This window comes from Methyloligella halotolerans, assembly GCF_001708935.1.
Classification (GTDB): domain Bacteria; phylum Pseudomonadota; class Alphaproteobacteria; order Rhizobiales; family Methyloligellaceae; genus Methyloligella; species Methyloligella halotolerans.
Genome location: NZ_MASI01000007.1, coordinates 57,178 through 113,311, shown reverse-complemented (window position 1 = coordinate 113,311; position 56,134 = coordinate 57,178). Strand labels below are relative to the sequence as shown.

General features: G+C 63.2%; 57 protein-coding genes and 1 other annotated feature (2 of these 58 running past the window's edge). Of the genes, 41 read left to right on the top strand and 16 right to left on the bottom strand.

The window, feature by feature from the left end; genetic code table 11:
* From A7A08_RS12600 to guaB, 3 genes are all read left to right on the top strand, one after another.
* Positions 1-347, top strand: the 3' end of a protein-coding gene (locus A7A08_RS12600) for an RlmE family RNA methyltransferase (RefSeq protein ID WP_069095819.1). 385 nt of this gene lie to the left of the window's left edge; the window shows 347 of its 732 coding nt (coding positions 386-732); its start codon lies off the left edge, out of view; its stop codon occupies positions 345-347.
* Positions 348-652: 305 nt separating this feature from the next.
* Positions 653-1,708, top strand: coding sequence for a methyltransferase domain-containing protein (locus A7A08_RS12595; RefSeq protein WP_069095818.1), 1,056 nt, complete (start codon positions 653-655; stop codon positions 1,706-1,708).
* A gap of 270 nt (positions 1,709-1,978) precedes the next feature.
* Positions 1,979-3,472, top strand: a complete 1,494-nt coding sequence (gene guaB / locus A7A08_RS12590) for an IMP dehydrogenase (protein WP_069095817.1) — start codon at positions 1,979-1,981, stop codon at positions 3,470-3,472.
* Between the two features lie 18 nt (positions 3,473-3,490).
* On the opposite strand, the gene A7A08_RS12585 is transcribed toward guaB, so the two are convergent.
* Positions 3,491-4,483 carry an AraC family transcriptional regulator gene (locus A7A08_RS12585; protein ID WP_169823007.1) on the bottom strand — a complete coding sequence of 331 codons (993 nt, stop codon included), beginning with the start codon at positions 4,481-4,483 and terminating at the stop codon, positions 3,491-3,493.
* 322 nt (positions 4,484-4,805) lie between these two features.
* Between A7A08_RS12585 and A7A08_RS12580 the strand changes: the two genes are divergently transcribed.
* On the top strand, positions 4,806-6,578 hold the full coding sequence (locus tag A7A08_RS12580) for a sulfatase-like hydrolase/transferase (protein WP_083226749.1): 1,773 nt from the start codon (positions 4,806-4,808) through the stop codon (positions 6,576-6,578).
* A gap of 125 nt (positions 6,579-6,703) precedes the next feature.
* On the opposite strand, the gene A7A08_RS12575 is transcribed toward A7A08_RS12580, so the two are convergent.
* The gene (locus A7A08_RS12575; protein ID WP_069095814.1) at positions 6,704-7,624 is read right to left on the bottom strand and encodes a tetratricopeptide repeat protein; all 921 of its coding nucleotides are present in this window, start codon (positions 7,622-7,624) and stop codon (positions 6,704-6,706) included.
* A gap of 259 nt (positions 7,625-7,883) precedes the next feature.
* On the opposite strand from A7A08_RS12575, the gene A7A08_RS12570 reads away from it, so the two are divergent.
* The 5 genes from A7A08_RS12570 (at position 7,884) to A7A08_RS12550 (ending at position 13,397) form a co-directional block, all read left to right on the top strand.
* Positions 7,884-8,312: an MAPEG family protein gene (locus tag A7A08_RS12570; RefSeq protein ID WP_069095813.1), complete on the top strand. Its 429-nt coding sequence runs from the start codon at positions 7,884-7,886 to the stop codon at positions 8,310-8,312.
* The gene (locus A7A08_RS12565) at positions 8,313-9,605 is read left to right on the top strand and encodes an RsmB/NOP family class I SAM-dependent RNA methyltransferase (RefSeq protein WP_069095812.1); all 1,293 of its coding nucleotides are present in this window, start codon (positions 8,313-8,315) and stop codon (positions 9,603-9,605) included.
* Between the two features lie 293 nt (positions 9,606-9,898).
* Positions 9,899-11,446 (top strand): glutamine-hydrolyzing GMP synthase, encoded by a 1,548-nt coding sequence (gene guaA, locus A7A08_RS12560; RefSeq protein ID WP_069095811.1) that lies wholly within the window; start codon positions 9,899-9,901, stop codon positions 11,444-11,446.
* The gene (locus A7A08_RS12555; protein ID WP_141693990.1) at positions 11,443-12,186 is read left to right on the top strand and encodes a hypothetical protein; all 744 of its coding nucleotides are present in this window, start codon (positions 11,443-11,445) and stop codon (positions 12,184-12,186) included. Before guaA ends, A7A08_RS12555 begins: the two co-directional genes overlap by 4 nt.
* Before the next feature lie 29 nt (positions 12,187-12,215).
* Positions 12,216-13,397: a winged helix-turn-helix domain-containing protein gene (locus A7A08_RS12550; protein WP_069095863.1), complete on the top strand. Its 1,182-nt coding sequence runs from the start codon at positions 12,216-12,218 to the stop codon at positions 13,395-13,397.
* Positions 13,398-13,405: 8 nt separating this feature from the next.
* Here A7A08_RS12550 and A7A08_RS12545 read toward each other — a convergent pair whose 3' ends face one another.
* Positions 13,406-14,023 (bottom strand): CGNR zinc finger domain-containing protein, encoded by a 618-nt coding sequence (locus tag A7A08_RS12545; RefSeq protein WP_425349027.1) that lies wholly within the window; start codon positions 14,021-14,023, stop codon positions 13,406-13,408.
* 116 nt (positions 14,024-14,139) lie between these two features.
* Here A7A08_RS12545 and A7A08_RS12540 point away from each other — a divergent pair, with 116 nt between their 5' ends.
* Complete coding sequence (locus tag A7A08_RS12540) at positions 14,140-14,979, top strand: alpha/beta fold hydrolase (RefSeq protein ID WP_069095809.1); 840 nt, start codon at positions 14,140-14,142, stop codon at positions 14,977-14,979.
* A 133-nt stretch (positions 14,980-15,112) separates the two neighbouring features.
* On the opposite strand, the gene A7A08_RS12535 is transcribed toward A7A08_RS12540, so the two are convergent.
* Positions 15,113-15,982 (bottom strand): NmrA family NAD(P)-binding protein, encoded by an 870-nt coding sequence (locus tag A7A08_RS12535; protein ID WP_245290934.1) that lies wholly within the window; start codon positions 15,980-15,982, stop codon positions 15,113-15,115.
* A 110-nt stretch (positions 15,983-16,092) separates the two neighbouring features.
* Between A7A08_RS12535 and A7A08_RS12530 the strand changes: the two genes are divergently transcribed.
* Positions 16,093-17,004: a LysR family transcriptional regulator gene (locus A7A08_RS12530; RefSeq protein WP_069095808.1), complete on the top strand. Its 912-nt coding sequence runs from the start codon at positions 16,093-16,095 to the stop codon at positions 17,002-17,004.
* 55 nt (positions 17,005-17,059) lie between these two features.
* Here A7A08_RS12530 and A7A08_RS12525 read toward each other — a convergent pair whose 3' ends face one another.
* Positions 17,060-17,545 (bottom strand): YaiI/YqxD family protein, encoded by a 486-nt coding sequence (locus tag A7A08_RS12525; protein WP_069095807.1) that lies wholly within the window; start codon positions 17,543-17,545, stop codon positions 17,060-17,062.
* A 358-nt stretch (positions 17,546-17,903) separates the two neighbouring features.
* Here A7A08_RS12525 and A7A08_RS12520 point away from each other — a divergent pair, with 358 nt between their 5' ends.
* Both A7A08_RS12520 and A7A08_RS12515 read left to right on the top strand, forming a co-directional pair.
* Positions 17,904-18,755, top strand: coding sequence for an AlbA family DNA-binding domain-containing protein (locus tag A7A08_RS12520; RefSeq protein WP_169823005.1), 852 nt, complete (start codon positions 17,904-17,906; stop codon positions 18,753-18,755).
* A 1,217-nt stretch (positions 18,756-19,972) separates the two neighbouring features.
* Positions 19,973-20,638, top strand: coding sequence for a nuclear transport factor 2 family protein (locus A7A08_RS12515; protein ID WP_083226748.1), 666 nt, complete (start codon positions 19,973-19,975; stop codon positions 20,636-20,638).
* 30 nt (positions 20,639-20,668) lie between these two features.
* Here the strand turns inward: A7A08_RS12515 and A7A08_RS12510 are convergent, their stop codons facing one another.
* Positions 20,669-21,226, bottom strand: a complete 558-nt coding sequence (locus tag A7A08_RS12510; protein WP_083226747.1) for a TetR/AcrR family transcriptional regulator — start codon at positions 21,224-21,226, stop codon at positions 20,669-20,671.
* Between the two features lie 163 nt (positions 21,227-21,389).
* Between A7A08_RS12510 and A7A08_RS12505 the strand changes: the two genes are divergently transcribed.
* From A7A08_RS12505 to A7A08_RS12485, 5 genes are all read left to right on the top strand, one after another.
* Positions 21,390-22,424 (top strand): aldo/keto reductase, encoded by a 1,035-nt coding sequence (locus A7A08_RS12505; RefSeq protein WP_069095804.1) that lies wholly within the window; start codon positions 21,390-21,392, stop codon positions 22,422-22,424.
* A 108-nt stretch (positions 22,425-22,532) separates the two neighbouring features.
* Complete coding sequence (locus tag A7A08_RS12500; protein WP_069095803.1) at positions 22,533-22,928, top strand: (R)-mandelonitrile lyase; 396 nt, start codon at positions 22,533-22,535, stop codon at positions 22,926-22,928.
* A 189-nt stretch (positions 22,929-23,117) separates the two neighbouring features.
* The gene (locus A7A08_RS12495) at positions 23,118-24,023 is read left to right on the top strand and encodes a hypothetical protein (protein ID WP_069095860.1); all 906 of its coding nucleotides are present in this window, start codon (positions 23,118-23,120) and stop codon (positions 24,021-24,023) included.
* Positions 24,024-24,128: 105 nt separating this feature from the next.
* Positions 24,129-25,097 (top strand): murein L,D-transpeptidase catalytic domain family protein, encoded by a 969-nt coding sequence (locus A7A08_RS12490; protein ID WP_245290927.1) that lies wholly within the window; start codon positions 24,129-24,131, stop codon positions 25,095-25,097.
* Positions 25,098-25,131: 34 nt separating this feature from the next.
* A complete protein-coding gene (locus A7A08_RS12485) occupies positions 25,132-25,482 on the top strand; it encodes a GFA family protein (protein ID WP_069095801.1) in 351 nt (116 codons plus the stop codon).
* A 27-nt stretch (positions 25,483-25,509) separates the two neighbouring features.
* On the opposite strand, the gene A7A08_RS12480 is transcribed toward A7A08_RS12485, so the two are convergent.
* From A7A08_RS12480 to A7A08_RS12465, 4 genes are all read right to left on the bottom strand, one after another.
* A complete protein-coding gene (locus A7A08_RS12480; protein WP_069095800.1) occupies positions 25,510-25,977 on the bottom strand; it encodes a nuclear transport factor 2 family protein in 468 nt (155 codons plus the stop codon).
* Between the two features lie 83 nt (positions 25,978-26,060).
* A complete protein-coding gene (locus A7A08_RS15670; protein WP_342586682.1) occupies positions 26,061-26,471 on the bottom strand; it encodes a transglutaminase-like domain-containing protein in 411 nt (136 codons plus the stop codon).
* Between the two features lie 101 nt (positions 26,472-26,572).
* Positions 26,573-26,941, bottom strand: a complete 369-nt coding sequence (locus tag A7A08_RS16600) for a transglutaminase N-terminal domain-containing protein (protein WP_069095798.1) — start codon at positions 26,939-26,941, stop codon at positions 26,573-26,575.
* Between the two features lie 93 nt (positions 26,942-27,034).
* Entirely contained in the window at positions 27,035-27,994 is a 960-nt protein-coding gene (locus A7A08_RS12465) for a GlxA family transcriptional regulator (protein WP_069095797.1), read from the bottom strand.
* A 116-nt stretch (positions 27,995-28,110) separates the two neighbouring features.
* On the opposite strand from A7A08_RS12465, the gene A7A08_RS12460 reads away from it, so the two are divergent.
* From A7A08_RS12460 to A7A08_RS12450, 3 genes are all read left to right on the top strand, one after another.
* Positions 28,111-28,413, top strand: coding sequence for a putative quinol monooxygenase (locus tag A7A08_RS12460; RefSeq protein ID WP_069095796.1), 303 nt, complete (start codon positions 28,111-28,113; stop codon positions 28,411-28,413).
* A gap of 93 nt (positions 28,414-28,506) precedes the next feature.
* Positions 28,507-28,968: an Rrf2 family transcriptional regulator gene (locus tag A7A08_RS12455; RefSeq protein WP_069095795.1), complete on the top strand. Its 462-nt coding sequence runs from the start codon at positions 28,507-28,509 to the stop codon at positions 28,966-28,968.
* A 52-nt stretch (positions 28,969-29,020) separates the two neighbouring features.
* Complete coding sequence (locus A7A08_RS12450; RefSeq protein WP_083226763.1) at positions 29,021-29,707, top strand: class I SAM-dependent methyltransferase; 687 nt, start codon at positions 29,021-29,023, stop codon at positions 29,705-29,707.
* Positions 29,708-29,719: 12 nt separating this feature from the next.
* Here the strand turns inward: A7A08_RS12450 and A7A08_RS12445 are convergent, their stop codons facing one another.
* Positions 29,720-30,739 (bottom strand): TerC family protein, encoded by a 1,020-nt coding sequence (locus A7A08_RS12445; RefSeq protein ID WP_069095793.1) that lies wholly within the window; start codon positions 30,737-30,739, stop codon positions 29,720-29,722.
* 362 nt (positions 30,740-31,101) lie between these two features.
* On the opposite strand from A7A08_RS12445, the gene A7A08_RS12440 reads away from it, so the two are divergent.
* Entirely contained in the window at positions 31,102-32,277 is a 1,176-nt protein-coding gene (locus A7A08_RS12440; RefSeq protein ID WP_245290926.1) for an alpha/beta hydrolase, read from the top strand.
* Positions 32,278-32,304: 27 nt separating this feature from the next.
* Here A7A08_RS12440 and A7A08_RS12435 read toward each other — a convergent pair whose 3' ends face one another.
* From A7A08_RS12435 to A7A08_RS12425, 3 genes are read right to left on the bottom strand one after another with little or no spacing between them, the layout of a single operon-like run.
* Positions 32,305-32,676 carry a DUF1428 domain-containing protein gene (locus tag A7A08_RS12435; protein WP_069095792.1) on the bottom strand — a complete coding sequence of 124 codons (372 nt, stop codon included), beginning with the start codon at positions 32,674-32,676 and terminating at the stop codon, positions 32,305-32,307.
* The gene (locus tag A7A08_RS12430) at positions 32,673-33,377 is read right to left on the bottom strand and encodes a glutathione S-transferase family protein (RefSeq protein WP_069095791.1); all 705 of its coding nucleotides are present in this window, start codon (positions 33,375-33,377) and stop codon (positions 32,673-32,675) included. Before A7A08_RS12430 ends, A7A08_RS12435 begins: the two co-directional genes overlap by 4 nt.
* A gap of 39 nt (positions 33,378-33,416) precedes the next feature.
* The gene (locus A7A08_RS12425; protein ID WP_083226762.1) at positions 33,417-34,061 is read right to left on the bottom strand and encodes a TetR/AcrR family transcriptional regulator; all 645 of its coding nucleotides are present in this window, start codon (positions 34,059-34,061) and stop codon (positions 33,417-33,419) included.
* A 142-nt stretch (positions 34,062-34,203) separates the two neighbouring features.
* Here A7A08_RS12425 and A7A08_RS12420 point away from each other — a divergent pair, with 142 nt between their 5' ends.
* The 7 genes from A7A08_RS12420 to bchE all read left to right on the top strand — a co-directional run bounded on the left by A7A08_RS12420 (position 34,204) and on the right by bchE (position 41,754).
* The gene (locus tag A7A08_RS12420; protein ID WP_069095789.1) at positions 34,204-35,151 is read left to right on the top strand and encodes a DUF5996 family protein; all 948 of its coding nucleotides are present in this window, start codon (positions 34,204-34,206) and stop codon (positions 35,149-35,151) included.
* A gap of 138 nt (positions 35,152-35,289) precedes the next feature.
* Positions 35,290-37,209 (top strand): hypothetical protein, encoded by a 1,920-nt coding sequence (locus A7A08_RS12415; protein ID WP_069095788.1) that lies wholly within the window; start codon positions 35,290-35,292, stop codon positions 37,207-37,209.
* 296 nt (positions 37,210-37,505) lie between these two features.
* On the top strand, positions 37,506-38,330 hold the full coding sequence (locus A7A08_RS12410; RefSeq protein ID WP_069095787.1) for an alpha/beta fold hydrolase: 825 nt from the start codon (positions 37,506-37,508) through the stop codon (positions 38,328-38,330).
* A 162-nt stretch (positions 38,331-38,492) separates the two neighbouring features.
* Positions 38,493-39,086: a hypothetical protein gene (locus A7A08_RS12405; RefSeq protein WP_342586680.1), complete on the top strand. Its 594-nt coding sequence runs from the start codon at positions 38,493-38,495 to the stop codon at positions 39,084-39,086.
* A complete protein-coding gene (locus A7A08_RS12400; RefSeq protein WP_069095785.1) occupies positions 39,076-39,447 on the top strand; it encodes a winged helix-turn-helix domain-containing protein in 372 nt (123 codons plus the stop codon). The genes A7A08_RS12405 and A7A08_RS12400 overlap by 11 nt, the downstream gene beginning before the upstream one ends.
* A gap of 30 nt (positions 39,448-39,477) precedes the next feature.
* Positions 39,478-40,179, top strand: a complete 702-nt coding sequence (locus A7A08_RS12395; protein ID WP_069095784.1) for a di-trans,poly-cis-decaprenylcistransferase — start codon at positions 39,478-39,480, stop codon at positions 40,177-40,179.
* 60 nt (positions 40,180-40,239) lie between these two features.
* The gene (gene bchE / locus A7A08_RS12390) at positions 40,240-41,754 is read left to right on the top strand and encodes a magnesium-protoporphyrin IX monomethyl ester anaerobic oxidative cyclase (RefSeq protein WP_069095783.1); all 1,515 of its coding nucleotides are present in this window, start codon (positions 40,240-40,242) and stop codon (positions 41,752-41,754) included.
* A 6-nt stretch (positions 41,755-41,760) separates the two neighbouring features.
* On the opposite strand, the gene A7A08_RS12385 is transcribed toward bchE, so the two are convergent.
* Complete coding sequence (locus tag A7A08_RS12385; RefSeq protein ID WP_208430635.1) at positions 41,761-43,062, bottom strand: NTP/NDP exchange transporter; 1,302 nt, start codon at positions 43,060-43,062, stop codon at positions 41,761-41,763.
* 30 nt (positions 43,063-43,092) lie between these two features.
* Positions 43,093-44,040: an aldo/keto reductase gene (locus A7A08_RS12380; RefSeq protein ID WP_069095858.1), complete on the bottom strand. Its 948-nt coding sequence runs from the start codon at positions 44,038-44,040 to the stop codon at positions 43,093-43,095.
* A gap of 250 nt (positions 44,041-44,290) precedes the next feature.
* Here A7A08_RS12380 and A7A08_RS12375 point away from each other — a divergent pair, with 250 nt between their 5' ends.
* The 12 genes from A7A08_RS12375 to A7A08_RS12325 all read left to right on the top strand — a co-directional run.
* A complete protein-coding gene (locus tag A7A08_RS12375; protein WP_069095781.1) occupies positions 44,291-46,465 on the top strand; it encodes a putative bifunctional diguanylate cyclase/phosphodiesterase in 2,175 nt (724 codons plus the stop codon).
* Positions 46,466-46,588: 123 nt separating this feature from the next.
* Positions 46,589-47,029, top strand: coding sequence for a YybH family protein (locus tag A7A08_RS12370; RefSeq protein ID WP_169823004.1), 441 nt, complete (start codon positions 46,589-46,591; stop codon positions 47,027-47,029).
* An 87-nt stretch (positions 47,030-47,116) separates the two neighbouring features.
* Positions 47,117-47,533: a pyridoxamine 5'-phosphate oxidase family protein gene (locus tag A7A08_RS12365; RefSeq protein ID WP_069095780.1), complete on the top strand. Its 417-nt coding sequence runs from the start codon at positions 47,117-47,119 to the stop codon at positions 47,531-47,533.
* Positions 47,534-47,726: 193 nt separating this feature from the next.
* Positions 47,727-48,116, top strand: coding sequence for a DUF983 domain-containing protein (locus A7A08_RS12360; RefSeq protein ID WP_069095856.1), 390 nt, complete (start codon positions 47,727-47,729; stop codon positions 48,114-48,116).
* Between the two features lie 92 nt (positions 48,117-48,208).
* Entirely contained in the window at positions 48,209-48,418 is a 210-nt protein-coding gene (locus tag A7A08_RS12355; RefSeq protein ID WP_069095779.1) for a hypervirulence associated TUDOR domain-containing protein, read from the top strand.
* A gap of 90 nt (positions 48,419-48,508) precedes the next feature.
* The gene (locus tag A7A08_RS12350; protein ID WP_069095855.1) at positions 48,509-48,952 is read left to right on the top strand and encodes an MEKHLA domain-containing protein; all 444 of its coding nucleotides are present in this window, start codon (positions 48,509-48,511) and stop codon (positions 48,950-48,952) included.
* Between the two features lie 262 nt (positions 48,953-49,214).
* Positions 49,215-51,566 carry an FdhF/YdeP family oxidoreductase gene (locus A7A08_RS12345; RefSeq protein ID WP_069095778.1) on the top strand — a complete coding sequence of 784 codons (2,352 nt, stop codon included), beginning with the start codon at positions 49,215-49,217 and terminating at the stop codon, positions 51,564-51,566.
* Positions 51,567-51,664: 98 nt separating this feature from the next.
* Positions 51,665-51,717, top strand: a sequence feature (sul1 is cis-regulatory element that is thought to sense ions involved in sulfur or methionine metabolism; They are found in Alphaproteobacteria).
* An 85-nt stretch (positions 51,718-51,802) separates the two neighbouring features.
* Positions 51,803-53,290 (top strand): SulP family inorganic anion transporter, encoded by a 1,488-nt coding sequence (locus A7A08_RS12340; protein ID WP_069095777.1) that lies wholly within the window; start codon positions 51,803-51,805, stop codon positions 53,288-53,290.
* Between the two features lie 22 nt (positions 53,291-53,312).
* Positions 53,313-54,167 (top strand): universal stress protein, encoded by an 855-nt coding sequence (locus A7A08_RS12335; RefSeq protein WP_069095776.1) that lies wholly within the window; start codon positions 53,313-53,315, stop codon positions 54,165-54,167.
* A gap of 135 nt (positions 54,168-54,302) precedes the next feature.
* Positions 54,303-55,796, top strand: a complete 1,494-nt coding sequence (locus A7A08_RS12330) for an NAD(P)/FAD-dependent oxidoreductase (RefSeq protein ID WP_069095854.1) — start codon at positions 54,303-54,305, stop codon at positions 55,794-55,796.
* Positions 55,797-55,819: 23 nt separating this feature from the next.
* Entirely contained in the window at positions 55,820-55,942 is a 123-nt protein-coding gene (locus tag A7A08_RS17175; protein ID WP_280948806.1) for a hypothetical protein, read from the top strand.
* Positions 55,918-56,134, top strand: the 5' portion of a protein-coding gene (locus A7A08_RS12325; RefSeq protein ID WP_069095775.1) for a GtrA family protein. The gene runs 137 nt beyond the window's last position; 217 of the gene's 354 nt are visible here — the first part of the coding sequence; it begins with the start codon at positions 55,918-55,920; its stop codon lies off the right edge, out of view. The genes A7A08_RS17175 and A7A08_RS12325 overlap by 25 nt, the downstream gene beginning before the upstream one ends.

The following is a 56,134-nucleotide window of genomic DNA, read 5'->3' as shown; positions in this document are numbered from 1 at the left end:
CCGCCGACGATGCGATCCTGGGGACGCTCGGACACCGGCTCGTCGACGTGGTGCTGTCGGATATGGCGGCCCCCGCCACCGGTCATAAGCAAACGGACCATCTGCGCATCATCAATCTCGTCGAGGCGGCCTACGAGCTCACCAAGCGCGTTCTGGCGCCGGGCGGCACCTTCCTCGCCAAGGTCTTTCAGGGCGGAGCCGGGCAGGATCTGATGGCGGAGCTGAACCGGGACTTCGACAAGGTGCGCCATGTGAAGCCGCAGGCGAGCCGGTCCGACTCGCCGGAGACCTATGTGCTGGCGACGGGCTTCCGCGGGCGGGATGGTTCGCCGGAGGCCGAATCCTAACGGTTGGAGATTTTTGCGGCTGTCATCCCTGCGAAAGCGGAGATCCGGTACTCCAAGTATCTCGGTTCCGCTCGCCGCAGCCTGCTCCCTCTCCCCTCGGGGGAGAGGGCTGGGGTGAGGGGGGCTCACCTCTCGAGTCCTTCTCCCCCTCACCCGGATGCTCCGCATCCGACCTCTCCCCGCTGGGGAGAGGTGATGAGTTTGCCGCGCCCAGCCTTCTAATTCTCACGCAGATGTGTGGCCGCATGGCCGGTTCCGCTGATAGGCTCCGGCGAAAAGGCGTCGGACAGGAGGAGGCCGCTTCGATGAATCGCGAGCTGGTACAGGAGTATTACGGCGAGATCCTGCAATCCTCGGAAGATCTCAAGACCTCGGCCTGCTGCGACGGGGGCGGCGTGCCGGCCCATTACCGGCCGCTGCTCTGCAAGCTCCATCCGGAGGTGATCGCCAAATATTACGGCTGCGGCGTTGCGGTGCCGACAGCGCTCGACGGTGCATCGGTGCTCGATCTCGGATCCGGGTCGGGGCGCGACAGCTACCTGATCGCCCAGCTCGTGGGGCAGGCGGGGCGCGTCGTCGGCGTCGACATGACCGACGCGCAGCTTGCCACGGCCACCGAACATCTGGGCTGGCAGATGGAGAAGTTCGGCTACGGCGAACCCAATGTCCGGTTCCTGAAGGGTTATATCGAGACCCTGGGCGATCTCGACCTGGAGCCGCGGAGCTTCGACGTCATCGTCTCCAACTGCGTCATCAACCTCTCCATCGACAAGCCGGCCGTTCTGAAGGGCGCCTTCGATCTCCTGAAGGAGGGCGGCGAGCTCTATTTCGCCGATGTCTATTGCGACCGGCGCCTTCCTGACGCGGTTCGTAAGGATCCGCTGCTCTATGGGGAGTGCCTCGGTGGCGCGCTCTACTGGGGTGATTTCCTGGAGATGGCCAAGCGGGCGGGGTTCCTCGATCCGCGGCTGGTGGCCAGCCGTCCGCTGGAGGTCGAGGATGCGGCGATGCGTGAGAAGCTCGGGGCAGCGCGGTTCTATTCGGCGACCTACCGGCTTTTCAAGATTCCGCAGTTCGAGCCGTCTTGCGAGGATTACGGCCAGGCTGTGATCTATAACGGCGGCATCGCGGAAGAACCCGACGTCTTCGTGCTGGACGATCACCATGCGATCGCGCGCGGCAAGGTTTTCCCGGTCTGCGGCAATACCTGGCACATGCTGAAGGAGAGCCGCTTCGCGCCGTACTTCGAGTTTATCGGCGATTTCTCGAATCATTACGGGTTGTTCGAGGGCTGCGGCTCAGGGATTCCTTTCAGTTCCGGCGGAGTCAGCGCGGGCAGCGGCGGTACCGGCTGCTGCTAACGTCCATCGCCTGGGGGCATTGCCGGGCTTCTCGCAGCTGGCCACGAACGCCGACCTTCGTTGAATGAACGACCACAGGGGTGGATGCCCGTCCCCGGGCCGGGCATCCTTGCGAGCAAGCCGTCAGGGTTCGCCGCGTCAAATCGGCCGTTGACGCCGGCGCCGGCCACCTTCCCAAGGCCGAAACAAGCTGGTAAAGGAGGCTGCCAACTGGTCGGAGCGGACTGATCGCGCGCCGTCCCGCTCCCTTGCATTTTATGAGGTTGGCCTATGCCGTCGCGGCACTTCGCAGACACCCCGATCGCTCTTACCTTCGACGACGTCCTGATCCGTCCCGCCGCCTCTTCGGTGATGCCGGGACAGGTGAACACCGCGTCCAAGGTGACGAAGACGATCGATGTGCATATCCCCGTGCTGTCCTCGGCCATGGATACGGTCACCGAGGCGCGCCTGGCCATCGCCATGGCCCAGGCCGGCGGCATCGGCGTCGTGCATCGCAATCTTTCGCCGGAAGAGCAGGCCGACCAGGTCTCCCAGGTGAAGAAGTTCGAATCCGGCATGGTGGTCAATCCGGTGACCATCCATCCCGATGCCACGCTGGCGGACGCCTTCGCGCTGATGGCGGAGCATCAGATCTCCGGCATCCCCGTGGTGGAGCGCGGCGCGAACGGCACGCGGGACGGCAAGCTCGTTGGTATCGTTACCAACCGGGATGTGCGTTTCGCCACCAACGACGCCCAGCCCGTGCGCGAGCTGATGACCCACGAGAACCTGATCACGGTCAGCGAGACGGTGGATAAGGAGGAGGCCAAGCGCCTGCTCCATCAGCACCGCATCGAGAAGCTTCTGGTGGTGAACGACGACTACCAGTGCATCGGCCTGATCACCGTGAAAGATATCGAGAAGGCCCGGCTGCATCCGCTGGCCTGCAAGGACGACCAGGGCCGGCTTCGCGTGGCGGCCGCGACCAGCGTGGGCGAGGAAGGCTTCGAACGCAGCGAGCGTCTCGTGGCGGCGGGTTGCGATCTCATCGTGGTCGATACCGCCCACGGCCATTCATCCCGCGTGCTGGAATCGATCGAGCGTATCAAGCGCCAGTCCAACGCGGTGCAGGTGATGGCCGGCAATGTGGCGACGGCCGACGGTACCAGGGCGCTGATCGATGCCGGCGCCGATGGGGTGAAGGTCGGTATCGGGCCCGGCTCGATCTGCACGACGCGCATCGTCGCCGGTGTGGGCGTGCCCCAGCTTTCGGCCATTCTGGAATGCGCCGATGTTGCGAAGGCGCAAGGCGTTCCCGTAATCGCCGATGGCGGCATCAAATATTCCGGGGATTTGGCGAAGGCGATCGCGGCCGGCGCCGACTGCGCCATGATCGGTTCGCTGCTGGCCGGCACCGACGAGAGCCCGGGCGAGGTGTTCCTCTATCAGGGACGCTCATACAAGGCCTATCGCGGCATGGGTTCGCTGGGTGCCATGGCCCGCGGTTCGGCGGACCGGTATTTCCAGCAGGATATCAAGGATACGCTGAAGCTCGTTCCGGAAGGGATCGAAGGTCAGGTGCCCTATAAGGGACCGGCCGGAAGCGTGCTGCACCAGCTGATCGGCGGGTTGCGGGCGTCCATGGGGTATGTGGGCGCGCCGGATATCAAGACCTATCACGACAAGGTGGAGTTCCTGCAGATCACCAACGCATCCTTGCGGGAAAGCCACGCTCACGACGTGACCATCACGCGGGAATCGCCGAACTATCCGCGGGACTGAGCGGCGGGCTAGGGCGCTCTAGAGCGCGCCACCCTCGGCGCGCAGCATCCGGAATTGATTGGGCGAGCAGCCTGTCCAGCGCCTGAAGGCGCGGGAGAAGTTGGCGTGCTCTTCGTAGCCCAGCCGGTAGGCGATCTCAGAAACCGATAGGTTCGTTTCCCGCAAAAGCGTGGTGGCATTCGAGCGTCGTGTGGCGTCCAAGATCTCGCGATAGAAATACCCCTTCTGCCGAAGGCGCCGTTGCAGTCCCTGGACGCTCAGACCGGCGAGACGGGCGGCGCCATCGATATCGCTCTGCCCGTCCAGAAGACGCATCGCCACGATCGCGGAGAACGAGCGCGCGGGCTCGGCAGATTCATTCATCGCCACGTCGGCTAGAACGCTTCGCAGAGCTTCCCTCGTCCCGATCGCGGCACCTTCGGGCCGCCGCTGCCTCAAATTGGCAGGCGTGAAAGGAATGCCGATGCAGGGACGAGCGAACCGCATCGGAACCTGAAGGCGTTCCTCGATCAGATTTGCGGCATCGTCGCGCGAATAGTTCACCTCAATCCAATCGGGGCGCCAGTGGGGACCGAGATAAACCCGCGCCAAGCCGAGCATGGGAAAGATGAGGTGGTCGGAGTACTGGATGGCATCGCCGCCGACCAACGGAGTCACCAGGCGCCATACCCAATGGACTCCCTCTTTCTTCAGCGTGAACTGCATCCCGGTGGCTTGGGCGGGGGTGGTCACACCGAGACGGCGCAATGACTTGGCCAGAGTCTCAGCCGCGGCGCCGTAGTCGGCCCAACTGCCGAAAGAGCGGTATCCCATACATTCGCCGACATCGAGGCCGAACGTTCGGCATCCGACCTGCCGCGCTCCGTGCGCGAAAAGCCGCGAAGTGGCGGCGGCAGGGATCGGCATATCCAGGTTGTCTCTGACCGCCAGGGGTATTTCTGCGAACTGGAAAGCCCTGACGAGCGCTTTCCCTCCCTCTCGCTCTTCGAGCAAATCCGGCAGCGAGCCCATACCCCGTGCCCGCGCCAAAGGAACCGATCCGAAATTTCTCATCCGAAGTGCCAGGAGTGACGTGAAATGAAAAGGTTGTAACCAAGAAGCTCGACTAGCTTTGAACCTGGAAATCTCTGTCTGCGCAACGTCTCAATGGCGTTCGAAGATAAAGAATTCCGTACACGTCCTATCTGTCCGCCCCGACGGAGGCCGCGAGGCGACAGCCACCAGGCTCCCGCCCGATAAAAAGGAGGAGAATACTCAAGGAATGAATACCCAGTCCCATCCAACCTCTCAGTCAGCGGAAAGGGTAGGCCGATCGCTCTCCAGGCGGTGGTCCATGCAGCTCGCTCTGGCGCTATCACTCAGCGTCACGCTGCCCTTCGCTGCCAGCGCTCAGGACGCGGAGCTCGATTCCACGGCCAAATCCGGAAACCCTCGCGGTTCGACGACTGGTCCGACCTCGGCGCCAGGCTACGATATTCCCGGCCACTTCATGCATCTGCAGGGTGTGAGCCCGGCCCCCAATATGTACCCGGTGATCGCGCACCCCGATCAGGAGAAGGCCGCGCGGGAAAAGCTCGCCGAGCTCGAGAAAAAGACCGGCAAGAAGCCCAATGTTCTGATCTTCCTGCTCGACGATGTCGGCTGGATGGACCCGGGGTTTAACGGCGGCGGTGTCGCGGTCGGCAACGCCACGCCGAACATGGATGAGCTGGCAAATGCGGGCCTGCTGCTAACCTCGGCCTATTCGACGCCCTCCTGCTCCCCGAGCCGGGCGACGATCCATACGGGTCAGAATCCGCTGCATCACGGCATCCTGCGTCCGCCGATGTATGGCGAAGCGGGTGGCCTCGACGGTGCCATCACCTTGCCGAAACTGCTCAAGGAAGAGGGGTACGTAACCCAGGGTGTCGGCAAGTGGCATATGGGCGAGAACAAGGGCTCGCTGCCGCAGAATGTCGGCTATGACGACTATCTCGGCTTCCTCGGTGTGTCGGACATGTACACCGAATGGCGCGACGTCTATTTCAATCCCGAGGTCGCTCTGGAGCCTGCGCGCTTCAAGATGATGCAGGAGGACGCCTTCAACCACTACGAGGTTCACTGCACGCCGGACGACACCGAGAAGTGCGAGAACGGTCAGCTGATCGATCTCGACTACATCAAGGATCTCGATACCCATTGGCGGGACGTCAGCCTCAACTTCCTCGATAAGATGAAGGGAAGCGACAAGCCGTTTTTCCTGTATCACGCGACCCGCGGCTGTCATTTCGACAACTATCCGAACGACGAGTATGCGGGTAAGTCCGCGGCTCATACGGTCTATAGCGACTGCATGGTCCAGATGGACGATACGCTCGGTGCTCTCGTGAAGAAGCTCGACGAGATCGGCGAGCTTGAGAACACCCTCATCCTGCTGACCTCCGACAACGGTCCGGAATGCGAGATTCCGCCCCATGGACGCACGCCGTTCCGTGGCTGCAAGGGAACCAGCTGGGAAGGTGGCGTGCGCGTCCCGACCTTCGCCTACTGGAAAGGCATGATCTCTCCGCGCCGTTCGGACGGTTTGTTCGACTTCGCCGACATCCTGCCGACCCTCATGTCGATGAACGGCGTTGCGGGCGGGGATCTGGCCACCAAGTTCTCGGATAAGACCTATATCGACGGCGTCGATCAGCTGTCGTTCCTGGTTGCCGACGATGGCCTATCGCGCCGGCGCAGCCGTCCCTACACGATCAACCAGTATTTCAGCGCGATTCGCGTCGACGAGTTCAAATACGTCTGGACTGGCGAGATCGAGGATGGGGTCGTTCAGAAGGGGAACTGGGGTGGCTTCAGCGGCACCATGTTCACCGATAGCGGCGGCTCGATCATGTTCAACCTCTATACCAACCCCCAAGAGGACGTGAATATCGGCGTCCGCCATCTGCCCATGGAGGTCCCGCTGATCGCTGCGTCGGGCGAGTATATGTCGGTACTGATGAAATATCCGCCGCAGTTTAAGATCGGCTTCGCGGGCAACAACCCGCCGGCTTACGATCTGGCACCCCAGGCGCGTGAGGCGATGGAGAAAATTCTCGACGAACGCGGTCTCGGCCGAAATCAGTAATCGTCGGCTGCCGAGCCGCAACAAGCCTGCTTCGCAGGTGCGCGGCTCTGCCTAGGAGCTTGACGCTCAATGAAGCGCCCTCTCCCTTCAAGACAGGGGGAGGGCGTCTTTCGTTGAAAGGACGGCTATTGGACGCCGAGCTCGCGGATCTTGTCGAAGATGCCGGGCTCGAGCTTCCGGGCCATGCTGAGATCGGCGCTGCCATCGGTGGGCTTGCCCTGGCGGCTCTTTACGACACCGATACCGGCGATGGCGAAGGCGTTGTTGTCCTGGATGGAGAGCGCCTTCTCGAAATCGTCCTTCGCCTCGTCGAGCTTGTCCTCCAGGACGTAGACCCAGCCGCGATCGATATAGCTTTCGGCGTTCGCCGGCTCGAGCTCGACCACCTTGGTGAAATCGGCCTCCGCCTTGTCGAAGTTCTTCATGCTCCGGTGGAGGGTGCCGCGGTTCTTGTAGCCGGGGACATATTTCTCGTTCTTGTCGAGGCCCGCGGTGTATTCGTCCAGGGCGTCGTCCTGCTTGTCCTGCAGCTCATAGATCTTGCCGCGCAGAATATGGGGTGCGGCGGAATCGGGCTGGAGCTCCATGGTCTTTTCGAGATCGGCCAGGGCGTCGTCGTAGCGCTTCTTCACGCCATAGGCGCGCGCCCGGCTGAGATAGAGGACGGCCCGCTGGTCATCGATGGCGATTGCGTCGTCCAGCTCCTTGATAGCCCCGTCCACATCGCCGATGGCCGAGAGCGCATAGGCGCGATTGCCATGGGCGATGATGACGTGTTCCTCGTCGGTGCCTTCGTCCGCCTCGATATAGACCTTGCAGGCGCGCAGGACCTCTTCGATCGAGCCTTCGCCGTTGAAGCAGGGATTGGTCTGGTCGACATTCTTCGTCTGCATGGCGTCGGTTCCGCCAGCGCTCTCCGGCTTCGCATCGTCGGCGGCGTGGAGGGCGGTGGCAGGGGCGGCAAGCAGCAGCGTCAGGCTTGCGCCAAGCATAAGACGGCGCGCGGAAGGGGCGCCCGTAAAGGGATTACGGCGATAGGCGAACATGAAGCGGAGTCTCCTTGGATCCTCGTCTCTTTCTATTTTGTTCCAGCTTTAGAGGGCGCAGCGCTTCTGCGTCAACTTACCGGGGCGTAATCTGAAGACTTCGCGCGATGACCGCTTCCGATCTCTTCCGGCGTGGTTAAATCGCGGCTCTGAGCTCGCAGTCCTCAACATTGCCTGCCTTTAGGGGCTATAAGCAGCCAAAGCGATGCGCGCGCGGCGGGGCACGCCGGCGCGCGGACCGAGACCCGAGGGAGGACCGATGTCCATTCAATCCATTCTCCTGCCGATGTTCGTGCAGGTGCTGCTGACCTTCATCCTTCTGTTCTGGATGATCGGCTTGCGGCTCCAGGCGCTCCGCCGCGGCCAGGTCCGCGCGGAGGCGATCGCGTTGCGGGAATCGAAATGGCCGCCCCGGGTCATCCAGATCGGCAACGCCTTCCACAACCAGCTTGAAGTGCCGGTGCTGTTCTACGTGGTGATGCTGCTGGCCTTGACGACCCAGACCCTCGACCTGTTCGTCCTGGTGCTCGCCTGGATGTTCGTAATCTCGCGCATCGTGCACGCCGTGATCCACGTGACCAGCAACAGCCTGCAGCATCGCACGCCGGTGTTCCTGATCGGCGCCATCGCCGTGCTGCTGATCTGGATCATCGTGATCGGGCGCCTCATCGTCTTCACGAGCCTTTAGATGCAGGTTCCGGGACGGGTGAGCGCCGCCATCGAGGTGCTGGCGGATATGGAGACGCGCAAGCGTCCGGCCGCTGAGGCGTTGAAGGATTGGGGTTCAACCCATCGCTTTGCCGGGTCGGGGGACAGGGCCGCGATCGGCAACCTCGTCTTCGATGCGCTGCGGGTTCGGGCATCTTCCGCGTATCTCATGGGAGAAGAGACTCCGCGAGCCTTGGCGCTTCGGGCGCTGGTCGACCTCTGGGGCATGACGCCGGACGAGGTTGCGGGGCTTTGCGACGGCAGCCGGTTCGCGCCTGAGCCTCTGAGCGCAGCGGAAACCGCGGGGCTGAAGAACGCTCTGCCGGCGGATGCACCGGATCCGATCAAGGGAAACTACCCGGATTGGCTGGCCGCCGATTTCACGCGCGCCTTCGGGGAGATGGCCGCGGAAGAGGGGGCTGCGCTCGCCAGTAGGGCTCCTGTGGATCTCAGGGTGAATACCTTGAAGGCCGACAGGGAGAAGGTGCTGAAGGCACTCGCCCGGCACGCGCCGGACGCCACGCCGTTCTCGCCCAACGGTATCCGTGTCGCCGCCGGCACCGGCCCCTCCCGCAGCCCCCATGTGGAAGCGGAGGCCGGTCACGGCAAAGGCTGGTTCGAGGTGCAGGACGAAGGCTCGCAGATCGCGAGCCTGATCGCAGGCGCAACGCCGAAAGCGCAAGTCATCGATCTTTGCGCAGGCGCGGGCGGCAAGACACTCGCCTTGGCGGCGGCCATGGGAAACACCGGTCAGCTCTACGCCTACGATTCCGACAGGATGCGGCTTAGGCCGATCTTCGAGCGCCTGAAGCGGGCGGGTGCGCGCAACGTTCAGGTTCTGGATGGGGGCGACCCGGCGGTCTTGGCGCCGCTCGAGGGCAAGATGGATCTCGTTCTGATCGACGCGCCCTGCACGGGGTCGGGCACTTGGCGGCGCCGGCCCGATGCGAAGTGGCGGCTATCGGAAGCCAATCTGGAGACGCGGTTGGAGGAGCAGCAGGCGGTGCTGGAGGAAGGCGTCCCCTTGGTGAAGCCCGGCGGGCTGCTTTGCTATGTCACCTGCTCGGTGCTGCCGCGCGAGAATGAGGATCAGGTGGCTGCCTTCCTGGAGAGCCAACCCGATTTCGTCCCCGAGCCGTGGCGTCCGGCCTGGGACGCGGCGATGCCGGTCGTTCCGCCTGAATCTGCTGCGCACGACAATCACCTCGTCATGACGCCCCGGACCTTCGGGACGGATGGGTTCTTCGTGGCGCTGCTGCGGCGGGGGGCCTAGCTCCGGAACGATACCCCGATTCCGGCGTCATCCCCGGCCTTGTGCCGGGGATCCATAACCTCTGTGGTTGTTCTTTCAACGAGCGTCGGCGTTCATGGATTGCCGGGACAAGCCCGGCAATGACTCGGAGAAAGAGTAGGCGCGTCGCGATTACGACCTGGCGCTATGCGCCCGACCTTACCCTGCTAGGGGGAGGTGCTTGCCCCACTTCCACCTCAGGATGACGTGGATCAAAGGTCGCGATCGGCTGCTTGGCATTGCCGTTGGTTCAGCTTTCGGCTAACCACCGTTCAATGACAGAACGGGTGTTGATCGTCGATTTCGGGAGCCAGGTGACCCAGCTGATCGCGCGGCGCGTGCGCGAGGCGGGCGTCTATTCCGAAATCGTGCCCTTCGACAAGGCGGAAGCCGATCTGAAGGAAAAATCCGCCGCCGCCATCATATTGTCCGGCGGGCCGGCGAGCGTGGCCGAAAGCGACACGCCCCGGGCGCCGCAAGCCGTGTTCGAGGCCGGGCTTCCGGTGCTCGGCATCTGCTATGGCGAGCAGGCCATGGTGGCGCAGCTGGGCGGCACGGTGGAGCCACATAATTCCAAGGAGTTCGGCCGGGCGGATCTGGAAGTGGTCGAATCCACGCCGCTGTTCGACGGGGTCTGGCCGAAGGGCGAGACCCATCCCGTCTGGATGAGCCACGGCGACCGGGTGACGAAGCTTCCCGACGGCTTCAAAACCATCGCCGTCTCTCACGGCGCTCCCTTTGCCGCGATCGCCAACGAAGAGCGCAAGATGTACGGCGTGCAGTTCCATCCGGAGGTGGTTCATACGCCGCGGGGCGCCGAGATCATCGGCAATTTCGTCCGCAATATCGCCGGTCTCGAAGGCGATTGGACCATGGCCCATTTCAAGGACGTGGAGATTGCCAAGATCCGCGACCAGGTGGGCGGCGGCAAGGTGATCTGCGGGCTCTCCGGCGGGGTCGATTCCTCCGTCGCGGCGATCCTGATCCACGAGGCGATCGGCGATCAGCTCGCCTGCATCTTCGTCGATCATGGGCTTCTGCGCCAAGATGAGCGGGCGCAGGTCGAGAACCTGTTCCGCGAGACCTACAATATTCCGCTGGTGGTCGTGGATGCGTCCGAACGCTTCCTCGCAGCGTTGAAGGATATCGACGATCCGGAGCAGAAGCGGAAGATCATCGGCAAGCTCTTCATCGACGTGTTCGACGAGGAGGCGAAAAAGCTCGGCGAGGTCGACTTCCTCGCGCAAGGGACGCTTTACCCGGACGTGATCGAGAGCGTCTCGTTCTCCGGCGGTCCCTCGGTCACCATCAAGTCCCACCACAATGTGGGCGGACTTCCTGAGCGCATGCGCATGAAGCTGGTGGAGCCGTTGCGCGAGCTGTTCAAGGACGAGGTGCGGGCACTCGGCCGCGAGCTCGGCCTGCCGGACGCCTTCGTCGACCGCCACCCCTTCCCGGGGCCGGGGCTCGCCATCCGCATTCCGGGTGCTGTCTCCGAGGACAAGCTCGCCATCCTGCGCCAGGCCGACGCCATCTATCTGGATGAGATTCGCGCCGCGGGGCTCTACGACACGATCTGGCAGGCCTTCGCCGTGCTGCTGCCGGTACGCACCGTCGGCGTGATGGGGGATGCGCGGACCTACGACTATGTCTGCGCGCTCCGCGCCGTCACCTCCACGGACGGCATGACGGCGGATTACTACGACTTCTCCCACGACTTCTTGGGCCGTGCCGCCCGGCGCATCATCAACGAGGTGCGGGGCATCAACAGGGTGGTCTACGACATCACGTCTAAGCCGCCCGGAACCATCGAGTGGGAGTGATCCTCACATGGCGGGCCGCTGCGGCCGCCGTGATTTGGATGGCCCTGGCCACGCCGGTGCCCGCACAGGAATTGACGCTGCCGGCGGTTGATTATCCGACGCTGCCGAGCAAGGTCGTGGACGTTGAGCAATTCGTTCCCGACGGGTGGCGGCTAGAGGCGCAAGCCTCGGGCGACCTCAACAAGGACGTCATCGAGGACCGCGTGCTGGTTCTCCATGAGTCGGACCAGGCGAATGTGATCGAGCACGACCAGCTCGGAGAGAGCCCCCTCGACACCAATCCCCGCATGCTTGCCGTGGCCTTCGGCGGTATGGACGGCGGCTATAAGCTCGCGGCGGCCGACCACGCGCTTATTCCGAGATGGATCAATCCGGTGATGGAGGATCCCTTCGATGCCGAAGAAGGCATCGCCATCGACCGGGGTGCATTTCAGGTGACGCTAAACCGCTTCTTCAGCGCCGGTAGCTGGGAGATGGGAGACTCGAGCTTCACCTTCCGTTGGGAGGACGGCGGCTTCAAACTGATCGGCTACGACTGGATGAGCGTCCGGCGGAATACGGGTGAGCTGGAGACCACCAGCAGCGATTATCTGACGGGGCGGGTGAAGCTGACCCACGGGCGGATCGACAGCGACGAAGAGGCTGTCGAGTGGGAACGCCTGAAGCCCGCGCCGCTGCTCCGGCTGGACCAGGTCGGCGACGGTCTCAACTTCGACCGCTCGCGCGCCGAGCGGCGATAGACTCATTAGATGGCAGTCGAGGTCCGGAGCTGAAGACCGAACTCTCAGGCACCGAAGCACGGCGCATCGCGCTCACGGCGCAGGGCTTCAACGCCCTGCAGCGCGACGAGACGGTGGGCGCGGCGGGCGTGCGCAAAATGACCCGCAAGCTCGGCCTGCTGCAGATCGACAGCGTGAACGTTCTGGTGCGCGCTCACTATCTGCCGGTCTTCTCGCGCTCGGGGGCTTACGACCGGACGCTGCTCGATGGGGAGGCCGAGGCCAGGCCGAAACGCTTCTTCGAGTATTGGGGGCACGAAGCCTCACTGCTGCCCATCGACTTGCAGCCTCTCTTGCGCTGGCGCATGGCGCGTGCACGGGAGGGCAAGGGTGTGTGGCGGCCGCTCGAGGCATTCGCGCATGACCGGCGGGGCGAAGCCGAGGCGCTGCTGGCGCTGATCGAGAAGGAGGGGGCGCTGGCTGCGTCCGATCTGGGAGGGCCGCGCGCCTCGCAAGGCATGTGGCGCTGGAGCGCCGGCAAACATGCGCTGGAGTGGCTGTTCTGGGCGGGGTTGGTTTCCGCCACCCATCGACGGCCAAGCTTCGAGAGGGTCTACGATATCCCTGAGCGGGTTCTGCCGCGCGCGATCCTTGAGACGCCGACGCCATCTCCGCTCGATGCCCAGCGAGAACTGCTGGCGCGATCGGCCGCAGCGCTCGGTGTCGCGACGGCGCAGGATCTTCGCGACTACTACCGCATCCCCGCCGCGCACGCCCAGGTTCCGATCGATCAATTGGTGGAGGAGGGCACGCTGGTCCCGGTGCGGGTCGGCGGCTGGCGGCAAACCGCCTATCTGCACATGGACGCACGCGCCGGCCGCAAGCTGGAGGGCGCGGCGCTGCTCTCGCCGTTCGATCCGCTCATCTGGCACCGGCCGCGCACCGAGCGGCTGTTCGGTTTCCGCTACCGGCTGGAGATCTACACACCCGCCCATAAGCGCGAGCACGGCTATTACGTGCTGCCCTTCCTGATGGACGGAGCCCTAGTGGCACGCGTCGATCTGAAGGCCGACCGCAAGGAGAATGCGCTGGTCGTGCTGCGGGCGCATCTGGAGGAGGGCGCACCGGCGGAGACGGGCGAGAGGCTGATGGCCGAGCTTCGCCTGATGGCCGATTGGCTCGGCCTCGCGACGCTGACCATCGCGCCGGCAGCCGCTATCGAGGGGCGCTGAAGCAGCGCCTATTCCGCCTTCTTGCGCCTCCTGTGAGCGGCGACCTTCGCGCGATTGCCGCAAACGCTCATGCTGCACCAGCGCCGGGCGCGGGCCCTTGTGTGGTCGGCGAAGAGCAGGATGCAGTCATGCCCTTCGCAGGCCTTCACGTGGGCGAAGTCCTCGTGGGTGACCGTCCGCGCCATGGCTTCGGCGATGGGAAAGAGCAAGCTGTCGGTCGAGCGCCATCGCCTTCGAGTGACGAATGCCAGGCCGGTCTCCCCGTCTCCATCCTCGTTGCGTACAACCTGGCCGTAGGTCTCGTCCCGCGCCAGCAAGTCATTCAGCGGCGCCAGCGCCTTCAGGCTCTTCTCGGTCAGGGGGCGGCCCATATGGCTCTCCACGAAGCCCCGAAACCAATCGCGCAGCTCCCGCGCCTTCCCGGCGACGCGATCCAGCTCGACCGGCTTCACCCGATCGACGATCTCATCGAGGGCATCCGCCGGAACCAGCTCCGCTTCGCGCAGCCAGTGCACCAAGCCCTCCCCGTCCGCGAGCCAGTCGACGGGCTCGCCATGGGGCGTTGCCAGGGAGTTCAGAAAATCCAGACCGCGATCGTCGGCGATCAGCATGGGGGCATCAGGCACGGGCAAGAATCGCTCCTTCGAATGTGTAACCTCTAAAATCATATTTGACAGGTTTCATCCAATCAAGCATAACCGTCTACTAGCATTTTAGATGGTTACAGATTGGGAGAAGGACAATGACCGACATTTGCTATCGCAGCACCGACGTGGACGGCTTGAAGATCTTCTATCGGGAGGCGGAAACGCCCGGCGCGCCCAAATTGCTGCTTCTTCACGGCTTTCCGAGCTCTAGCCACATGTTCCGGGATCTCATCCCGCTGCTTGCCGACAAATTCCACATCGTCGCGCCGGATCTGCCGGGCTTCGGCCAGTCCGACGACCCGAAGGCGAACACGTTCGAATCTCTCGCCGAGACCACGGCGCGCTTCACCGAAGAGGTCGGGTTCGACCGCTTCGCCGTCTATATGTTCGATTATGGTGCCCCAACGGGCTTCCGCCTGGCGCTGAAGCACCCGGAGCGTGTCACCGCGATCGTCACCCAGAACGGCAACGCCTATGAGGAGGGGCTGGGCGACGGCTGGGCGCCGATCCGCGCCTATTGGGAGAACCCGACGGAAGCGAACCGCGACGGGATCCGCCCCGTGCTGACCCTGGAGACCACCTATTGGCAATACACCCACGGGGTGGCCGACCCGAGCACCGTCTCGCCGGACGGCTATACGCTGGACTGGCACTATCTCGGCCGGCCGGGCGCGACCGACATCCAGCTCGATCTGTTCGGCGACTACAAAAACAACGTGGCGATGTATCCCGACTTCCAGGAGTATTTCCGCACCCATAAGCCGAAATTGCTGGCCGTCTGGGGCAAGCACGACCCGTTCTTCCTGCCGCCGGGAGCGGAGGCCTATAAGCGCGATATCCCGGAGGCGAGGGTGGTGCTCTACGACACGGGCCACTTCGCGCTGGAGACCCACGCGCAGGAGATCGCCGATGAGATCCGCGACTTTCTGGGGTAGACGGCTCTAGGCTTCGGGCGGGTCCGTCTCGTGGCCCGCCCGCCTGAGCCTGACGGTCGCCGCTTGGCGTGCCAGGCCGGACCCCGGCGCGACGCCTGATGGGATTGGGCTGCTCCGGCACCGCTTGGCATGTTCAGCCCTTGGCGACCAACTCGCTAAGCACCGCTTCGAAAGTGACTTCGCCGGTGCGCCGCTCGGCACCCTCCCGCTCGAAGTCGATCCAGCCTTGATTGAAGCCATCGAGCATCCGCATACGACCTTCGGGATATTGCATGCCCTGGCTCCGGAACTGCGCTTCCCACGTGTCGCGGGGCACGACGACCGCTTCGACCGGGTGTCCGAGCGCGGCGGCAAAGCCCGCCGCCTCGTCGTTGGGGCTGTATTTACGTGGACCGGCCAGTTCGATCGTCCGCGCCCCTGTCCAGCTCTCCTGCAGCAGCTCGGCCGCGACGCGGCCGATGTCCTTGACGCTCACCCTGTCTATGGCGTGATCGAGCGGCTGGAGGTGGCTGTTAAAGCGCCCCTCACGCGCCGCTGCGACGTCCCAGGCTGCATTCTCCATGAACCAGGCGGCGCGCAGGAAGGCGACAGGAATGCCGGTTTCCTCGAGGGCGGTCTCGTATATCCCAGCCCAATTGAGCAGGTTGAACTGGCTCGCCTGCGCCCCGACCGTGGAGAGCAACACTGCGCGACCTGGCTTGACCTTTGAGATGGCGCGGCTCGTGGCCTCGGCACGGCGCCGGGTGTCCGTGAAAGCTGCGTCGGAGTCGTAATTGGGCGGGTTCATCAGGAACACGCCGTCAACCGCGTCGAAGGCCCGTTCCAGCGTCGGCAGGTCTTCGGCATCGGGCACGACTGCAATCTCGCAGCCGCGCGCCTTCCACACAGCGCCCTTGTCCTCGCTCCGTACGACAGCACGAACTTCCTGGCCGGCGGCGAGCAAGGTCTTGGCGGCGATCGCGCCCACCTTTCCGGTTATTCCCATGATTGCGAACATCATCATCTCCACGCGGACCGCGCCGCCGATTGATGCTCACAAGATATCGGCTCCGCCATCTTTGCATTAGAGTGTGGAGAGGCAAATGAGACTTGAATAAATGCTAGGAATGGGAAATGGCCTTCGATAGCCGATTGCTTGCGGGGGTGAGCGTTCTGGCCAGCGTCGTCGAGAGCGGCAGCTTCACTCGCGCCGGCGAAATCCTGGGTCTTACGCCATCGGGGGTGAGCCGCTCGGTGTCACGGCTCGAAGAGCGCATCGGTGTGCGGCTCCTCGATCGAAGCACGCGATCTTTGAGGCTTACGACCGAGGGAGCGCGGCTTTATGAGCTGGCCGTGCCCCATCTGTCCGGGGTCGAAGAGGCAGCGAGTCTGGCCGCGGGCGCCGTGGGGCAGATCCAAGGCTTGCTCCGGGCAAGCGTAAATCCGATCTTTGCCCGCAACGTGCTCGCGCCGCGTCTGCCCGACCTTGCGGCCCGCTATCCGGATCTTCAGCTTATCCTTGTGCAGCAACCCGACGCCGGCGATCTGGTCGCCGAGGGGGTGGATGTGGCGATCCGGTTCGGGCCGCAGCCCGACTCCACCCTGTCGTCGCGCCTGCTGCTGGAGACGCGGGTGCTGACCGTCGCCTCTCCAACATATCTGGCGGCGATGGGCCGACCACGCAGGCCGATGGACCTTCTGGACCACGAATGCATCCAGTTTTTGGACCCCCAGCGCGGCAGACCCTTCGAATGGGAATTTCAGCGTCCGGACGAGACGGTGAGGGTGAAAGCGAGTGGTCGGTTCACCTTCACGGACCCGGAGACGATGGAGGAAGCATGTCTGGCCGGGTTGGGGATCGCCCAGGTCCTTGCCTTTGCGGTTGGAGGTCATCTGGCCGCGGGGACGTTGGTCGAGCTTTTCCCGGATTGGCCCGAGGAGACTTTCCCTCTTTACGCCGTTCGACCGTCCCGGCGGTTGCCACCCGCCAAGGTCGACGCATTCCTTGCGTTCTGCGAGGAGATAGCGGCTCCTGGCAACCCGTAGAGGGCACCAGTGCCAGCGGGGCTCAGGCGGGTGCGGTTCAGCGCGATCATCCGCTTCAGGCTTCGGGCGTGTCCGTCGGGTGGCCGGCCCGCTTGAGGCGGACGATGCACGCGTCCAGCGCCTGAAGGAAGGCCGAGCGGTCGGCCTTGGAGAAGGGGCGGGGGCCGCCGGTTATGGCGCCCGCCGAGCGCAAATCTGTCATCAGATCCCGGGTCGCCAGCGCCATGCCCATCGATCCGGAATCGAACGGCTTGCCGTTCGGGGCAATGGCCTCGGCCCCGGCCGTCACCGCACGGTGGGCCAGGGGAACGTCGTTGGTCACCGCGATCACCCCCGGGCGCGCCCGCTCGGCGATCCAATCGTCTGCCACGTCCAGCCCCTGATCGACGATCACCCGCTCGATGGACGGGTGCTTCGGCAGCATCATGAAGGCATTCGAGACGACGACCGTCCTGATCCCGTATCTGAGCGCGACCTTGAACACCTCGTCCTTTACGGGACAGGCATCGGCATCGACGAGGATCAGGATGGGCTCCGGCATGCGTGGGGAGATAGCAGGTCGGCGGCGTGGGGGCTATGTGGTCTTGGACGCTAGCCGAGCGATACTGCGAGAGCCGTGCAAGTTGTGCTGAGCCTGGTGGAAACCGAAAACCCGCCGACGCGCCTGTTCCTCGGCGAGGATGCGTCCGGGCCGGGACCCGCCGCTAGATTTTCTGATTGTTTCAGTTTTTTCTGCAATTTACGGTTGGTAGCTAAGCTGTGTTAGCAGGCTCCGCGTGGATTCCAGATGCGGATCATTAAATAAAGACAGCGGAGCTACCTCCGGCCCGCCAAGGAACACTAGAAGTATGTCATTTACTCGGAAGCACCCTGGACTGACACAGCTTACGAAACGCTTGTTGGCAAATGGTGAGAGTTCGGTTGTTGACTATAAGAAGATCTCAAAGGGTCTTAAGCCGGACGATTTTGTTTCGTTCGCAAACACGTCAGACGGCGGGCATGTTCTCGTCGGAGTGATTGAGAAGAAGCACAAAAATGGCTCTCAGTACGGTGAGATCTGTGGTCATTTATTAGATGACCAAATTGCACTCGGCATTGTTAGTAAGGCAATGAGTTGCATTCCGCCGGTAGCAATTAAACTTTATGCTGAAAACACTGCGGCCGATCCCCTGATCAGAGTCCACATTCTCCCTGGAGAGAACAGACCCTATTCGACTCCGAAGGGGGAATATCTAATACGCGATGGAAGTGGGAATCGAGCTCTTCACCCCGCTGAGCTTTTGCAGATATTCCTGGATGTCGAGACCCGGGCGTTCACGTTGAGATTTGAACAGCTAGCGGGGAAGATAACCGGCTCGATAAATCACCTTGAGCTTCTACTCGAGAAGAGGATCAGAGACATTGCCGAACGTCTGGGGTGGGCGGATTCTAAAGTCGAAGATACGGATGACACAGTTCAGACTGTGTTGGGTGAAGTCGAAGACTTAGGGGAAGAGGTTGACCGGCTCTCTGAGCGGGTCCGAGCCATGTTTCGCCAAGACGGTCGCGAGGATCCGGTTCGTGAGGGCGAGAAGCGTCGACTCTTAGGCTATCTAGTAAGGCAGCTGAAGGAACACCCAGAGCTGGCTAAGAAGTTTGAGGCAGGCGCCTCAGTGGATATCAGACAGTTTGGTAGAGCGGCGCAGGAGTTGAATGAATCCGATATACGGGACACGATCAAAGATGCGTTGCATCGTATAGAAAGATCCTAGGGTTGCGGTCTCAGCATGAGCGAACTTGCTCTGAGAAAGGTCTGGAACCAGAAGAATATTCCCGTGGTGCTCCGTAGGACAGGGAAGGGCGAACGTTTGCGGGCGCGTCTTCCTTATTCGGAGTCCAACCGGCAGTGGCTTCGCAATGGTCGACGAACAGATCCTGTCTGGATAGCAACCGAAAAGTATTGGGAGCTGCCGAAGGCTTGGCTGAATGATTTCGTTGATCGTGCATTAGCGAGGTACGGGAGGGTATATATTATTCAGCCGTATCGCGAGCAGGAGAAATGTGCGCCCGCCTGCATGAATGCAAAGGGACACGAATGTGAGTGTTCCTGTATGGGGCTCTACCACGGCGCCGGAAATGACGGAAGTTGGTTCGAAGTCTCGGAGACTTTCGCAACGCGGTGGGGAGGTCTTGAGCTTGCTTGCCGGCTACTTACCCGTACGGGGGGACGATCCGGTGGAGAGATTGTTGCCCGGAGTGGGATGCGCGGGGGTAGGCTAGTCTCCTGCAATTGATCATGGCGCATCATGCACAAAACTCTACGTGCTGTATTTGAAAACTCCTTTTCCCATTTTCTGAAACGCGAAACCGCCAATATCCTGAACGGAACCTCAGAACGTAATCTCTGCGCTTGTTGGGCGCCGTTGATTGAAGAAGCGACTATTGAGGCAGGGTTCAAAGGATATCGTTGCGACGCGGAATACAATCGCATGCAGGCTGGGCGCCTTAAGGTCATTCTCGTAGACGGCGTAGGAAAGATTTCAATCGTATGTGATCTGATCCTCCATAGCGTGGCGGCATTCCGGAATGCGATAACCTGATTGCGATCGAGATGAAGCGATCCACTCGACCGGAACATGAAAAGGAGAGCGATCGCTTGCGGCTAAGAACGCTAACGCGTTCGTCGTTCGACGGGATTTGGTCCGCTGATGGCCGCGCGAATCCAGAATACGTCTGTGGATATGCGCTTGGTTACTATCTGGAACTCAGTGTTAAGCGGCAGTTGTTCCTCATTGAGGAATATGTCGAGGGTGATCTGATTAATCAGTGGGAAGTGAACTTCTGAGCAGTTGCGAACGGTTTCCTCTCCCCACAATTCTGGCTCTAGACCAGCCGAAAAGAAAATGCTGTCAAGCTGCTCCGAATCCCGGTTCCCAGCGCCGGCCTATCTGAATAAGCATTTCCCGCCCATTCCAGGACCACTCCATTCATGACCCACCAAATTCCCGCCGCCCTAGCGGCTCTGTTTTTGGTTTTTGCCATTCCCGCTTTCACCGCGCCCGCGCTCGTGCTCGCCAAACAGGCCGCCTCCGAGCAAGCCGAACTCCCCAAAGGCGCCAGCCTCGCGCCGGACGTGAAGCCGCTCACCTCCTATGCGCCGGAGGAGAATCCGGGGGCTGTGGATTTCGATCCGGAAGATCGGCTGGCGATCGAGAACCTGCTCTATGCCTATTCCTTCGCCTACGACAATTACGAGGCTGAGGCCTGGTTGAGCCTCTTCACCGACGATGCGGTGTTCGTCGCCGGCACGCCGGGGGAGCCGTCGGTCTCGTTCTCAGGGGAGGGGTTTCGCAGCTTCTGGACGGAGCGGATGAAGGCCTTCGCCAAGTCGGGCAACCGGCGCCGGCATCTGATGTCGAACATCCTATTCCTCGATCAGACGGAGACCACCGCCCATATCAGCGTGGTCGGGCTCCTGACCAACGCGAAGGTCGATAAGCCAGTCAGCGCGGCCCAGCTTCTCCACAATGGGAAGAACGGCGAGAAATTCAGCGTCGTCACCAGCCTCAATTACGAGGGCTGGCTGGTGAAGGGGGCTGAGGGCTGGAAGATCCAGCGCTGGCACGACCTGCCGGACGCGCCCGTGCCGCAATAGGGCTTCAGCCTCTCAAGCAGCGCGCACATGTTATCGCGCAGCCTTCGCTCCATACCGCAAGCCATCGAAAAGCAGGGCCATCATGCGGCGGGCCTCCTCGGGCTTGCCGTCGCTTGCCGGGCTCGCCAGACGCAGGGCGGCCAACAGGAGCTCGTTCGCATCGGTCTTGGGGCGGATCTCTCCGGCGGCTGCGGCCTCATCGAGCAGACCTTCGAGGGCAGGGGTGAGCTGGCCCAAGACATAGTCCGGCAGGCTCTGGTAGGCCGGGTCGCCGGAGTGAAGGGCCGGACCCAGGCCGCGCTTGGTGGCCACCAGATCCACGAGACCTTCCAGCCATAGAGCGAGGGCTTCGCCGGGCGGATGGCCGGCGGCAAGCGCCGCGGCGCGCTCGGTGCGTGCGTCCACCTCCCGGCGGATGATCGCCTTGATCAGGTCGGAGCGCTGGGGGAAGTGCCTGTAGATCGTGCCCACGCCGACGCCCGCCGCCGCCGCAATGGTGCGCATCGGCGCGTCCACGCCCTGTTCGGCGAAAACCGTGATCGCGGCCTTGAGCACGGCGTCGAGATTGCGCCGGGCGTCGGCCCGCATCGGCCTGCTCTCATCCTCGTGCGCTTCCGGTCGTGCGGCGTCCCGTCCCACGTCTGCGTCATCCTCTTGCTAAGCGGAACATCGTTCCGTATAAGCGGATCATCGTTCCGTTTAGGTGTAGCTCAGTCGTTCCGGCTGCACCAGCCCCCATAAGGAGATCGACATGCATTACCGTCCGCTCGGCCGAACCGGCATCAAAGTCAGCCCGTGGTGTTTGGGCGCCATGATGTTCGGGGAGATGGCCAATCCCGATCACGACGAAGGCGTCCGGATGATCCACAAGACGCTCGATCACGGCATCAACTTCATCGACACGGCAGACAGGTACAGCCATGGCGAGTCCGAGGTCATCGTCGGCAAGGCCCTGAAGGGCAGGCGGGAGAATGTCGTGCTCGCCACCAAGTTCTACGGCCCGATGGGCGACGATCCGAACCAACAGGGGGCTTCGCGCCGCTGGATCGCCCAGGCGGTGGAGGACTCGTTGCGCCGCCTGCAGACCGATTACATCGACCTCTACCAGCTCCATCGTCCGACTCCGGATACGGATATCGAGGAGACGCTATCGGCGCTGACCGATCTGATGCGGGAGGGCAAGGTGCGCGCGATCGGGTCTTCCACATTTCCCGCGTCCGATATCGTCGAGGCCCAATGGGCCTCAGAGCGGCGCGGGCTTGCGCGGTTCCGCACAGAGCAGCCGCCTTATTCGATCCTCAACCGGTCCATCGAGCGCGACGTGCTTCCCGCCTGCCAGCATTACGGCATGGGGGTGATGGCGTGGAGCCCGCTGGCGAAGGGAATGCTCACAGGCAAGTACCGCAAAGGGGCGGAGCAGCCCGATACGCTCCGTGCGAGATACTTCCCAAAGGCTATGTCCGACGCGGCGAGCCTCGACATGGTGGAGCAGCTCATTCCATTGGCGGAAAGCGCGGGCATGTCGCTGATGCATATGGCGCTCGCCTTCGTGGTGGCGCATCCGGCGCTGTCGTCCGCAATCATCGGCCCGCGCACGATGGAGCAGCTGGATGGCCTGCTCGCCGGGACCGAGGTGGCTCTGGATGACGAGATCCTCGACCGGATCGATGAGATCGTGCCGCCGGGCGTCGACGTGGCGCCGCTGGAGGCGGCCACTTACGTGCCGCCGTCGATCGCGGAAACTTCGATGCGCCGCCGGCCGATGGCGGAACGCGCCGCCGCCTGAGACCTTTCCGGGAGGGGCCGGCATAGCCGGCTCCTTTGCGCAGGCGCTTCACGACCCCATCTTCCCGGCAGCGGTTTTGTTTAAGTGTGAAGAGAGGACGTGTTGCCCATGAAGATCACCCGTGTCGACGAACGAGCCTCCGCGCCGGGGCCGGAGGACTATTTCACCGGTACGGTGCGGATCGATCCACTGTTCAAGGCGGAGGAGCCCGGCCGGGTGGCCGGCGCGTCGGTCACGTTCGAGCCCGGCGCGCGCACGGCGTGGCATACCCATCCGCTGGGGCAGACCCTGATCGTCACCCAAGGCGTCGGCCGGGTGCAGCGCGAGGGCGGACCGGTGGAGGAGATCCGGCCCGGCGACGTGGTCTGGTTTCCCGCCGGCGAAAAGCATTGGCACGGCGCCGCTCCCGATATCGCCATGACCCATATCGCGGTCCAGGAGGCGAAGGACGGGGAGGTGGTCACGTGGCTGGAGAAGGTCTCCGACGCGGCGTATGGCGGCTGAGGGGTCCTTGCGTCGAAGCCTGCGGGGCTTGACCTCCAAGCCTCGCCGGACTTGAAGTCGCCATGTCGTCGTCGCATCGTCGCGGCCTGACGATGGCTTCCGTCCGCGAGGGATGATTCGGTGCCCAGATTATCGCTTCGTCCGGCCCTGATCGGCTTGGCCGGTCTGGCCTTCGCCGCCGCGCTCCTGATGGGCATCGGCAGCGGAACGGCGCGCGCCCAGACCGCGGCGCTGCCCGCCTGGCTGCAAGCCCATGTCGGCACGGCGGACGGGCAGATCGCGCCGGTGGTGCTGCAGCGGGCGCGGGCGCTCTATTACCAGAAGCTTCAGGCCGGGAAGATTCGAAACGCCTGCTACTTCGCCATGGATGCGACGCGGCCTAACGGCGTCGGCCAGCAGGGGCGGTTCTACATCATCTGCGAAGGCTCCCAGGTGTTCCGGGTGATGTCTTCCGGCCACGGCAACGGCATCAACCTTCAGACGGTGGCGGATTTCGCCAACGGACCGGAATGCTCGGAGCATTTCTCCAATGCGGAAGGGTCGTATCTCACTATGGGCGGACCTTACGTGACGGCCGAGCTGAAGACCTCCCTCAAGGGCTATTACAGGGCGGATGGCAAGACCCAGCCTCTGGTGCGGACCTTCATCCAGTTCGAAGGGGAGGGGGAGACGGCGAACGCGCGGGAACGCCAGATCGGCGGGCATCCTTCGGTGGTGATCCGCGCGCAATGCCGGATGAAGCTGCCCGACCCGCAATATGCCCAGTTCGCCGACGAGCAGGGCTACGTGCCGTTCGGCGAGTTCATCAACTACACGGGCAAGCGGAGCAACGGCTGCACCAATTGGTCCTGGGCCGATGCCAACGAGATCACCCGGCTGGTGCAGAACAATCCGACCAGCCTCTACATCTATCCGGAATCGCAAGACATCGTCGCCGTGGGGCGGGGCGTGCGCGGAGCCTATTGGAACGCGACATGCCTGCGGGCCATAGGCCGGCCGAAATTCTGGCCGCGGGCGTCGCTGGAGCCGGCCATCGCCCAATACAAGAAGAAGTATCCGGCGCCGCCGCCGAAGCCGCTGCCGATCTGCCGGTAGGGCGGGGCCGATCGATGCGCAAGATGTGCCGCCCAGCAGCGAAGATGCCGTTTGGCGTTCCGGGCGAGGGAGCCGATAATCCGCACCATGCAGAGAGCTGATTCCTTGCTTGTCAGATTGGCGCTTGCAACCGTCTTCCTCGCCGGCTTGTCCGCCGCTGCGATCGGGCTCTTGCCGCCTGGCGGGGTACCGGCGGCTCATGCCCAGCAGCTCAATGCGCCGCCCTGGCTGATGCGCCATGTGGGGACGGGCGCGGGCCAGATCGCGCCGGTGGTGCTCTACCGGGCGCGCTCCCTCTACTTCCAGCAGCTCCAGGGCGGCAAGATCCGAAACGGATGCTATTTCGCCATGGATGCGACACGGCCCTCCGGCGTCGGGAAGAATGGGCGCTTCTACATCATTTGCGAGCGGAACCAGGTCTTCAAGGTCATGTCCTCGGGCCATGGCAACGGGCGGAATCTCGGCCGGCTCGGCAATTTCGCCAACGGGCGGGAGTGCGCGAAGAACTTCTCCAACGCGCAGGATTCAAAACTGACCGCGGGCGGCCCCTATCTCACTGCGGAGCTGAAGGATTCCTTCAAGGGCTACTACAAGGCGAACGGCAAGACCCAGCCTCTGGTGCGGACCTTCATTCAGTTCGAGGGCATGGGGGAAGCGGCGAACGCGCGGCCGCGGGAGATCGGCGGGCATGCCTCGGTCACGCTGCACTGGCAGTGCCGGATGAAGGTGCCGGGCAACCAGTATGCCGATAAGGAGGGGTTCGTGCCCTATGGCTCGTTCGTGAATTACACCGGTGGGCGGAGCAACGGCTGCACCAGCTGGTCCTGGGAGGATGCCCAGGACATCAAGGAGCTGGTCCGCAACAACCCGACCACTCTCTACATCTACCCGGAGTCCCGGGATATCGCCGCGGTGGCGGGCGGCACGAACGGCGCCTATTGGAATGCGGCCTGCCTCCGGTCGATCGGCAAGCCGAAGTTCTGGCCGAAGGAGCAGCTCGAGCCCGTCATCCAGCGCTGGAAGGCGTCGCTGCCCAAGGGGCCGCCGCCGAAACCTCTCCCCATCTGCCGCTAGACACGGCCCTCCATCAGGTCAAAGGAGCGATGCCATGCCGTTCGAAGGAAGCTGCCATTGCGGCGCGGTGACGTTCTCAGTCGATGCGGATGCGCCGACATCGGCGAAGAGCTGCAACTGCTCTCATTGCCGGCGCAAGGGATTCCTCTGGGCGTTCTTCCCGCGAGAGGTCTTCGGCCTCAAGAGCGGCGAGGATGTGCTGACATCCTACGGCTTCGGGCGGCGGATCATCGATCATGTCTTCTGTTCGCGTTGCGGCACTCAGGCTTTTGCCCTGGGGACGGCGCCCGGTGGCGCGGAGACGGCGGCCATCAATCTCCGATGCGTTCCGGATATCGATCTCGATGCGCTCAAGATCGAGCGCGTGGACGGCGCGCGGTATTAAGGTGGGACCGGCCCTTCCGGGTCTCGCCTAAAGCCCCATCTCTGTCAGGCCGGGGTGATCGTCCGGGCGCGGTCCGAGGGGCCAATGGAACAGTCGTTCCGTCTCGACAATCGGCAAATCGTTGACGCTGGCCTCCCGCCGCCGCATCAGCCCCGCCTCGTCGAATTCCCACTGCTCGTTGCCGTAGCAGCGGAACCACTGGCCGCCCGCGTCGCAGCATTCGTAGACGAAGCGGACGGCGATGCGGTTTTCGGTGAAGGCCCAGACCTCCTTGATGAGCCGGTATTCGCGCTCGCGCTGCCATTTCCGGGTCAGAAATTCCACGATTGCCGCGCGGCCGGAGAAAAACTCCGCGCGGTTCCGCCAGCGGCTGTCCTCGGTGTAGGCGAGGGAGACCCTCTCGGGATCGCGTGTGTTCCAGGCGTCTTCAGCCTTGCGGGCCTTCTCGGCTGCGGTTTGGGCGGTGAAGGGCGGCAGTGGCGGGCGGGACGACAAGAGCGGCTCCTATTTGCACCGTTCGTTTGGATCTTCACCGAGTAGCGCAGACGGGGGACGTTCCGGCAAGTGGCGATGAAGCTTCAGCGGCGGGTCTCGATCTCGACCTCGAAGTTCAGGCTCGAGCTGACGACGGGTCCGAAGAACCCGCCCGACACGGGCATGGTGTCGGCCTGTTCAGGACCGGCGCAAATGCCGACGTGACCGTCGGCGACCATCACACCATGGGTGGGGTCGAAGCCGTACCAGCCGGCGCCGGGAAGATAGGCTTCCGGCCATGCATGGAGATAGCGCTTCCCATCCGCCGTCTCCGCATGAGCCTGATAGCCGCTCACGAAGCGGGCGGGGATGTTGAGGCACCGGCAGGCGGCGATGAAAAGCACGGCAAGATCGCGGCAGGCGCCGCGACCGATGGCCAGGGTCTCGGCTGCCGATTGGGCTGCGCCCTCGGCACGGATCTTCCGGTCGGTCCTTCTGTAAAGCGTGGTGTTCAGATGCTGCAGAAAGGCGAGGGCGCCTGAGTCGCATTCCGTCGCGAGCTCTCGGGCGAAGGCCTGGACCGTCTCGTCTTCCGGCGTGGCCGGGAGGTAAGGCGTTATGTCCTCCTCCGAGCGCCACGCGACGGCTCCGGCCAGGGCAGAAGGGGCAGCACTGTCCCGTCGAGAGAGGCCGGCTGACGGGTCTCCGCCTCGAACAGGCTCTCGATATAGAGCCGATCCGAAGCGCCTTCGAAGGTGATCTGGGTCGTACGATTGCCGAAAGCGTCGACCATCGTCTTCCGGCTCGCGGGCGCAGGCTCGACGATCAGTTCCTGCTTCACGTCGCGAACGGTCTCGCCGCGCGGCGTCAGGCGGAGGGTATGCTGCCCGAAGCTGACGGGGGCGGAATAGCGGTATTCCGTGGTGTGGCGGACTTTGAAGTGCATGGAGAGCTGTTGGGGAGAAACCGTCTGGAAGGGGCGCATGGCGAATGCGCCAGCCCAACCTTGATAACAGAGTTTTCCGTTCGGGGCGTAGTTTCGTTCTCTTCGCCTCGAAGCGGTAAGCGGATGAACCGCTCAGGCTTCCAGGTTGCGGAGCTGAGAGGCCGTGCGGCCCAGTCGGCGGCGGAGCAGGGTGCGCAGGGTCACCCCATCGGCATAGCCGACCTTCTCGGCGATCGCCTCGACGCTGTCGCTGCTGGTGCGCAACAGATGCACGGCGCGCTCGACGCGGAGGTCGTGGACGAAATTCAGCGGCGTCTTGCCGAGCACCGACTTGAGGCGCCGGGCGAGGGTTCGCCGGCTCGTGCCGAGAGCCTCTTCGGCCGCCTGGAGGGAGAAGCCCTGGTCGAGATTGTCCCGTGCCCATTGCTCGAAGCGTTCGACGAGGGGGTCGCTATGGGCGAGGTGATCGGGGATCGCATAGCCCGTCTGGGAGGGCCGCGGATCGATCATCAGATAGCGGGCGGTGGTCGCGGCGAGGGCAGGGCTCGCCTGGCGCACGAGCCAGAGGCCGAGATCGAAATGGGCCAGCACCGCACCCGCCGTCACGATGCCGTCGCCGACGACAAGCATCTGGCGGTCGTCGAGCACGATCTCCGGGTAGCGGGACCGGAAAAACGGCCCCAACCACCAGCTCGTCGTCGCGATCTTGCCATCGAGCAGACCGCTCTCGGCGAGCACGAATGTGCCGGTGCAGGCTGCGGCGACGATCGCGCCGTCCTGCTTGAGCGCCCGCAGCAGTTCGCCCGCTTTCGCGATGTCGCGATGGGTCAGGGCCTGGGCCAAGCCTTCGGGCGTCTTCGCGCCGATGGCCGGCACGACGATGATGCGGGCCTGGCGGTCGTCGGAGCAGAGACTGGTGGAGAGCTTATGGCCATTGGCGGTGCGGGTATTCCGCCGGAGGGAGATCACCCGCGGCTCGATTGCCGGGCCGCCGACGTCTGCGCTCAGCTCCGACGCGGTGGCCAGAGTGTCCTGAAGGGCGGCGAGGCCGGTATCGAAGACGCCGTCCAAGGCCAGAATATCGACAATCATGAGATCTCCCAGAGTGTGGCAAGAACAATACCAAATATGTCGATACTGCCAAGTGTGGATGGGGGCCGCGCCCGATAGGAATGGGTGGTTCAATCCCGCAACACTAGGAGTCCACCATGGTCAAGCTCGCCCTCTATGTCCGCCTCGAGGCCAAGCCGGGGCAGGAAGCCGCCCTGAAGTCCTTCCTCGAAAGCGCGCTGCCGCTCGCCGAAGAAGAGGAGGCCACGCCCGTCTGGTTCGCGCTGCAGTTCGGTCCCAGCACGTTCGGCGTCTTCGATGCCTTCGCGAACGAGGAGGGACGTCAGGCTCACCTGGAAGGCAAGATCGCGGCCGCTCTCATGGAGAATGCCGAGACCCTGCTCGCAGAGGCACCGGTGATCGAAAAGGTCGATCTCCTTGCCGCCAAGGTCGTCGCCTAGCGGACCTTTGAAACCAAAAGCGGTGCGCGGCTTCCGGCCGTGTACCGCCTTTGCGACTTGTGCCGTTCCGTATTATGTAATAATAGAAGTTACATGATACGGAACAGCAAACTGTCGGGCGTGCTCCACGTGCTTCTGCATATGGCGGAGCTCGACGGGCCGGCGACCTCCGAGATGCTGGCGAAGGCCATGTGCACGAACCCCGTGGTCGTTCGCCGGACTCTCGGCGGGCTTCGCGATGCCGGATACGTCCGATCGGAGAAGGGGCACGGGGGCGGATGGTGCATCGCCCGGCCGCTGACCGAGATCACCCTCCTCGACATCTATCGCGCGCTCGGCGCGCCGCCGCTCTTCGCCATGGGCAACCGGACGGAGTCGCCCGGCTGTGCCGTGGAGCAGGCCGTGAATGCGGCCCTCGACGAGAGCTTCAGGGAGGCGGAAGCGCTCCTTCTGACGCGCTTGGGAGAGGTGACGCTCGCCGCGCTGAGCGAGGACTTTCATGCCCGCGTCGCGGGCCGTCACCAAACCTGGGATCTGGAGAAGGCGCATGGTTGACCGGGATGGGGCCGCCGCTCACAAGGCGGACGGTGCAGGAAACGACATGTCCATGGAGGCGATCGTCGCCCGGTTTTCCGATCCGGAAGCCATCGCCGGATATGAAGAGGGGCCGGTGCGCTACGTCCCCGGTCTTGCCGACCTTCACCGCATGACCGGCGTGCTCCTGGCCGAATATGCCCCAGACGATGCGCGCATCCTTGTGCTCGGCGCAGGCGGAGGGATGGAGCTGAAAGCGCTCGCCGACGCCCGCCCCGGCTGGACCTTTGTGGGTGTCGATCCGGCTCGCGCCATGCTCGATCTGGCGGAGCGGAAGCTGGGGCCATCGGCGGAGCGCGTCGCGTTCGTTCACGGCTATATCGACGATGCGCCGGAAGGCCCGTTCGACGGTGCCGTCTGTCTGCTGACCCTGCACTTTCTCGATGCACAGGAACGCACCCGCACCGCCGGCGAGATCCGGCGCCGGCTGAAGCCCGGGGCGCCGTTCGTTGCGGCTCATGTGAGCTGCCCGCAAGCGGCGGACGAGCAGCAGCGTTGGCTGTCCCGCTACGCGGCCTTCGCGGTTGCCGCCGGGGAGGAGCCTGAGCGCGCCGAAAAGTGGCGCTCCGTGACGGCTGCAAACCGGAACTTGATGCTCAGCCCGGAGGAGAACGTGGCGATCCTCGAAGCCGCGAGGTTTTCCGACGTTGCGCAGTTCTATGCCGCGTTCACCTGGCGGGGCTGGGTCGCCTACGCTTGAGCCCGCGCGGGACTAGTTTTCGTCTCCCTGTTTCCGCTTCTCCTCCGTCTCGTCTTCCTGGGCACTGCTGCCGGGAATCCATCCGGTGGGTAGCGGCTCCGCTTCCGTGGTTTGGCCACGGGTCTTCAGGAGCGAGAGCAGGATCGAACCGCCGATCAGGATCACGGTCATCAGCAGGGCCCACTCGGTGGGGATGAACTTCCCGCCATAGAGATAGTTGGCGATCATCTTGAAGCCGATCACCAGCAGCACGAGGGAGAGGCCGTATTTCAGATAGACGAAGCGCGGCACGATTCCGGCAAGTGCGAAATAGAGCGCCCGCAGACCCAGAATCGCGAAGACGTTGGACGTGTAGACGATGAAGGGATCGGTGGTGATGGCGATGATCGCCGGGATGGAATCCACGGCGAAGATGAGATCGGTAACCTCGATAAGGACGAGCACCAGGAAGAGGGGCGTGAGGTAGAGCGCGCCGTCCTGGCGGACGAAGAAATGCTTGCCGTGGTAGCGGTCGGTCAGGCGAAAACGGCTGCGTACAGCGCGGACGATGATGTTGTTCTCAAGATCGGGCTTTTCGTCGGCCACCACGAGCATCTTCACGCCCGTCACGATCAGGAACGCGCCGAACAGCAGGGCCATCCAGGCGAATTCGTGGATCAGTTTCACACCGGCGAAGATGAGGATGCCGCGCATGACGAGCGCGCCGAGAATGCCCCAGAACAGCACCCGGTGCTGATGCTGAGGCGGCACCTGGAAATAGCTGAAGATCAGGACGATGACGAAGATGTTGTCGACGCTGAGCGACTTCTCGATGAAGTAGCCGGTCAGGAAGTCGATGCCGTCCTCGTTGCTGCGCAGCCAGAAAAGCCCAGCGCCGAAAATAAGCGCCAGCACGATGTAGAACAGGCTGAGCTTCATGGCCTCGGCGACCTTGATCTCGCGCTCCTTGCGGTGGAGCACGCCGAGATCGAACGCCAGCAGCGCCAGAACGAAGATGTTGAAGGCGACCCAGAGCCAGATGCTCGATTCCATTGAGATGCTTTCGCTTCAATGCTCCCGAACGGGAGGAGAAATGATGGAAGTGGGCGAGGCGGGCGGCCCCTTCAAGGCTGGCCCGTGCGATCGGCACCGTCGGCTCGATACTATCCCCCGGCGTGCCGCCCCATGCGGCCGTCTGTTCGCCCCATGGCGTCCGTTACGGGCAACCTCTTCTCACGGTTGGGGCCATTATGTCCATTCGCCCTATAAATCCGGTGTCGCGGCCCACGACGCCGGCCTTGCTTTTTTCGCTCCGTTCGCGCGTTCTTTCGGCGTAAACTGGGGCAATATTTCGAAGATTTTTCGATTGTAGCTCGTCAGGCGGCGTGACGGCTCGTTTTGCGTGGGAGCCGGGGGTGCATCAGCAGACACGATTGGGGCGTGCGTGGGGCGCTGCGCCGGATCCGTCCGGCGGACGGTGCGCGCGTCGCGGCTGGGCCGTGCTGGTGCTCGCCCTGGCGATGCTTACGGGCTGTGCCGGCCGGCCGGGTCCGGAGGTCCTCGCGCCGGTTGCCGTCTCGGTGCCGGAAGCGCAAACGATCACGGTCTATGTGGCGACGACGCGGGCGCGTGCTGCGGAGGACAGCAATGTCTTCACCTCTCAGCCCGGCCGCGGCTTGAACTACGCCGCTTTCAAGATCTCCATTCCCCCGACCCATAAGCCGGGCGCGATCGAATGGCCCAAGGGGGCAGGCGATCCCGCGCGAGATTTCGTGGTCGTCGAGCAGCAGCGTCTCGACCGGGCGAGCTTTCAGCGGTTGACCCTGGCGGAGACCCGCGAGCGCGGTCTGCGGCGTTACGGCGTGTTCGTGCACGGCTACAACAACAACTTCCAGGAGGCGCTCTTCCGTGTCGCGCAGATGGCCCAGGATTCGGGCCATCACGGGACCACCGTGCTGTTCGACTGGCCGTCGGCGGCGAAGGTGGCGGGCTATGTGACCGACAAGGATAACGCGACCTATTCACGCGACGGGCTGGTCGACACGCTGACCCTGCTGGCAAGGCAGCCGGGCACGAACGAGGTGACGCTGTTCGGGCACAGCATGGGCGGCTGGCTGACGGTGGAGTCCGTACGCCAATTGCGGCTGATGGGCCGCAACGACGTGATCGCGAAGCTCAACGTCATCCTGGCGGCGCCGGACATCGATGTGCCGGTGTTCATGTCCCAGCTCGAGGTGATCGGTCCGCTGAAGCCGCCGCTCACCGTCCTCGTGTCGCGGGACGACAAGGCGCTCGGCTTCTCCCGCCGCATTGCCGGGGAGCGGCAGCGCCTAGGGGCGATCGACGTCAACAATCCGCTGGTGCAGGAGGCGGCTGCGAGGGGGCACGTTCAGGTGGTCGATATCTCGAGCGTTGCGGCGACCAGCGGTATGAACCACGACCGCTACGTGGAGTTCGTCGCGCTCTATCCGAGCATTCGAGGTCAGGCCCAGGCCAGCACCGCGCGCTCGTCGGGAGCGTTCGTGTTCAACGATCTGGCGAGCAAGGTCCCCAACCCCTTCACGCCGGCGCAGGCCGCCGCGACCCATTAGGCGCTTGCCCTCCCTGGGGAGCTTTGCTCATTTCTCTGAGACGAGAAGGGACTCGAAGCCTGCGAAGATCATCCGCTTGCCGTCGAAGGGCATCGGGTTGGTCTCGGGCTTGACCCGGTCGTCGGTTTTCATCAGGCCCTGCATCTTTTCCATTGCCGCGTCTCTCGTCCCGCGATCCGGCCACTCGATCCAGCCGAAGGCGATGGCCTCATCCGGCTTCGCCTGAACCGCCTTTTTAAAGTCGGTCAGCGTCCCGTCAGGCACATCGGCCCCCCAGCATTCGCGCACGTGGAGGGCGCCAAGTTCGACGAAGACCCCGCCGATCTTCCTGGCGTGTTCGATGAACTCGGATTTGTTGCTGGCAGGGACCGGCACAACGAAACCGTCGATGAATGTCATGATGCTCCTCCACCTGCGGCGGTCTTTTCCATGGATTGTCCGGATCCGGTATCGAAGTCCGAAAGCTGCGATCGGTAAGCGCGTGCGAAGGCGGGTCTTTCCTCGCCCCGCGCGCGATAGGCGACGAGGGACGGAAACTCGGACAGCAACTCAGTGTGATCGAGGCCGCGAAGGACCGTCACCATGGCGATATCCGCCACCGTGAAGCGGTCCTCCAGCCATTCCCGATCGCCCAGCGAGTCCGCCACGCGGGAGAGCTTTGCGCGTGCCGCGTCCATCGCGCTGGGCCGGCGGAGCGGCGCCCAGTCCTCGTTCGCGTTGAACAGGTTCACGGAGACAAGCTCCATGACCGAGGGTTCGACGGAATTGAAGGCCGCGAGGAGCCAGCTCATGGAGCGGGCGCGCCGCTGCGGATTGCGGGGGAGGAGGCGCTCGTCCTTTTCGCCGATGTGGAGGAGGATCGCGCCGCTTTCGAACATGTGAAGGTCGCCTTCGCGATAGGCCGGGACCTGGCCGAAAGGTTGCTCCAGGAAGTAGTCTGCCGGCCGTGGCTCGGCGGCATGAAACAGGCGCGTCCGATAGGGGAGGCCGATTTCTTCCAGCGCCCAGCGGGGCCTCAGGCATCGGACATAGCCCTTGGCGAAGTCGGGGACCCACGAGAATGCCGTTATCTCGATCGGCGGCTCGGTGCTGGCATTCATCACGACAATCCTCCCATTTGAATGTCTGAACGTGGCGGCTCAGGGGTGAGCCCGACCGAACAGCAGAGCGATGTAGCGCTTGAGCTGGGCGATGGCATCGATGAGTGGCGCGGCGTCGTTCTCGGCCTTCGCCATGACAAAGCCGCCCTGGAAGACGGTGTGGGTATAGATCGCGAGGCTCTCGGCGGTGACCCCGGCAGGGGCGCCGTGGCTCTCGATGGCGGCACGGAAGTCCTCAGTCAGCGGCTCGACCAGTGCGCGGATCGTGGCGCCGCATGCGTCCCTGATCGGCGCGCTCGACGCGAACACCTCCTGCACGAGAGTGCCCGCGAAGCAGGTCGCCACGTCCAGGGGGGCTTTAGCGATCTCGGCGCGAAAATCGAGATAGGCGAAGATGCGATCAAGCGGATCGGAGAGACGCGTATCGCCGCCTTCGGCAAAGAACGGGCCTATCACCTCAACCCAGTGTTTCGCCGCTGCAACGCCGAGCGCTTCTTTCGACGGGAAGTGATGGAAGAAAGCGCCCTTGGTGACCCCGGCGCTGGAGCAAAGCTCGTCGACGGTCGTTGCCGCCCAGCCCTGTCGGCGCACCAACTTGATGGCTGCGTCCAGCAAGGCCCGTCGGGCCTGGCCGCGTGGCGGCGAAGGAGTGAGCTGGTGAGAGACTGGTGTCGCGTTCGTCATGGAATATAACAAACCAACCAGTTGGTATGGAGTCAAGCGGGAAAGCCCGGGCTTGTGCGCGAGGGGGAAAGCGCCTTCTCATGGCGCGTGCGATTATTGGGTCTGGCTGTTTGGAGGCGGAAGCGGCGAACTTCCGGAATAGATGAACGACAGGATCGATAGCATTTGGCCGGCTCTCTCCTATGCGGCCGAGCACGAGACGTATGACGCTCTGCATCTCATGACGCAGATCGTGGGCAAGATCCGCCTGGCACGCACCCCATGGATCAATCATAGCTGGCACGTCACGCTCTATCTCAGCGCCGTGGGACTTTCGACCGGGCCGAACTCCTATCCGCAAGGCGCGTTCGATCTCGAATTCGACTTGATCCGGCACAGGCTGTCGCTGCGGACCAGCGACGGAGGCCACGACGATATCCCTCTCAACGCCCCGACCATCGCGGATTTTCATGCTGCGGTTGTCGAGATGCTCGCCAATGCGGGGATCGCGGTGGAGTTCGATGGCGTGCCGAACGAGCTGCCCGACGCAGTGCCTTTCGCCGAGGACGACCGGCCGCGCCGCTACGATCCGGATGCCGCCCACAGGCTCTGGCGCGTGTGGTTGAAGACCGGAGAGGTCTTCACGCGTTTCCGTTCCGGCTTCATCGGCAAGGTGAGCCCGGTGCATTTCTTCTGGGGAAGCTTCGACCTTGCGGTGACGCGCTTCTCGGGCCGGCCGGCGCCGCTCCATCCCGGCGGAGTGCCGAACCTGCCGGACGATGTTGCGCAGGAAGCATACTCACACGAGGTGTCGAGCGCGGGGTTCTGGTCGGGCGGGCCGACCGCGCCTTTCCCACTCTTCTATTCCTACGCCTATCCGGAGCCGCCCGGCTTTCGGGAGGCGAAGGGGTTGCCGGACGGAGCCGGGTTCGACGGCGAGATGGGTGAGTACGTCATGCCTTACGAGGCGGTGCGAACGGCGGCCGATCCGGATACTGCGTTGCTTCAGTTCCTCCAGCAGACCTATGCAGCGGCCGCCGACGGAGCCCGCTGGGACCGGGCGGCGCTCGAATGCGAGATCGGTCGGCCCGGAGTGGTGCGGCCGGTCTGAACGGCGAGTTGGTTGATCCGCGCTATGGCGCTGGGCGTTTGCTATCTAGCCGCGCTCGGTCGCCAGCGGCCAGATTGATCGGCGCGAGTGTCAGAACATTAACGGAGGGCGCGTAGGGTCCCGCAGGGGCTCAAGCAGATGTTTCTCGCACTTCTTATTGCCGGGACGGTTTTCGCCGTACTCAGCCTGCCGGGCTGGCTGTTCGTTGCTGGCCGGAACTGCGGACTCGCGGTCTATATTGCAGCCGGCTTCTGCAGTCAGGCAGCGGTTGCCTTGCTCACTGCTCTTGTCGCGCTTGTGACCCCTGGCCAGCTTCCGATTCTTGCCGCGCTTCTCGCTGCCTTGGCACTCGGTGTGGCCGCCTTCTTCCTGCGCTCACCTCCGGCTGAATGGCTCTGGCCTCGGATTGATCCGTGGGCTTTTCCGGTTGCCGTTTGCGCCACCTTCGCGACGGCTCTCATTATCCAGAGCGCGGTGAATTTTGACGGCGGGGATCTTGTGGTGAGGGCATTCTTCAATGCGGATGGCTTCAAACACATCGCCCATGTCCGATCGCTTGCAAGCTTCGGCCTGCCTGCGCGGGATATTTTCACAACAGATGCACCGCTCGCATACTATTGGTTCGCGCATATCCCGCCAGCAGTTGGCGCTGCGCTGTCGGACGATGCTGCGCGGTCGCTGGTCGCAAGCGACCTGTTGCAGACTTTTGCGTTTTGGATCCTAGTCTATGGCTTGGTTCGGGCAGCTGGTGCGACGGGTCCGTGGGCGGCGTTCTTCACGTTGATCGGATGGCTGTCGCCTTCCTTTGATGGCCTGCTGGCGCTCATCGCGAGCGGGTTCGATGTTTCGGCAGCGGCGACTCAACTCAATATCGAAGGGCTTGGTAGTCCCTTATTGAACGGTTCGACTCTGTTCCGGCTGAATCTCTACATTCCGCAGCATCAGTTCGTGATCGCAGGTCTATTGAGCTGGGGATTGCTACAGACGGTTCGCGCTTGGCCACGACAAAAAGCTGCAAAGCTTCTGTCTCTGGCGCCGATCGCTGCAGCCTGCGCGATCTCAATTTTAGCCGGGCTTGCGGCGCTTGCCGTGTATGCGGTCACGCGCCTTCTCGATCGTCGAGACTTCATGTTGCGGCGGCTGGGCGAGGTTCTGATAGTGTGGGCTTTCGCACTCACCTTGCCGCTGCTCCTCGGCGTGATTGGATTCGATCCGAGTGATAGCGGGCTAACGAGTCCGCTTGCCGCGAGCAAGCCGTTCGCGCACCGCGCTGCCGTCCGCTTCCTGCTTGCGTGGCCCGGACTGCTCCTGGTTTATGGCACGGGGCTGGTCGGACTTTACGGGCTTCTAACCCGGTGGCGCCTTCGTCCGATTCCCGAAGACGAGAAGCCAGTTTTCAGGTTTGCCTTGGCGCTGTGCGCTGTGGGGCTCACGGGACTTCTGCTTTCCAGTCTCATCAATCATCAGCGCTTGGCTCTGGAATGGCAGCTCCGAGTGAGCTTCATGGCATGGGTCGGACTTGCGATCGCTTGTGCATGGCTGGTGCAGAGGGATGATGCTGGATGTCGAATCCGCAGCCGTGGGCTGGCGTGGTTCGCGAGTCCGCTTTTGCTTGTTGGGCTGATCACTCCTGTTCTCGATGCCTCATGGCATGCGTGGTCCACCGACCGCTGGACCGTCCGTATCCCCGGCGATGACCTCAAGGTCCTCAAGGCGATTGCTCGCTCGACACCTCTGGACGCGGTGGTCCTGCAAAAGCCGGAACGCCCATTTCTGCTTGGCGGCGAGGATGTGTGGGTTCCTGTCGTGTCTGGACGGCGGGTTTTCGCTTCAGACCGGGCGACGGACTGGAACGCGCAAGAGCTTCGTTACGATCAAGCGACGGCCTATTTTGAGGGGGTAGGTCCTCTTCCAGAGGGTGGCTATGACTATCTCTATCTCAGCCGAAAGCTTCATCCGGAAAGCTACTCAGAGCTGCGCGAAGAGCTCGAGAACGATCCCGTGTGGCGGTCTGAGGTGTGCCTGCCGGACGCCTGCCTGTTCGCAAAAAGCGGTTAGCATTCTGCGTCATTGATCCTCTGGCAGCCTACACTGGCAACGATCAGCAACAGATCGCTTGCAAGCGCCATCAGACGTATTGGCGTCCACCGTTAGTAGCGCGGCGGCGTCCTTGATCATGCCAGGCCGCAATACCGTGCCTGCGGCTTCTCGACCAGGTCCGTAGCACTCTTAGGCTGCACATTATTGCGTCACACGCGTGTCTTGTATCCCGCCTGATCTCTCCCAATTGCAGTTGGCCAGTTCGCTCGACATTCGTCGGCTCTGCGGCATCCCTGCATAAGAGGAGAGTTCCCATGCCATTTGTCACCACGAAGGACGGCGTCGAGATTTTCTACAAGGACTGGGGGCAGGGACAGCCCATCGTGTTCAGTCATGGCTGGCCGCTCTCCGCGGACGACTGGGACCCCCAGCTGATGTTCTTCCTGGAGAAGGGGTATCGCGTCATCGCCCATGACCGGCGAGGCCATGGCCGCTCCAGCCAAGTCGATAGCGGCCATGACATGGACCATTATGCCGACGACCTGGCGGCGCTGACGGAGCATCTCGATCTGAAAGACGCCTTCCATGTGGGCCATTCGACGGGCGGCGGCGAGGTGGTGCACTACATCGCCCGTGACGGCGACGGGCGCGTCGCGAAGGCCGCGATCATCTCCGCTGTGCCGCCGCTGATGGTGAAGACCGACGCGAACCCGGAAGGGCTGCCGAAATCGGTGTTCGACGATCTTCAGAAGCAGCTCGCCGACAACCGCGCGAAGTTCTACTACGACCTGCCGGCGGGTCCGTTCTATGGCTTCAACAGGGACGGGGTGGAAACCATTCCGGGCAATGTCTGGAATTGGTGGCGGCAGGGCATGATGGGCGGCGCCAAGGCCCATTACGATGGCATCGTCGCGTTCTCTCAAACCGACTTCACCGAGGATCTGAAGAAGATCACCGTGCCCATTCTCGTGATCCATAGCGAGGACGATCAGATCGTGCCGTATGTCGCCGCGGGTCCGAAATCGGCCGAGCTCCTACAGAACGCGACGTTCAAGAGCTACAAAGATTTCCCTCACGGGATGATCACGACCCAGGCCGACGTCATCAACGCCGACCTGTTGGCCTTCTTCGAGGGCTAGCACGGGGCGCGGCGCTCCGGCAGCGGTCGGTTCCCGTGCCCCGCTTCGGATATAGGTAGGCTCGTTCGGGCGCACGAATTCGCTTGCCTGTTCTTTGCAGCCATGCTTACTTTACATCATAAAGTACTTGGAGGGGATCCAATGCGCGATTATGAAAAGGCTTTGTCCGATATCGCCGACATTCGCAGCAAGGTGGCGGCAAGTACGACCTTCAAAGGTCTGGGGCCCGCTGCCCTGGGCATCACGGGTTTGATGGCGCTGGCCATGGGGATCGGCCAAAGCCTCTTTCTCACCGATCCGCTCGATGTGCCCCTGATGTTCTTCGGCGGGTGGGTCGTCATCGCAGTGATAAGTGTGGCGTTGATCGGTGCTGAGATGGTGGTTCGCTCCCGGCGCGAGCATGGTGGTCTTGCCGATTCCATGATCCTCAACGCCGTGCATCAGTTTCTGCCGGCGGGAGCCGCTGGGGCTGCAATCTGCGCCATCTTTCTGAGGTTCGCGCCGGACAATGTCTGGATGCTGCCTGGCCTTTGGGAGATGTTGGTGAGCCTCGGCCTGTTTGCGGCGCTTCCGTCGCTGCCGCGCAGTGTCGCGATTGCCGGGGCATGGTACTTCGTCAGCGGGTGCGCCGTTCTCATGTGGGCGGCGGGCGATGAGTCGCTGTCTCCCCTGATGATGGGGATTCCCTTCGCCGTCGGCCAGCTGCTGCTCGCGGCGATCATCTATCAGAGCTATGGAGAAACCGATGTCTCGTGAGCGTTCCGCGCCGTATGCCTATGACGGGCTGGACCGGGTCATACATGAGAAGGCGCGGCTTGGCATTCTGACATCGCTGATCGGACACCCGAAGGGACTGAGCTTCGCTGATCTGAAGAGGCTTTGCGGCCTCACCGACGGCAATCTCTCGCGTCACCTCCAGGTGCTGGAAGAGACCGGACTGGTGCGGATCGACAAACGCTTCGAGGGCAAGCGTCCGCTCACCACTTGCCGCCTTACGCCTGCGGGGCGCGAGCGCTTTCTCGATTATGTCGCCGAGCTGGAGCGGGTGGTGCGGGACGCCGCGGATGTGAGCGCTCGCGTGGGAAGCGAACCGATGTTGAAACCCAGAGGCGCCTAGCCGCCTCTTTTTTTGTCAGGAGACTTTACAATGCAAAGTGCACTGCAGGGCAGAATTCATATCGGCGTTATCATGGACGGAAACGGGCGCTGGGCTGAGGAGCAGGGGTTGCCGCGCAGCCTAGGTCATCAGGCGGGCGTTCGGGCTGTGCGATCCGTCATCGAAGCCGCACTCGAGGCCGGCGTCGGCACGCTGACCCTCTACGCGTTCTCAAGCGACAACTGGTGCCGACCCAGGGCTGAGATCGCGGTTCTAATGCGTCTCCTGCAGAGCTATCTCGATCGAGAGGTGGCCAGTCTCAAAGGGCAGGACATCAGGCTCTCCTTTATTGGGCGGCGAGAGCGCCTGGCACGCACCCTGCTGGACCGGATCACCTGGGCGGAAGGTGCGACCGCCGAATGCGAGGGGATGCATCTTCGTGTTGCCGTCGATTATTCGGGGCGGGACGCGATCCAGATGGCGGCGCGACAGGCCGACGCCGTAATGAGTCGGGCCGCATTCGGTCGGCTCGTAACGGGTGACGGCGCGCCGGATGTGGATCTCCTGATCCGCACGGGGGGCGAGAAGCGGTTGAGCGATTTCCTGCTCTGGGAGTGCGCCTATGCGGAGCTGCTCTTCACCGACTGCATGTGGCCGGATTTCGGACCCGATGCGTTGAACGCAGCGCTCGCCGAGTTCGGCAGGCGACAGCGGCGATTCGGTGGGTTGGCGCCCGACGCTCAAGCCGCCTGACCGGCTTCCCTCGCGGGGTTCCTTCTCCTCCCACCTCGATTTTCGCTGGGGGCGAATTCCATGCGCGTGCTTCTCGTCAACATTCCTCATCCGTCCATCGGCAGCCGGATTCCCGACGATCATCTGCCGCCGTTGGGTCTGCTCTCCATCGGCGGGCCGCTGATCGACGACGGTCATGATGTACAGCTGATCGACGGGGAGTTCGGACCGATGCCCGTAGAAGAGCTCGTCGACCGTATTGTGGACGGGGAGCCGCAAGCGGTTCTGTTCGGGCACTCCGGCTCCACGTCCGGACATCCCGTCATCACCGCCGTGGCTGCCAGGGTGCGGGCCCGTCTGCCCGACGTCGCCATCATCTATGGCGGGGTCTTCCCGACCTATCACTGGCACGAGATCCTGCACACCGAACCCTGGGTGACCGCGGTGGTCCGGGGTGAGGGGGAGGAGACCGCCCGCCGCCTCATCGGCGCTCTAGAGGCTGGCGACTCCCTGGCCGGTATTGCCGGCATCGCCTATCGCGGCCCGATCGGTCCGTGTGCCACGGTTCCTGCACCTGTGATCCGCGACCTGGATGCTTACCGCGTGGGCTGGGAACTCATCCATCATCCGCACTACAGTTATTGGGGCGGGCTTCGGGCGGTGGTGGTGCAGTTCTCCCGCGACTGCCCTCATCTCTGCAATTACTGCGGCCAGCGAGGTTTCTGGACGCGATGGCGTCACCGGGATCCAGTCAGTTTCGCGAAGGAAATCGCCAGGCTGCACCGGGAGCATGGGGTCAAGGTCTTCAATTTCGCCGATGAGAATCCGACCGTGTCGAAGAAGGCCTGGAAGGCCTTTCTCGAGGCGCTGATCGCTGAGGAGGTCGATGTGATCCTGGTGGGCTCGACGCGGGCTGACGACATCGTGCGCGATGCGGATATCCTCCACCTCTACAAGAAGGCGGGCTGGCAGCGCTTCCTGCTCGGGATGGAGACGACCGACGCCAAGACGATCGAGCTCATCCGCAAAGGGGCCGCGACATCGACCGATCGTGAAGCCATCCGCCTGATGCGCGAACACGGCATTCTATCGATGGCGACCTGGGTGGTCGGCTTCGAGGAAGAGACGGACGCCGATCTCTGGCGCGGGCTGAAGCAGTTGCTGTCCTACGACCCCGACCAGATCCAATTGCTCTACGTCACGCCCCACCGCTGGACTCCCTTCTTTCGGATCGCAGAAGAGCGGCGCGTCATCCAGACTGACCGGCGGCGGTGGGACTACAAGCATCAGGTGCTCGCCACCCGCCACCTGCCGGCATGGCGCACGCTGTTATGGGTGAAATTCACAGAGATAGTGCTGCAAGGCCGGCCAAAGGCGCTTTGGCGCACCTATTGTCATCCCGATCCCGGGCTGCGCCACGCCATGCGGTGGTACAGCCAGATGGGGCGCCGGGTGTGGCCCTACGAGATCGTCAATTTCTTTCTGCGGCGCCGGACTAAGAACGGTCCGACGCTCCGAGGCTTCTGGGGGGCGCCTCAGGATCAGGAGGAATATTCGATGGCCGTCACGCGTCCCAGCGCCCCGCGGTTGGTCTGACGTGCGTCATGCCGCGCGCGTTTGGACCGCACGCTCGCGGCGTTTTTCGGCGCGGCCGATGGCGAAGCCGGTCCCTGCCCAGACGAGGGCGACGCCGGCGCCGACGACCATGGCGAAGGTCGGGTCGCCGACGATATCCAGGCCGCGCTTCACCCAACCGCTGACGGCGTCGCCGCCGCGATAGACGACGGTATCGATGAAGTTCTTGGCCTTGTATTTCTCCTCCGGTCCGACGGTAGTGTAGAGCATCTCGCGCCCGGGCCTCACGAGAGCGTATTCGCCGGCGCGGCGGGCGATCATAACCACCGCGAGCACGGCGAAGACCGGCGACAGGGCAAGCCACAGGAAGCCGCCCGCGATGACGACCGGGACAGCGACCAGCAGCACCCCGATGCCGAGCCGGCGCGCGATATGGCCGGTCAGGAAGAGCTGGGTGACGATGGACAAGCTCTGCACGATCGTGTCGATCAGGCCGAAGATCTGGGTCTGGCGGGTCGGATCGGGAAAGTTCTCCGCCACCAGCCGCGCCTGCTCGAAATAGAGGAAGGTGCTGACGCTCGACAGCAGCACGACGAAGACCGCGATGCCCGCCAGGTATCCCGACTTGAAGACCTCCGTCGCGCCAGCGAACGGGTTGCCCCCGAGGGGCTTGCGGCTGTCGTCGGCGAGAGCCGCATCGTCGTCGACGGGGTGCCTGTCGCGCCAGCGATAAAGCAGCATGGCCGCGACGGCGCTTGCGGTCAGGAACACGGCGGAGAGCGCCAGCAGACCCGAGTGGCCGATGGGCACGACGAGAAGCGTGCCCAAGATCGGTCCGGTCAGTCCGCCGAGGCTGGCGCCGCCGGCAATCATGGCGAAGAGCCGCTTAGCTTCCGCGGTGACGAAGATGTCGGCGAGCACGCTCCAGGCGAGTGAGATGGCGATCAGGTTGAAGACCGAGAGCCAGATATAGAATGCCCGCGCCGTCCAGATATCGTCGGGGCGGATGGCCAGCGCTGCGGCGAAGCCAAACAGGTTCAGCACGAAGAAGCCGTAGGCCCAGGGGAGTATTCGGCGGCGGGAGGCGATGGAGGCGAGCCAGCCGAAGAGCGGCATGGCGGCAAGGGTCGCGATGAAAGTGCCGGTGAAGAGCCACTGGAGGTTTTCCACGCCGCCGGCGATGCCCATGGTCTCGCGCACCGGGCGCAGCATGAAGTAGCCGGTGAAGAGCAGGAAGAACATGGCGAGGCCGCCGGCGACGGCCGGGATCTCGCCAGGCTCCAGATTGAGCAGCCTCCCGATGCGGCGACCGGCCGCGCTATCGGCCAAGTGGCCCATGAAATCCCCCGGAACCGGTGGCTAGGCGAAGGTCTCGATCAGCTCTTTCTGCTGCTTCTCGCTCAGCAGCGGGCCGACGCCCGCATGAAGATTATCGGCCTGATGCTTCGGCTTGCTGGTGGCCGGGATCACCGCGGTCACGGCCGGATTGCTGATGGCGAATTTCAGGAAGAGCTGCGCCCAAGAGGTCGCCTCGACCTCCGCGGCCCAGCCGGGTAGGGGCTTGCCCTTCACCTCTGCGAAGAGCCGTCCGTCATCGAAGGCGCGGTTGATCAGGACGGCGATGCCTTTTTCCTTGGCGAGGGGCAGCACGGTCTCGGCAGCTTTCGGCCCATTCACCGAATAGTGGATCTGGATGAAGTCGAGCGGCTCGGCCCGCATGATTTCCTCCATCTCCGAAAGTCCGCCGTCGAGGTAATGGGTAATGCCGACATACTTGGTTGCGCCTTGCTCCTTCAGCTCGCGTGCGTAGGCAAGCTGTGTCTTCCAGTCCCGAAGATTGTGGACCTGAAGAAGCTCGACGTGATCGGTGCGGAGCTTCTTCAGAGAGCCGGCCCATTGGGCCTCGGCCGCCTCGCGGCTATCCGCGGCGATCTTGGTGGCGAGGAAGCAGCGGTCGCGATAGCCGCCATCCTCGAGCAGGGCGCCCAGGGCCGCGTCGGCATTGCCGTAATTGGGCGAGGTGTCGAACACCGTGCCGCCGCCGTCGAAGAATACCTTGATGGTCTCCTTGAGCGCCTCGTATTCGGGCGAGCCGATCTGCACGTTATAGCTGCCGGAGGTGCCGGCGCCGATGACGGGGACCTCCTGGCCGGTCGCGGGGATCGCGCGCTTGCGGAGCGGCTCAGTCGGCGGCTCTGTGGGCTTGACCACCTCAGCCGCCTGCGCGGCGAAACGGGTCTGGGAGCAGAGGAGGAGGCCGCCGGCAGCGATGCTCGCGGCGGTCAGAAACTCTCGGCGGGACTGCATGAAAAAATCGCTCCTTCCGCTGTGTTCGATCTTCCGCAAAACGCGTCAACCCTTCTCCGTCTACGAAGGAGGGAGGCCCATGGTTTTCGAAGAATGCAGCAGAATTGCAGAGAGCCGGGGTCGTCCGCGACTTTGGCGATAGAAGCCGCAACAGGGTGTGGTCTTTCAGGCGGGCCGGCGTCCCGCAATGGTATGTATTTTTCGCGTTTAGATTGCCGATTCTTAACGATTGGCGGCTACGCGGGAAGCCATGACCAGGATGCCTTATCCGATGCCCGAGAGCGAGGAGAACCGCCTCGAGGCGCTCGCCGAGTACCATCAGATCGACACGCCGCCGGAAGAGGAGTTCGACCGGTTGGTGTCGCTTGCTGCCCGGATCTTCCGCGTGCCGATCGCTCTGATTTCGCTTCTGGAACGGGACCGGCAGTTCTTCAAGGCGCGGCTCGGCCTCGACGTTTGTGAGACGGACCGGACCGTCTCGTTCTGCGCCCATGCGATCATGGGGGACGAAATCCTGTTCGTGCCGGACGCGACGAAGGACGAGCGCTTTGCGGCCAACCCGCTTGTTACGGGTCCGCCCTATATCCGCTTCTATGCCGGCAAGCCGCTGCGCGCGCCAAACGGCGAGAATATCGGCACCTTCTGCATCATCGATACGGCCCCGCGAGAGCACTTCACGAACGAAGACCGGAAAAACCTGACCGCTTTGGCGAACCTTGCGATGGACGGGATGGAGATGCGGCGGCTGGAAGCCGCGGAGGTCGTGAATGCGACTCGCTTCGCCAATATCGCCGCCACGTCACCGGATGCGATCATCTGCAATGACGAGGCAGGCCGCGTGACGTTTTGGAACGACTCCGCCGAGAGACTCTTCGGCTATACCGCCAACGAAATGCTCGGGAAAACCGTGGAAGCTCTGGTTCCCGATAGCTGGCGCGAACTCTACGAGGACGAGGTGCGCCGTCTGAGGACGGGGGTTCCGATGACCCTCGCCGATCGCACCATCGAGCTTTCAGTCTTGCGTAAGGACGGAACAGAGTTTCCCGCAGAGGTCTCGCTCTCGACATGGCAGGAGAGCGGCCGGACCAGCGTCGGGGCCATCGTGCGCGATATCACCGAGCGGCGCACCCACGAGCAGAAAATGTTCGAGTTGGCCATGATGGATCAGCTCACGGAAGTGCCGAACCGCAGCGCGTTCATGGACGTCTTGAGCGAGGTGCTGAAGGCCGGGGAACTCGCCACGCTGCTCATGATCGATCTCGACGGTTTCAAGGAGACGAACGACTCCCTCGGCCATTCCGGCGGCGACCTCGTGCTACGGCAAGTGGCGGCCAGGGTGAAGGCGGTCGCCAAGGGCGCCAAGGTTGTGGCACGGCTCGGCGGCGACGAGTTCGTCGTGCTGATGTCGGGGAATTGCATCGGCGAGATCAGAGCCCTGGCTGACGAGATGCTGCAGGCTCTTTGCGACCCATACGTCATTGCCAGAAAGGAAGTGGAGCTTGGCGCCAGCATCGGCATCGCGCTTGCGCCCCGGCACGGCGAGGAGGCGGAAGAGCTGATGAGCGCTGCAGACCTCGCGTTGTATCGGGCGAAGAGCGCGGGCCGGCGCCGCTACGAGTTCTTCCAGCCAACATTCCGCGTGGCCGCCGTAGCCAGACGCATCTTTAGCCGTGAGCTTCGGCGGGCGTTTCAGCGCAACGAATTCGAGCTCTACTATCAGCCCCAGGTCGCCACCCGGACCAAGCAACTTACGGGGGCAGAGGCGCTGCTGCGCTGGAATCACCCGGAGCGGGGACTTCTGCCGCCTGGTGCCTTTCTTGAGGTGTTGAGTGGGAAACCGACGGCGGCCGATGTCGGCGAATGGATCCTGCGCCAGGCCTGTCTGCAGGCGGTCGAGTGGCGGAGGCGATCGCCGGGCTTCCGCATCGGCGTCAATCTGTTCGCCGCGCAGTTTCGCTCAGGGCGCCTCCTGACCAGCGTCCAGAATGCCCTCGCCGAAAGCGGTCTTCCGCCCGAGGCGCTCGAGCTCGAGCTCGTCGAAACTGTCCTGCTTCTAAACGACGACCGAACGCTTACGCTCCTGCGGGAGCTGCGGCGGCTGGGCGTCGGGCTCGCTTTCGACGATTACGGAACCGGCTATGCGTCCCTGAGCCTTTTGAAGCGCTATCCGGTCACCCGGCTGAAGATCGATCAATCCTTCGTCCACGACCTAACGGTCGACGAGGAAGATGCCGCTGTCGTGAAGGCCGTCATTTATCTGGGCAAGAGCTTCGGTCTGGACGTGATTGCCGAGGGGGTCGAGACGGAAGCGCAGCGGCTTACACTCGACGCGGCGGGCTGTCAGGAAGCCCAAGGCTTTCTCTTCGGACGACCGATGCCGGCCGCCGAATTTACCGCCCAGTTCCTCGCCGCCCGCGCGGCCTAGTCGGTCTCTGTGCCCTCACATACCCCCAACACGGTTCCGCCCTTCCTTCATGCTGGTTGAACTCGGAGGCGGGGTCATATGTTACCGGTTGGAGAAGCGAAGCAATTTTTCAAAGGAGATTGGATGCTGAATACATTTCGGATTTTTGCCGCCTTCGCCATGCTGGCGATGGTGAGCGTCTCGGCCTACGCGGAAGACTACAAGCAGATCGTCGAAGGCCAGTACGCGGCATTCGACAAGGCGTTCAACGCGCAGGACGGCGAGGCGATCGCGAAGATGTATACCAACGACGCTCTGCTGCTGCCGTCGTCCCATGAGGTGATCGAGCAGGACGGCATTGCGCAGTTCTTCGAAGGCTTGTTCGAGGCCGGCATCACCGATCACAAGATCGAGCTGATCGAGATCACGGAAGCGCGGGACGGCACCATCATCGCTGCCGGACGGTGGCATGTCATGGCACCTGGCGAGGACGGCGAGCCCACTGAGGTGAACGGTCTCCTCACCCATGTCTTCAAGCAGCAGGAGAACGGCAACTATCTGGCGCGACTCCACATCTTCAATTAGGAGCGAGCCACAAATCTAAGGGGCGGCACGTGAACAATCGCGCGCCGCCCCGCGTTCAAGGGGCTCCAAAATGAAAAGGAGCCAGGAATGTCGAATAAATCCCTCGCCGATCTAGCCCAGCGCATCAAGAAGATCGATTTCGGAATGCTCACCACGGTGGCGCCGGACGGCGGGCTGGCCTCACGTCCCATGAGCAACAATCAGGACGTCGAGTATGACGGCGACAGCTATTACTTCACCAGCGACGATACGGACATGGTGCGCGAGATCTCCGACAATCCTCGTGTGGGCCTGACCTTCCACGGCGAGGAGAGGTTCTTCGTTGCGGTCGCGGGCGAAGCGGAAATCATCCGCGACAAGGAAACCTTCAAGGCCCATTGGGCGCCCAGCGTCGACGAATGGTTCGAGGACGGGATCGACACGCCCGGACTCGTGCTGCTCAAGGTCCGCGCCAAGCACGTGCACTATTGGGAAGGCGAAGAGAGCGGCGAGATCGTCCTCTAAGGCCGCCCGAAACAACGCCTGCGCCGCCCTCGGTCTTAGAATCGGAAGCCGGTCGTGCCGCTCGACACGAAATCGTTATGAGCGACATTCCGACCGGTTGACCAGGGCGGTCCGGCTCTGGTTGGCTGCCTGAATATTAGGCAGCGCCGAGTCGACTTTCGGTGCGCTCGAAAGAGCCGAAAGGGCGATGAAAATGTCGGAAACCAAGGAGTGGCCACCTCTTTCCCCGGTCTGGGTCGGGCTTCGCGGCTGTTGCCCGCGCTGCGGAAAAGGGCACCTGTTCAAAGGCTTTCTGACCATCCGCAAGGAATGCGATGTCTGCGGTCTCGATTTTTCCTTCGCCGATCCGGCCGACGGCCCGGCATTCTTCGTGATGTGCTTCGGCTGCGTGCCCGCCGTGATGCTCGCGGTTTGGATCGAGATCGCGTTCCAGGCGCCCTATTGGGTGCATCTCGTCACGTCGGTGCCCTTCCTCCTACTCACCTGCATCCCGCCGCTTAGGCCTCTGAAGGCCTGGCTGGTTGCCAGCCAGTATTATCATAAGGCGGAAGAGGGCCGGCTTGTCCGGCCCGAAGAGGCGTAGGTCAAACTCACGCCCAAGATCCCGGTGCAACGATTGCGGCTCGACCTCCGTTTAGGGGAGGGCAGAGGAGCCAACGCGTTTGCGAGGAGATCTTGGCCGACACGTTTAAGCCGGGCGACAAGGTGAGCTGGGAAACGGCGCAGGGCACCACCCATGGCGAGGTGGTCGAGAAGGTCACATCCAAGACCACTATCAAAGGCCACGTCGCAAAGCCGAGCCCGGACGATCCGCAATATGTCGTGAAGAGCGACACGTCCGGCGAAGAGGCGGTCCACAAGCCGGAAGCCCTGACGAAACGCTGAGACGGTCCGGCTGCTGCCGCTTCACCCCGCCCGTACAATCCCCTCTCGCCGAGCTTGCGCGGCCGGCCCTTTCAGCCAATGTTCGCGGCTATGGCCAACCCGCTCGATCAGGACTTCTTCGATCTCCTCACAGGAAGCTATCGCCGGCTGGTTGGGGACGATCTCGCCCCGCCGGGACAGGATGTACGGTGGCTCTACGAGGAGGCGCCGTTCGCCGTACTGGCCCACAATACCGACGAGGATCCTCGTTTCGTCTACGCCAACAGATGGGCGCAGCGATGCTTCGAGATGGGATGGGACGAGATCGTCGGCCTGCCGTCGCGCTATTCGGCGGAAGCACCGGAGCGGGGCGAGCGTCAACGTCTGTTGGACGCTGTGGCACGAGATGGATTTGTCCGCGGGTATCGCGGAATCCGCATCGCCAAGTCAGGCCGACGCTTCTTCATCGAAGACGGCGTAATCTGGCAGCTCATTGACGACGGCGGCGTCTGGTGCGGACAAGCGGCGACCTTCGCCCGCTGGACCGATATCTAGCTCCTGTTTTTGTTAGCTTTTGCTCGCCTTAGCGCCAGCATCAGGCTTTTCTATCGCCCGATAAGATATTGAAATCAATGATATTTTTTGACGCGCGGCACTTGGTGCGCTAGGCGAAACGCACTACCTAACCGGTAATGCCGACATCGGCGCGACACCGTCACCAACATCGCTATCAGGAATGACGGCGCCGGCGCCCAGACGAGGCGGCGGGCTTGGCAGCCCGGCTGCCCGTGCAGAGAGAACCCTAAGGGAAACGACTATGGCTTCTGATAAGAATCGGAAATCGGATCACGACGATCATGCCGCCGGTGGCTGGGGCGCGGTGAATGCCGCTGAAAAGCAGCTCAGCCGGCAGAAGATCCTGATGAAGGGCAACAAGCTGCTGCTCTCCATGAATAAGCCGGGCGGCTTCGACTGTCCGAGTTGCGCGTGGCCCGACCCCAAGAAGCCGAAGCTCGCCGAGTATTGCGAGAACGGCGCCAAGGCGGTGGCCTGGGAGGCCACCAAGAAGCGCACCGGCCCCGATTTCTTCGCCGAGCACACTGTCACCGAGCTTCTGACCTGGAGCGACTTCGAGCTCGAGGATCAGGGCCGCTTGACCCATCCCATGGGCTACAACGCCGAGACGGACAAATACGAGGCGGTCGACTGGCACACGGCGCTTTCGGAAATCGGCACCTTCGTGCGCGAGCAGGACCGCAAGCGGGTCGAGCTCTACACGTCAGGCCGCACCTCGAACGAGGCCGCTTTCCTCTGGCAGCTCTACGGGCGCCTGATCGGCACCAACAATTTCCCCGACTGCTCCAATATGTGCCACGAGACGACAACCGTGGCGCTTCCTGAGAGCATCGGCATCGGAAAGGGCACGGTGACCCTCGACGATTGGGAGCATTGCGACGCTCTCTTCATCATTGGTCAGAACCCGGGCACCAACAGCCCGCGTATGCTGTCCTATCTCCACGAGATGGCGATGAAGGGCGTGCCGATCGTCAGCTTCAATCCGTTGAAGGAGCGGGGGCTCGTCCGCTTCACCGACCCCCAGAGCCCGCGCGAGATGCTGACCGGCAAGGCTCAGCAGATCAGCTCCAACTATTTCCAGCTGCGTACCGGCGGCGACATCCTCGCCATGCAGGGCATCTGCAAGGTGGTGGTCGAGGCCGATGACGCGGCCAAGGCGGCCGGCCGCGAGCGCGTTCTCGATGTCGACTTCATCGCCGAGCACACTCACGGCTTTGAGGCTTTTGCGGATTACGTGCGCAATCTGTCCTGGGCCGATATCGAGCTCTACACCGCGCTGACCCGCGAGCAGATCGAGCAGGCGGGCGAGATCTATATGAAGGCCAACAACGTCATCTGCTGCTGGGGCATGGGGATCACCCAGCACCGCAGGGGCGGCGATGCTCTGCAGCAGATCATCAACATGCTTCTGCTGCGCGGGAATATGGGTAAGCCCGGCGCGGGCGCCTGTCCGATTCGCGGCCATTCCAACGTCCAGGGCGACCGCACGGTGGGCATCTATCAGAAGCCGAAGGAGCCGTTCCTGCAAAAGATGGACGAGGTGTTCGGGTTTGAAAATCCGCGGGAGTGGGGACACGACACGGCCGAGTGCTGCGAGGCGATCCTGCGCGGCGACGTCGATGTCTTCCTTGGCATGGGCGGCAATTTCTTCCGGGCCATTCCGGATCTCGACCGGGTCACCGCCAAGGTGAAGGATATCGGCCTAACCATGCATGTGGGCACGAAGCTGAACCGCAGCCATCTGCTGACGGGCAAGCGCGCCTACATCCTGCCGGCGCTCGGCCGGACCGAGCTCGACGAGCAGGAATGCGGCAAGCAGACCATCACGGTCGAGGACAGCTTCTCCATGGTGCACGGCTCCACCGGCATGTTGAAGCCGGCGAGCGAGCATCTTCGGTCGGAGCCCTGGATCATCGCCGGGCTTGCGAAGGAGACCGTGGCCGACCGCGCCCCTATCGATTGGGATGGGTTGGTCGCCGATTACGACCGTATCCGCGACAAGATGGAGGAGGTCTTCCCCGACCTGTTCGAGAACTTCAACGAGCGCCTGATGGTGCCGGGCGGATTCCGGCTTCCCAACGGCGCGTCCGAGCGCGTCTGGAATACGCCTACGGGCAAGGCCAATTTCCTGTTCACTCCGAACATCAAGGACTCCGACGATGCGGTGCCGGATTCCGGCCACCTCCAGCTCATGACGCTGCGCAGCCACGATCAGTTCAACACCACGGTCTATTCCCTGAACGACCGCTACCGCGGCATCAAGGACGATCGCATGGTGGTGTTCATGAACGAGCGGGACATGGAGGAGCGCGGGCTTTCTGAAGGCGACATGATCGCGTTCGAGGCGGCGGCCGACGATGGGATCGAGCGGCGGGTGAGCGGCTTCAAGGTCGTGCGATACGACCTGCCGCAAGGATGCTGCGGGGCGTATTACCCCGAGACCAATCCGCTGCTCGCCCTGTCGCATCGCGACGAGCGCAGCAACACGCCGGCGTCGAAATCCGTTCCGGTGAAGGTGGTCGCCCTGACACAGGCAACGCCGGCGAACACGGTTTCCGAAGGTGCGGGGCCCGAGCTCGTGCCGGCCGAATAGGCATCGGTCGGCGACCGCTCCTGCATGGCGCCGCGTCTTTCGACGCGACGCCATGGCACATCCAGCCGCGACCCGAATCCCGTTAGGGAGCTGCTTCGAACGGACCCGGCTCGCCGGGTGGCTTGGCCGGGCGCCTATCCCCCGGATTACTCAAGAGCAATGGTTCTGCGCCGTAAGGGGCGGGGCCGCGCGGCGTTTCTTTCGCCGCCGATGCTCGCCTTCCAGGTTTGCAATTCATGGTCTCACTAGCCTCGCTGCGCCGCGAGTGGCTCTCCAATCCGCGTGGCGATATCCTCGCCGGTATCGTCGTCGCGCTTGCGCTGATCCCGGAAGCGATCGGGTTTTCGGTGATCGCCGGCGTCGATCCCAAGATCGGCCTCTACGCCTCTTTCTCGATCGCCGTGATCGCAGCCTTCGTCGGCGGACGGCCCGGAATGATCTCGGCCGCGACGGCCGCGGTCGCCGTTCTCGTCACGCCGCTGATTCAGAACCACGGCGTGGAATATCTCTTCGCCGCGACGATCCTGATGGGCGTGCTCCAGGTGATCGCGGGCTTCCTGCGTCTCGATCTCCTGATGCAATACGTGTCGCGCTCGGTGGTGACCGGGTTCGTCAACGCCTTGGCGATCCTGATCTTCATCGCCCAGGTACCGCAGCTGACGGGGGTGACATGGATCACCTACGCCATGGTCGCGGCCGGGCTCGCGATCATCTACCTGTTTCCGTATGTGACGAAGATCGTGCCGTCGCCGCTGGTTGCCATCATCGTGCTCACGGTGGTCTCGATCTATGGGGGGCTGGATGTGAATACGGTCGGCGATATGGGGCAGCTCCCGTCGGCGCTCCCGTATTTCGCGCTTCCTGCCGTCCCGCTCACTCTCGAGACGTTGCGCATCATCTTCCCGTTCTCACTCACCATGGCGGCGGTCGGGTTGCTGGAGTCCATGATGACGGCCCAGATCGTGGACGATCTTACCGACACGCCAAGCGATAAGCGTCAGGAATGCAAAGGGCAGGGGATCGCGAACTTCGTCACCGGCTTCTTCGGGGGCATGGGCGGCTGCGCCATGATCGGCCAGTCGGTCATCAACATTAAGTCGGGCGGTCGGGGCCGGCTTTCGACGCTCGTGGCGGGCGCCTTCCTTCTCTTTCTCATCGTGGTGCTGGGGCCCATCGTTAGCCAAATCCCCATGCCGTCGCTGGTGGCGGTGATGATCATGGTGTCGATCGGCACCTTCAGCTGGCGATCCGTCAGGGATCTGCGCATCCATCCCTGGCAATCCTCCGTCGTGATGATGGCCACTGTCGTGGTGGTGGTCTGGACCCATGATCTGGCGCAAGGCGTCGTGGTGGGCGTGCTGCTTTCCGGTCTCTTCTTCGCCGGCAAGGTCCGTGGGATGTTCACCGTCACGTCGGAGCTCTCGAAGGACGAGACCTGCCGCACCTATCGGATCATCGGGCAGGTGTTCTTCGCCTCGACGGAGCGCTTCGTCGATTCCTTCGATTTCAAGGAGGTGCTCGACAAGGTCGTGATCGACGTGTCCCAGGCGCATTTCTGGGATATCTCTGCGGTCGGCACATTGGACGAGGCGGTGCTGAAATTCCGCCGCGAGGGAGCAAGCGTCGAAGTGACGGGCCTGAACCAAGCGAGCGCCACCCTGGTGGGCCGCTACGCGACCCATGATAAGCCCGGGGCGGCCAACCAGCCGGCTACCGGGCACTAGGGGCTGAGGGGGAGGAAACGACATGACGCGACTTCTGGCCTGCATCGACGCTTCGACCTATGCGAACAGCGTTTGCGCTCTCACTGCCTGGGCCGCCAAGCGGCTCGATGGGTCGGTGGAGATTCTCCATGTCATCCAGCGGAAGGACTCGGCGGCCGCCCGCAACGATCTCAGCGGCGCCATCGGCCTCGGCGTGAAGAGCGAGCTCCTGGAGGAACTGACGCGGATTGACGAGGCCGCCGGCAAGATTGCCATCGAACGGGGGCGGGCACTGCTCAGCGCGGCCGAAGAGAGCTTGCGCGAGGCAGGCGTGACCGAAATCCACCAGGTCCATCGCCATGGCGGAATCATCGACACGATCGTAGAGCAGGAGGCGACGGCCGATCTTGTGGTGATCGGCAAGCGGGGCGCATCGAGCGCGTTCGCCTCGGAGCATATCGGGTCAAATCTGGAACGGGTGGTCCGCGGCAGCAACAAGCCCGTGCTGATCGCCTCGCGGCACGTGCAGACGCCCAAGTCTGTCGTGCTCGCCTATGACGGCAGTCCCGCGGCGCGGCGCGCCCTGCACTATGTCGCCGGCTCCCGCCTGTTCGAGGGGCTGGGGGCGTACATCGTGGTCGCCGGCCCCAATACGCAGAAAAGCTTCGGCTTCCTCGAGGAGGCTGCAGTGACGCTCTCTGGGCGGCAGCCGACCACCGTGACCCATCTCGCCGATGGACCGGCCGACACCGTGATCGCCGAATATCTGGCGACCGTCGAGGATCCCATGCTTGTCATGGGGGCTTACGGCCATTCGCCATTCCGGGCATTCATCGTCGGCAGTACGACCACGACGATGATCCGCACCGTTCGCGCCCCGGTTCTTCTGCTTCGTTAGAAAAAACGGCAGGATTCGTTAGAAAAAACGGCAGGATTCACGCCCATTCGAGAGTGTTGAAGCTGTTCATTTCAAGTTTTCTTTACTGCGCGAAGTCTATGGTTCCCCCAACTAGAACGAGTTTGGGGACGCGTGGTGGGCAAGACTATCGACACGTTGGTTGTGGGGGCGGGGCCGGCGGGGCTGACAACCGCGTACAAGCTTGCGAAGGACGGGCACGACGTGCTCGTGCTGGAACAGGATCCTGATTATGTCGGCGGTATCAGCCGGACGGTGAATCACAAAGGCTTCCTGTTCGATATCGGCGGCCACCGATTCTTCTCAAAATCCAAAGAGATCGTAGATCTCTGGAACGAGATTCTGCCCGACGACTTCATCGAAAGGCCTCGACTTTCGCGCATCTATTATCGCGGCAATTTCTTCGCGTATCCGCTGAAGGCGTTCGAGGCCTTTGCGAAGCTGGGGCCAGCGGAAAGCTTCCGCTGCATGATGTCCTATCTCAAGGCGCGTGCGTTCCCGATCAAAGAGCCTCGGAGCTTCCACGATTGGGTGCGTAACCAATTCGGCGAGCGGCTTTTCTCCATCTTCTTCAAGACTTACACCGAGAAGGTATGGGGGATGTCGTGTGACGAGATCTCCGCCGATTGGGCGGCGCAGCGGATCAAGGGGCTCGACCTCGCCTCGGCCGTGATCGACGGGATGCGCCGCTCCTTAGGGCTTTCGGGGCGCAAGGAGGGGGGCGCCAAGACCCTGATATCCTCCTTCCGCTATCCGCGCCTTGGACCGGGAATGATGTGGGAAGCGGCCCAGGAGAAGATCCTGGAGCATGGCGGAGAGGTGTTGCTGGACCGGAAGGTCGAGAAGCTCGAATGGCAAGCTGAGACACGCGAATGGACCGCGCGGGTGGTGAGCGGCAGCGGCGTGCGGGAAACCTTCACGGCCAAGAACGTGGTGTCGTCGGCTCCGGTCCGCGACCTTGTGGCCTCGATCAAGCCGACTCCGCTCAGCGTCTTTCATGCCAGAGCCCTGCGTTACCGGGACTTCCTGACGGTCGTCCTCATGGGGCGCTCGAGCGTCGAGCTCGACGACAACTGGGTCTATATCCATGATCCATCCGTCCGGGTGGGACGGGTGCAGAACTTCCGCTCGTGGTCGCCCGATCTCATCCCCGACGAAGCCTCCAGCAGTCTCGGCTTGGAGTATTTCTGTTTCGAAGGAGATGGACTCTGGGATTCCCCCGACGACGAATTGATCGCGCTCGCAAAGCGGGAGATCGATCAGATCGGACTGATGCGGGCGGAGGATGTGGCTGATGCCTGCGTGGTGCGCCAAGCAAAAGCCTATCCCATCTACGACGAGAGCTATGCGAGCAATGTCGCGACCGTGCGGCGCGAGTTGGAGATGAACTTTCCGACGCTTCATCTCGTCGGCCGCAACGGCATGCACAAATACAATAATCAGGATCACGCCATGATGACCGGGCTGCTGACCGCCCTGAACATCGAAGCGGGCGAACGCCGTTATGATGTCTGGCAAGTCAATGAGGACGCGGAATACGGCGAGGCCGGTCTCTCGGGCGTGGAAGAGGCGCTCTCCAGCGAACGGCTGGTCCCGCGGCGCGTTGCGTGAGGTTCGAGCGGAGACCTCCTGACATGACCATCGTCGCCGCAACATCCACGCCCTGGTATCACGACGCGCGGCTCGTCCAGCTTCGTCAGTTCGTCCTCTATGGGGTGAGCAGCGCCGCAGCTTGGCGCTCGATTACGGGCTCATGATCTTCTTCACCGAAGTCTGGGGTTGGCATTACCTCGTTTCCGCTTCGGTCAGCTTCCTTGCGGGAATGCTGCTCATCTATGTCGCCAGCGTCACCCTGATCTTCGATAAGCGCCGGCTCACGAGTCCCTCGCTCGAACTCGCGGGCTTCGTCGCAATCGGGTTCATCGGCCTTCTCCTGAACGGGATGCTGC

Coding starts and splice junctions, on each gene's coding strand:
- A7A08_RS12375 (WP_069095781.1), top strand. CDS start 44,291: ATGACCAGGATGCCTTATCCGATGCCCGAGAGCGAGGAGAACCGCCTC.
- A7A08_RS12360 (WP_069095856.1), top strand. CDS start 47,727: ATGTCGGAAACCAAGGAGTGGCCACCTCTTTCCCCGGTCTGGGTCGGG.
- A7A08_RS12445 (WP_069095793.1), bottom strand. CDS start 30,739: ATGGAATCGAGCATCTGGCTCTGGGTCGCCTTCAACATCTTCGTTCTG.
- guaB (WP_069095817.1), top strand. CDS start 1,979: ATGCCGTCGCGGCACTTCGCAGACACCCCGATCGCTCTTACCTTCGAC.
- A7A08_RS12525 (WP_069095807.1), bottom strand. CDS start 17,545: ATGCCGGAGCCCATCCTGATCCTCGTCGATGCCGATGCCTGTCCCGTA.
- A7A08_RS12430 (WP_069095791.1), bottom strand. CDS start 33,377: ATGAATGCCAGCACCGAGCCGCCGATCGAGATAACGGCATTCTCGTGG.
- A7A08_RS12575 (WP_069095814.1), bottom strand. CDS start 7,624: ATGTTCGCCTATCGCCGTAATCCCTTTACGGGCGCCCCTTCCGCGCGC.
- A7A08_RS12565 (WP_069095812.1), top strand. CDS start 8,313: ATGCAGGTTCCGGGACGGGTGAGCGCCGCCATCGAGGTGCTGGCGGAT.
- bchE (WP_069095783.1), top strand. CDS start 40,240: ATGCGCGTGCTTCTCGTCAACATTCCTCATCCGTCCATCGGCAGCCGG.
- A7A08_RS12585 (WP_169823007.1), bottom strand. CDS start 4,483: ATGGGCTCGCTGCCGGATTTGCTCGAAGAGCGAGAGGGAGGGAAAGCG.
- A7A08_RS12465 (WP_069095797.1), bottom strand. CDS start 27,994: ATGATTGTCGATATTCTGGCCTTGGACGGCGTCTTCGATACCGGCCTC.
- A7A08_RS12380 (WP_069095858.1), bottom strand. CDS start 44,040: ATGCAGTCCCGCCGAGAGTTTCTGACCGCCGCGAGCATCGCTGCCGGC.
- A7A08_RS12400 (WP_069095785.1), top strand. CDS start 39,076: ATGTCTCGTGAGCGTTCCGCGCCGTATGCCTATGACGGGCTGGACCGG.
- A7A08_RS12540 (WP_069095809.1), top strand. CDS start 14,140: ATGACCGACATTTGCTATCGCAGCACCGACGTGGACGGCTTGAAGATC.
- A7A08_RS12455 (WP_069095795.1), top strand. CDS start 28,507: ATGATACGGAACAGCAAACTGTCGGGCGTGCTCCACGTGCTTCTGCAT.
- A7A08_RS12505 (WP_069095804.1), top strand. CDS start 21,390: ATGCATTACCGTCCGCTCGGCCGAACCGGCATCAAAGTCAGCCCGTGG.
- A7A08_RS12415 (WP_069095788.1), top strand. CDS start 35,290: ATGTTTCTCGCACTTCTTATTGCCGGGACGGTTTTCGCCGTACTCAGC.
- A7A08_RS12395 (WP_069095784.1), top strand. CDS start 39,478: ATGCAAAGTGCACTGCAGGGCAGAATTCATATCGGCGTTATCATGGAC.
- A7A08_RS12570 (WP_069095813.1), top strand. CDS start 7,884: ATGTCCATTCAATCCATTCTCCTGCCGATGTTCGTGCAGGTGCTGCTG.
- A7A08_RS12370 (WP_169823004.1), top strand. CDS start 46,589: ATGCTGAATACATTTCGGATTTTTGCCGCCTTCGCCATGCTGGCGATG.
- A7A08_RS12510 (WP_083226747.1), bottom strand. CDS start 21,226: ATGCGGGCCGACGCCCGGCGCAATCTCGACGCCGTGCTCAAGGCCGCG.
- A7A08_RS12350 (WP_069095855.1), top strand. CDS start 48,509: ATGGCCAACCCGCTCGATCAGGACTTCTTCGATCTCCTCACAGGAAGC.
- A7A08_RS12515 (WP_083226748.1), top strand. CDS start 19,973: ATGACCCACCAAATTCCCGCCGCCCTAGCGGCTCTGTTTTTGGTTTTT.
- A7A08_RS12530 (WP_069095808.1), top strand. CDS start 16,093: ATGGCCTTCGATAGCCGATTGCTTGCGGGGGTGAGCGTTCTGGCCAGC.
- A7A08_RS12335 (WP_069095776.1), top strand. CDS start 53,313: ATGACGCGACTTCTGGCCTGCATCGACGCTTCGACCTATGCGAACAGC.
- A7A08_RS12410 (WP_069095787.1), top strand. CDS start 37,506: ATGCCATTTGTCACCACGAAGGACGGCGTCGAGATTTTCTACAAGGAC.
- A7A08_RS12340 (WP_069095777.1), top strand. CDS start 51,803: ATGGTCTCACTAGCCTCGCTGCGCCGCGAGTGGCTCTCCAATCCGCGT.
- A7A08_RS16600 (WP_069095798.1), bottom strand. CDS start 26,941: ATGCGCCCCTTCCAGACGGTTTCTCCCCAACAGCTCTCCATGCACTTC.
- A7A08_RS12365 (WP_069095780.1), top strand. CDS start 47,117: ATGTCGAATAAATCCCTCGCCGATCTAGCCCAGCGCATCAAGAAGATC.
- A7A08_RS12500 (WP_069095803.1), top strand. CDS start 22,533: ATGAAGATCACCCGTGTCGACGAACGAGCCTCCGCGCCGGGGCCGGAG.
- A7A08_RS12580 (WP_083226749.1), top strand. CDS start 4,806: ATGCAGCTCGCTCTGGCGCTATCACTCAGCGTCACGCTGCCCTTCGCT.
- A7A08_RS12425 (WP_083226762.1), bottom strand. CDS start 34,061: ATGACGAACGCGACACCAGTCTCTCACCAGCTCACTCCTTCGCCGCCA.
- A7A08_RS17175 (WP_280948806.1), top strand. CDS start 55,820: ATGACCATCGTCGCCGCAACATCCACGCCCTGGTATCACGACGCGCGG.
- A7A08_RS12595 (WP_069095818.1), top strand. CDS start 653: ATGAATCGCGAGCTGGTACAGGAGTATTACGGCGAGATCCTGCAATCC.
- A7A08_RS12535 (WP_245290934.1), bottom strand. CDS start 15,982: ATGATGATGTTCGCAATCATGGGAATAACCGGAAAGGTGGGCGCGATC.
- A7A08_RS12345 (WP_069095778.1), top strand. CDS start 49,215: ATGGCTTCTGATAAGAATCGGAAATCGGATCACGACGATCATGCCGCC.
- A7A08_RS12435 (WP_069095792.1), bottom strand. CDS start 32,676: ATGACATTCATCGACGGTTTCGTTGTGCCGGTCCCTGCCAGCAACAAA.
- A7A08_RS12460 (WP_069095796.1), top strand. CDS start 28,111: ATGGTCAAGCTCGCCCTCTATGTCCGCCTCGAGGCCAAGCCGGGGCAG.
- A7A08_RS12420 (WP_069095789.1), top strand. CDS start 34,204: ATGAACGACAGGATCGATAGCATTTGGCCGGCTCTCTCCTATGCGGCC.
- A7A08_RS12450 (WP_083226763.1), top strand. CDS start 29,021: ATGGAGGCGATCGTCGCCCGGTTTTCCGATCCGGAAGCCATCGCCGGA.
- guaA (WP_069095811.1), top strand. CDS start 9,899: ATGACAGAACGGGTGTTGATCGTCGATTTCGGGAGCCAGGTGACCCAG.
- A7A08_RS12495 (WP_069095860.1), top strand. CDS start 23,118: ATGGGCATCGGCAGCGGAACGGCGCGCGCCCAGACCGCGGCGCTGCCC.
- A7A08_RS12485 (WP_069095801.1), top strand. CDS start 25,132: ATGCCGTTCGAAGGAAGCTGCCATTGCGGCGCGGTGACGTTCTCAGTC.